This is a genomic window from Ornithinibacillus xuwenensis, from assembly GCF_039614845.1.
GTDB lineage: Bacteria > Bacillota > Bacilli > Bacillales > Amphibacillaceae > Ornithinibacillus > Ornithinibacillus xuwenensis.
Genome location: NZ_JBDIML010000004.1, coordinates 57,672 through 115,342 on the forward strand (window position 1 = coordinate 57,672; position 57,671 = coordinate 115,342).

At 38.5% G+C, this 57,671-nt stretch carries 52 protein-coding genes and 3 riboswitches (2 of these 55 cut by a window edge); of the genes, 45 read left to right on the forward strand and 7 right to left on the reverse strand.

Annotated features, from left to right (window positions below; all coding sequences use genetic code 11):
- Together ABC228_RS13045 and ABC228_RS13050 are read right to left on the reverse strand one after the other, a co-directional pair.
- Nucleotides 1-290 carry the beginning of an ABC transporter ATP-binding protein gene (locus ABC228_RS13045; RefSeq protein WP_345825583.1) on the reverse strand. It extends 718 nt beyond the left edge of the window, so the window shows 290 of its 1,008 coding nt (coding positions 1-290); it begins with the start codon at nt 288-290; its stop codon lies off the left edge, out of view.
- A complete protein-coding gene (locus ABC228_RS13050; RefSeq protein WP_345825584.1) occupies nt 265-1,275 on the reverse strand; it encodes an ABC transporter ATP-binding protein in 1,011 nt (336 codons plus the stop codon). Before ABC228_RS13050 ends, ABC228_RS13045 begins: the two co-directional genes overlap by 26 nt.
- 323 nt (nt 1,276-1,598) lie before the next feature.
- Between ABC228_RS13050 and ABC228_RS13055 the strand changes: the two genes are divergently transcribed.
- From ABC228_RS13055 to ABC228_RS13080, 6 genes are all read left to right on the forward strand, one after another.
- Nucleotides 1,599-3,116, forward strand: coding sequence for an amidase (locus ABC228_RS13055; protein WP_345825585.1), 1,518 nt, complete (start codon nt 1,599-1,601; stop codon nt 3,114-3,116).
- Between the two features lie 220 nt (nt 3,117-3,336).
- Nucleotides 3,337-4,296: an AAA family ATPase gene (locus ABC228_RS13060; protein ID WP_345825586.1), complete on the forward strand. Its 960-nt coding sequence runs from the start codon at nt 3,337-3,339 to the stop codon at nt 4,294-4,296.
- Nucleotides 4,296-5,564, forward strand: coding sequence for a DUF58 domain-containing protein (locus tag ABC228_RS13065; RefSeq protein ID WP_345825587.1), 1,269 nt, complete (start codon nt 4,296-4,298; stop codon nt 5,562-5,564). Before ABC228_RS13060 ends, ABC228_RS13065 begins: the two co-directional genes overlap by 1 nt.
- Nucleotides 5,561-7,756, forward strand: coding sequence for a DUF4129 domain-containing transglutaminase family protein (locus ABC228_RS13070; protein ID WP_345825588.1), 2,196 nt, complete (start codon nt 5,561-5,563; stop codon nt 7,754-7,756). Before ABC228_RS13065 ends, ABC228_RS13070 begins: the two co-directional genes overlap by 4 nt.
- A gap of 41 nt (nt 7,757-7,797) precedes the next feature.
- Nucleotides 7,798-7,899, forward strand: a riboswitch (purine riboswitch).
- Between the two features lie 163 nt (nt 7,900-8,062).
- Entirely contained in the window at nt 8,063-9,595 is a 1,533-nt protein-coding gene (guaA, locus tag ABC228_RS13075; protein ID WP_345825589.1) for a glutamine-hydrolyzing GMP synthase, read from the forward strand.
- An 85-nt stretch (nt 9,596-9,680) separates the two neighbouring features.
- A riboswitch (purine riboswitch) is annotated at nt 9,681-9,781 on the forward strand.
- A 136-nt stretch (nt 9,782-9,917) separates the two neighbouring features.
- On the forward strand, nt 9,918-11,219 hold the full coding sequence (locus tag ABC228_RS13080; protein WP_345825590.1) for an NCS2 family permease: 1,302 nt from the start codon (nt 9,918-9,920) through the stop codon (nt 11,217-11,219).
- A 48-nt stretch (nt 11,220-11,267) separates the two neighbouring features.
- Here ABC228_RS13080 and ABC228_RS13085 read toward each other — a convergent pair whose 3' ends face one another.
- Nucleotides 11,268-12,434 carry an MFS transporter gene (locus ABC228_RS13085; RefSeq protein WP_345825591.1) on the reverse strand — a complete coding sequence of 389 codons (1,167 nt, stop codon included), beginning with the start codon at nt 12,432-12,434 and terminating at the stop codon, nt 11,268-11,270.
- Between the two features lie 253 nt (nt 12,435-12,687).
- Entirely contained in the window at nt 12,688-13,212 is a 525-nt protein-coding gene (msrA, locus tag ABC228_RS13090; protein WP_345825593.1) for a peptide-methionine (S)-S-oxide reductase MsrA, read from the reverse strand.
- A 278-nt stretch (nt 13,213-13,490) separates the two neighbouring features.
- Between msrA and ABC228_RS13095 the strand changes: the two genes are divergently transcribed.
- The gene (locus tag ABC228_RS13095) at nt 13,491-14,153 is read left to right on the forward strand and encodes an MOSC domain-containing protein (RefSeq protein ID WP_345825594.1); all 663 of its coding nucleotides are present in this window, start codon (nt 13,491-13,493) and stop codon (nt 14,151-14,153) included.
- A gap of 81 nt (nt 14,154-14,234) precedes the next feature.
- Here ABC228_RS13095 and ABC228_RS13100 read toward each other — a convergent pair whose 3' ends face one another.
- The gene (locus ABC228_RS13100; protein ID WP_345825595.1) at nt 14,235-14,669 is read right to left on the reverse strand and encodes an Hsp20/alpha crystallin family protein; all 435 of its coding nucleotides are present in this window, start codon (nt 14,667-14,669) and stop codon (nt 14,235-14,237) included.
- Nucleotides 14,670-14,803: 134 nt separating this feature from the next.
- Between ABC228_RS13100 and ABC228_RS13105 the strand changes: the two genes are divergently transcribed.
- The 29 genes from ABC228_RS13105 to rlmD all read left to right on the forward strand — a co-directional run bounded on the left by ABC228_RS13105 (nt 14,804) and on the right by rlmD (nt 49,850).
- A complete protein-coding gene (locus tag ABC228_RS13105; protein WP_345825596.1) occupies nt 14,804-15,391 on the forward strand; it encodes a DUF2179 domain-containing protein in 588 nt (195 codons plus the stop codon).
- A gap of 133 nt (nt 15,392-15,524) precedes the next feature.
- A riboswitch (purine riboswitch) is annotated at nt 15,525-15,624 on the forward strand.
- 122 nt (nt 15,625-15,746) lie between these two features.
- Nucleotides 15,747-16,238 (forward strand): 5-(carboxyamino)imidazole ribonucleotide mutase, encoded by a 492-nt coding sequence (gene purE, locus ABC228_RS13110; RefSeq protein ID WP_345825597.1) that lies wholly within the window; start codon nt 15,747-15,749, stop codon nt 16,236-16,238.
- The gene (gene purK / locus ABC228_RS13115) at nt 16,225-17,346 is read left to right on the forward strand and encodes a 5-(carboxyamino)imidazole ribonucleotide synthase (RefSeq protein ID WP_345825598.1); all 1,122 of its coding nucleotides are present in this window, start codon (nt 16,225-16,227) and stop codon (nt 17,344-17,346) included. The genes purE and purK overlap by 14 nt, the downstream gene beginning before the upstream one ends.
- Complete coding sequence (gene purB, locus ABC228_RS13120) at nt 17,343-18,638, forward strand: adenylosuccinate lyase (RefSeq protein WP_345825599.1); 1,296 nt, start codon at nt 17,343-17,345, stop codon at nt 18,636-18,638. The genes purK and purB overlap by 4 nt, the downstream gene beginning before the upstream one ends.
- A 10-nt stretch (nt 18,639-18,648) precedes the next feature.
- Nucleotides 18,649-19,362, forward strand: coding sequence for a phosphoribosylaminoimidazolesuccinocarboxamide synthase (gene purC, locus ABC228_RS13125; RefSeq protein ID WP_345825600.1), 714 nt, complete (start codon nt 18,649-18,651; stop codon nt 19,360-19,362).
- Nucleotides 19,359-19,616, forward strand: a complete 258-nt coding sequence (purS, locus tag ABC228_RS13130; RefSeq protein WP_345825601.1) for a phosphoribosylformylglycinamidine synthase subunit PurS — start codon at nt 19,359-19,361, stop codon at nt 19,614-19,616. Before purC ends, purS begins: the two co-directional genes overlap by 4 nt.
- Complete coding sequence (purQ, locus tag ABC228_RS13135; protein ID WP_345825602.1) at nt 19,613-20,299, forward strand: phosphoribosylformylglycinamidine synthase subunit PurQ; 687 nt, start codon at nt 19,613-19,615, stop codon at nt 20,297-20,299. The genes purS and purQ overlap by 4 nt, the downstream gene beginning before the upstream one ends.
- Nucleotides 20,283-22,502: a phosphoribosylformylglycinamidine synthase subunit PurL gene (gene purL, locus ABC228_RS13140; protein ID WP_345825603.1), complete on the forward strand. Its 2,220-nt coding sequence runs from the start codon at nt 20,283-20,285 to the stop codon at nt 22,500-22,502. The genes purQ and purL overlap by 17 nt, the downstream gene beginning before the upstream one ends.
- The gene (purF, locus tag ABC228_RS13145) at nt 22,487-23,896 is read left to right on the forward strand and encodes an amidophosphoribosyltransferase (protein WP_345825604.1); all 1,410 of its coding nucleotides are present in this window, start codon (nt 22,487-22,489) and stop codon (nt 23,894-23,896) included. The genes purL and purF overlap by 16 nt, the downstream gene beginning before the upstream one ends.
- A 17-nt stretch (nt 23,897-23,913) precedes the next feature.
- The gene (gene purM / locus ABC228_RS13150; protein WP_345825605.1) at nt 23,914-24,936 is read left to right on the forward strand and encodes a phosphoribosylformylglycinamidine cyclo-ligase; all 1,023 of its coding nucleotides are present in this window, start codon (nt 23,914-23,916) and stop codon (nt 24,934-24,936) included.
- On the forward strand, nt 24,929-25,504 hold the full coding sequence (gene purN, locus ABC228_RS13155; RefSeq protein WP_345825606.1) for a phosphoribosylglycinamide formyltransferase: 576 nt from the start codon (nt 24,929-24,931) through the stop codon (nt 25,502-25,504). Before purM ends, purN begins: the two co-directional genes overlap by 8 nt.
- A gap of 70 nt (nt 25,505-25,574) precedes the next feature.
- Nucleotides 25,575-27,107 (forward strand): bifunctional phosphoribosylaminoimidazolecarboxamide formyltransferase/IMP cyclohydrolase, encoded by a 1,533-nt coding sequence (purH, locus tag ABC228_RS13160; protein WP_345825607.1) that lies wholly within the window; start codon nt 25,575-25,577, stop codon nt 27,105-27,107.
- 14 nt (nt 27,108-27,121) lie between these two features.
- Complete coding sequence (purD, locus tag ABC228_RS13165; protein WP_345825608.1) at nt 27,122-28,387, forward strand: phosphoribosylamine--glycine ligase; 1,266 nt, start codon at nt 27,122-27,124, stop codon at nt 28,385-28,387.
- Between the two features lie 322 nt (nt 28,388-28,709).
- Nucleotides 28,710-30,449, forward strand: coding sequence for an adenine deaminase C-terminal domain-containing protein (locus ABC228_RS13170; RefSeq protein ID WP_345825609.1), 1,740 nt, complete (start codon nt 28,710-28,712; stop codon nt 30,447-30,449).
- A 116-nt stretch (nt 30,450-30,565) separates the two neighbouring features.
- The gene (locus ABC228_RS13175; RefSeq protein WP_345825610.1) at nt 30,566-31,630 is read left to right on the forward strand and encodes a DUF3048 domain-containing protein; all 1,065 of its coding nucleotides are present in this window, start codon (nt 30,566-30,568) and stop codon (nt 31,628-31,630) included.
- An 18-nt stretch (nt 31,631-31,648) separates the two neighbouring features.
- The gene (locus tag ABC228_RS13180; RefSeq protein ID WP_345825611.1) at nt 31,649-31,945 is read left to right on the forward strand and encodes a YerC/YecD family TrpR-related protein; all 297 of its coding nucleotides are present in this window, start codon (nt 31,649-31,651) and stop codon (nt 31,943-31,945) included.
- Between the two features lie 268 nt (nt 31,946-32,213).
- The gene (gene pcrB, locus ABC228_RS13185; protein WP_427902234.1) at nt 32,214-32,891 is read left to right on the forward strand and encodes a heptaprenylglyceryl phosphate synthase; all 678 of its coding nucleotides are present in this window, start codon (nt 32,214-32,216) and stop codon (nt 32,889-32,891) included.
- Nucleotides 32,892-32,983: 92 nt separating this feature from the next.
- Nucleotides 32,984-35,233: a DNA helicase PcrA gene (gene pcrA, locus ABC228_RS13190; RefSeq protein ID WP_345825613.1), complete on the forward strand. Its 2,250-nt coding sequence runs from the start codon at nt 32,984-32,986 to the stop codon at nt 35,231-35,233.
- 15 nt (nt 35,234-35,248) lie between these two features.
- Nucleotides 35,249-37,255 carry an NAD-dependent DNA ligase LigA gene (ligA, locus tag ABC228_RS13195; protein WP_345825614.1) on the forward strand — a complete coding sequence of 669 codons (2,007 nt, stop codon included), beginning with the start codon at nt 35,249-35,251 and terminating at the stop codon, nt 37,253-37,255.
- Nucleotides 37,256-37,266: 11 nt separating this feature from the next.
- Nucleotides 37,267-38,382, forward strand: coding sequence for a CamS family sex pheromone protein (locus ABC228_RS13200; RefSeq protein WP_345825615.1), 1,116 nt, complete (start codon nt 37,267-37,269; stop codon nt 38,380-38,382).
- A 157-nt stretch (nt 38,383-38,539) separates the two neighbouring features.
- Nucleotides 38,540-40,093 carry an L-glutamate gamma-semialdehyde dehydrogenase gene (pruA, locus tag ABC228_RS13205; RefSeq protein ID WP_345825616.1) on the forward strand — a complete coding sequence of 518 codons (1,554 nt, stop codon included), beginning with the start codon at nt 38,540-38,542 and terminating at the stop codon, nt 40,091-40,093.
- A 308-nt stretch (nt 40,094-40,401) separates the two neighbouring features.
- Nucleotides 40,402-41,667: a helix-turn-helix domain-containing protein gene (locus ABC228_RS13210; RefSeq protein ID WP_345825617.1), complete on the forward strand. Its 1,266-nt coding sequence runs from the start codon at nt 40,402-40,404 to the stop codon at nt 41,665-41,667.
- Nucleotides 41,668-41,677: 10 nt separating this feature from the next.
- Nucleotides 41,678-41,833, forward strand: a complete 156-nt coding sequence (locus ABC228_RS13215; protein ID WP_345825618.1) for a hypothetical protein — start codon at nt 41,678-41,680, stop codon at nt 41,831-41,833.
- Between the two features lie 451 nt (nt 41,834-42,284).
- Nucleotides 42,285-43,823, forward strand: a complete 1,539-nt coding sequence (gene putP, locus ABC228_RS13220) for a sodium/proline symporter PutP (RefSeq protein ID WP_427902232.1) — start codon at nt 42,285-42,287, stop codon at nt 43,821-43,823.
- A gap of 177 nt (nt 43,824-44,000) precedes the next feature.
- Nucleotides 44,001-44,294 (forward strand): Asp-tRNA(Asn)/Glu-tRNA(Gln) amidotransferase subunit GatC, encoded by a 294-nt coding sequence (gene gatC / locus ABC228_RS13225; RefSeq protein ID WP_345825619.1) that lies wholly within the window; start codon nt 44,001-44,003, stop codon nt 44,292-44,294.
- Between the two features lie 63 nt (nt 44,295-44,357).
- Complete coding sequence (gatA, locus tag ABC228_RS13230) at nt 44,358-45,827, forward strand: Asp-tRNA(Asn)/Glu-tRNA(Gln) amidotransferase subunit GatA (RefSeq protein ID WP_345825620.1); 1,470 nt, start codon at nt 44,358-44,360, stop codon at nt 45,825-45,827.
- Nucleotides 45,824-47,254: an Asp-tRNA(Asn)/Glu-tRNA(Gln) amidotransferase subunit GatB gene (gene gatB, locus ABC228_RS13235; RefSeq protein ID WP_345825621.1), complete on the forward strand. Its 1,431-nt coding sequence runs from the start codon at nt 45,824-45,826 to the stop codon at nt 47,252-47,254. The genes gatA and gatB overlap by 4 nt, the downstream gene beginning before the upstream one ends.
- A 216-nt stretch (nt 47,255-47,470) precedes the next feature.
- Nucleotides 47,471-48,385, forward strand: a complete 915-nt coding sequence (locus tag ABC228_RS13240) for a diacylglycerol kinase (RefSeq protein ID WP_345825792.1) — start codon at nt 47,471-47,473, stop codon at nt 48,383-48,385.
- 88 nt (nt 48,386-48,473) lie between these two features.
- Nucleotides 48,474-49,850, forward strand: a complete 1,377-nt coding sequence (rlmD, locus tag ABC228_RS13245) for a 23S rRNA (uracil(1939)-C(5))-methyltransferase RlmD (protein ID WP_345825622.1) — start codon at nt 48,474-48,476, stop codon at nt 49,848-49,850.
- Between the two features lie 219 nt (nt 49,851-50,069).
- On the opposite strand, the gene ABC228_RS13250 is transcribed toward rlmD, so the two are convergent.
- Complete coding sequence (locus tag ABC228_RS13250) at nt 50,070-50,501, reverse strand: MarR family winged helix-turn-helix transcriptional regulator (RefSeq protein WP_345825623.1); 432 nt, start codon at nt 50,499-50,501, stop codon at nt 50,070-50,072.
- A 120-nt stretch (nt 50,502-50,621) separates the two neighbouring features.
- Between ABC228_RS13250 and ABC228_RS13255 the strand changes: the two genes are divergently transcribed.
- On the forward strand, nt 50,622-51,224 hold the full coding sequence (locus tag ABC228_RS13255) for an NAD(P)H-dependent oxidoreductase (RefSeq protein ID WP_345825624.1): 603 nt from the start codon (nt 50,622-50,624) through the stop codon (nt 51,222-51,224).
- 285 nt (nt 51,225-51,509) lie between these two features.
- Here the strand turns inward: ABC228_RS13255 and ABC228_RS13260 are convergent, their stop codons facing one another.
- On the reverse strand, nt 51,510-52,019 hold the full coding sequence (locus ABC228_RS13260) for a ferritin (protein WP_345825625.1): 510 nt from the start codon (nt 52,017-52,019) through the stop codon (nt 51,510-51,512).
- Nucleotides 52,020-52,224: 205 nt separating this feature from the next.
- Between ABC228_RS13260 and ABC228_RS13265 the strand changes: the two genes are divergently transcribed.
- From ABC228_RS13265 to ABC228_RS13300, 8 genes are all read left to right on the forward strand, one after another.
- Nucleotides 52,225-52,494, forward strand: coding sequence for a spore coat protein (locus ABC228_RS13265; protein WP_345825626.1), 270 nt, complete (start codon nt 52,225-52,227; stop codon nt 52,492-52,494).
- Nucleotides 52,495-52,649: 155 nt separating this feature from the next.
- Nucleotides 52,650-53,387, forward strand: a complete 738-nt coding sequence (locus ABC228_RS13270) for a cupin domain-containing protein (RefSeq protein WP_345825627.1) — start codon at nt 52,650-52,652, stop codon at nt 53,385-53,387.
- A gap of 203 nt (nt 53,388-53,590) precedes the next feature.
- Nucleotides 53,591-53,776: a hypothetical protein gene (locus ABC228_RS13275; RefSeq protein ID WP_345825628.1), complete on the forward strand. Its 186-nt coding sequence runs from the start codon at nt 53,591-53,593 to the stop codon at nt 53,774-53,776.
- 11 nt (nt 53,777-53,787) lie between these two features.
- Nucleotides 53,788-54,042, forward strand: a complete 255-nt coding sequence (locus ABC228_RS13280) for a spore coat protein (RefSeq protein ID WP_345825629.1) — start codon at nt 53,788-53,790, stop codon at nt 54,040-54,042.
- A gap of 185 nt (nt 54,043-54,227) precedes the next feature.
- On the forward strand, nt 54,228-55,571 hold the full coding sequence (locus ABC228_RS13285) for an MATE family efflux transporter (RefSeq protein ID WP_345825630.1): 1,344 nt from the start codon (nt 54,228-54,230) through the stop codon (nt 55,569-55,571).
- Between the two features lie 29 nt (nt 55,572-55,600).
- On the forward strand, nt 55,601-56,419 hold the full coding sequence (locus tag ABC228_RS13290; RefSeq protein WP_345825631.1) for a MerR family transcriptional regulator: 819 nt from the start codon (nt 55,601-55,603) through the stop codon (nt 56,417-56,419).
- Nucleotides 56,420-56,453: 34 nt separating this feature from the next.
- Nucleotides 56,454-56,603, forward strand: coding sequence for a hypothetical protein (locus ABC228_RS13295; protein ID WP_345825632.1), 150 nt, complete (start codon nt 56,454-56,456; stop codon nt 56,601-56,603).
- Nucleotides 56,604-56,669: 66 nt separating this feature from the next.
- Nucleotides 56,670-57,671, forward strand: partial view of a YhgE/Pip family protein gene (locus ABC228_RS13300; RefSeq protein ID WP_345825633.1) — the 5' portion only. The gene runs 1,215 nt beyond the window's last position; the window shows 1,002 of its 2,217 coding nt (coding positions 1-1,002); the start codon lies at nt 56,670-56,672; the stop codon falls past the right edge of the window.

Sequence of the window (57,671 nt, forward strand, 5' to 3'; positions counted from 1 at the left end):
TTTCTAGGTTTTAAACGTGAAATTTCACTGCCATCAAAGTAAACCTCTCCATCTGTGGGGTCTAGCAAACGTAAGATAACCCTACCTAATGTAGATTTACCTGATCCAGATTCGCCAACAATTCCTAATGTTTCCCCTTTGTATACGGAAAAGGAAACATCGTCTACAGCTTTTAAATGCCCAACTGTACGCTTGAAAATCCCTCCTTTAATGGGAAAGTATTTTTTTATATGATGAACGTCTAGGAGTGCGTCTTGTTTCGAATTATGGTGAGGTGTATGATGTGTCATTTTGTACATCCTCCTTTTCATAAAGATAGCAGCGTACGAAATGATTATGATCGATTTCAATTAGATCTGGATTGGATTGCTTACATTTTTCCATTGCAAAAGGACATCTAGCATAAAATCGACATCCCGTAGGAAGATCATATGCTGGAGGAACTGTACCCTTTATGGTTCCTAGACGGTCAACATCTTCTGTTAGGTTTGGCAAGCTCTCTAGTAGTCCTCTAGTATAAGGGTGCTTTGTGGTGCGAAGTAATTCTTTTGTTGATGCTTCTTCTACGATTTGTCCACCATACATGACCATAACGCGATCGGCATATTCGGATACGATTCCTAGGTCGTGAGTAATCAGGAGCAATGCCATATTAAATTTCTCTTTCATTTCCACCATTAAATCTAGAATTTGTGCTTGAATGGTTACATCCAATGCGGTGGTTGGTTCATCTGCTATTAATAGCTTTGGATTACAAGAGATTGCAATGGCAATCATCACACGTTGACGCATACCACCTGATAGCTGATGTGGATATTCGTGGATAACCTCCTCGGCTCTTGAAATCCCTACTGTTCTTAGTAGATTTATAGCTTCAATTTGGGCTTGTTTTTTCTCCATGCTGCGATGCTTTCGAAGCATTTCTGTTATTTGATTTCCAACTGTAAATACTGGATTTAAAGCGGTCATTGGTTCCTGAAAAACCATTGCGATTTCATTACCTCTTAATTTGGTCATTTGCTTTGTTGGTATCCTTGTTATTTCTTTATCATCTAATGTAATAGTGCCTTCCACAATTCGACCTGGTTTCTCGATTAATTGCATGATCGATAAGGCGGTGATACTCTTACCACTACCGGATTCACCAACAAGTGCTACTGTTTCTCCTGGTGAGACAGAAAATGATACGCCATCAACTGCCTTAGCTACCTTTTTCTGGTCTAAATAAAAGTAAGTTTTTAATTGATCAACAGATAAAACAGGATTCGTCTTCATGAAAGACACTCCATTCGTAAATTTATAGATATGGATGTGCTACATCCTATATGTATCGAATGTCAGGTGGAGGATAATGTTTGAATAATACGTGGGCTTTATTCTTTGCAGTAGTAAGTAGTAGGTAAAAGGAACTGTAATTACGAAATGTTTGACTTTATTCGTAACATACTATGACAAGTCGTTTTATATTATTCGTATTAATAGAAAAAGAGTTTTGTAAATAAGCTTAATAGATAATGCTTCGGTAAATGCAAGCAGATTTCAAATTTGGCTTTCTAGTGATAAACTGAAGAAAATAGGAAAGAACTTGAGGTGTGAAAATGGATCTACGTACATATGTGACATTAGACGCAACTGAAATGGCCGACTTAATTCGTAAAAAGGAAGTGACACCAAAGGAGTTGGTGTCGTTAAGCTTTCAGCAATTAGAAAATGTTAATCCATCGTTGAATGCAGTCGTTCATCATAAAAAGGAAAAGGCATTGCAAGAAGCGGAGAGCATTCGCACTGATCAATCCGCTTTTGCGGGAGTACCATTTTTATTAAAAAATATCTCACAAAGCTTAAAAGGAGAGCCTTTAACGTCTGGATCAAGACTACTCAGGTCCAATTTTGCAAAGCGTAACTCCAATTATGTTCATAAATTACAGGAAGCGGGCTTCATTTTCTTAGGACATACCAATACGCCTGAATTTGGGTTGAAAAACATTTCCGAGCCTATTCTATACGGACCTTCTAGAAACCCTTGGAATCTTGAACACTCTCCAGGTGGGTCAAGTGGTGGAGCTGCTGCTGCAATTGCTGCTGGGATAGTTCCGATGGCAGGTGCTAGTGATGGAGGGGGATCCATTCGTATTCCGGCTTCTTTTAGTGGGTTGTTCGGATTAAAACCTACACGTGGTCGAACCCCTGTTGGTCCAGGGGTCGGTCGACAATGGCAAGGTGCATCGATTGATTTTGCATTGTCGAGGAGCGTAAGAGATAGTGCAGCTTTATTGGATATGGTACAAGTTGTTCAGCCAGAAGCGGCATTTCAAACAGCGCTATTTCCAGGAAGCTTTCAAGAGGAAATGAAGAAGCCATTTGAGAGACCGTTACGAATCGCTTTTACAACAAAATCTCCTGTTGGTACACCAGTTTCTGAGGATGCGATAAAAGCAGTAGAACAGGTTGTCTCATGGTTAGAAGAACAAGGGCATCATGTGGAAGAAAAGGATAATGGCGTGGACGGGATTCAGTTAATGCGTAATTACTATTTGATGAATAGTGGGGAAATTTCTTCCTTAGTAAATGAATTAGAAGCAGCCTTAGGGCGGTCGCTAACGGCTGAGGATATGGAAATTGAAACTTGGCTATTAAATGTTGCAGGTAAGTCTGTTACAGCAGCGGAATTCTCTGCAAGCTTAGCTTCATGGGATACGGCTGCAGCACAAATGGCAGCATTACACCGTGATTATGATTTTTATTTGACACCAGCTACAGCCTATACGGCACCAAAAGTAGGAGAATTGACTCACACTGAATCAAATCAATCAGAGCTTCGCGACAGGGTGCAACAGCTAGGTAAAGGTGGTCAGCAGGAGTTAATTTATGACATGTTCTTACCAAGCTTAACCTATACGCCATTTACCCAATTAGCTAATCTAACTGGCCAACCAGCAATCTCCTTACCTGTCTTTTTATCCGAGGACGGCCTACCACTTGGAGTACAGGTTATGGCATCGAAAGGAGAAGAGCATCGGCTATTCCAGTTAGCTTATCAAATAGAACAAACTTCATTATGGATTGACTTAAAGAAGAATTCCTTCTTCCAAGAACTGGTTGATATGAAGGGCTAGAAGCTACTTTGTGTAGTGCTAAAAATAAAGTCTATAAAGAATAAATGAGTGAAAACAATGCACTAACTATTTCAAATTAGTGCATTGTTTTTTCTGTAAATATAGGGTTTATAAATGCTTTTTTCTGAAAATAATATATATTAAGTATCCTTTTACTAAATAGGTGATTTTTAGTATAGTTAAAGGTGTACAGTAATTTAAGCGGAGGAGCGTTAATAGGATGCAGGAGACAATCGTATATAATGAAAAAATCGAAAAAGTAATTGAAAATATTAACAAAGTAATGATCGGTAAAGAGGATGTAGCAATATTAAGTTTAGTAGCTTTACTTGCTGAGGGACATGTACTATTGGAGGATGTTCCTGGCGTTGGAAAGACCATGCTTGTCCGTACACTTGCAAAATCATTGGACTGTGATTTTAGAAGAATTCAGTTTACCCCAGATTTATTACCTTCTGATGTAACCGGCATTTCCATCTATAATCCAAAAGAACTGGAATTTGAGTTCCGCGGCGGACCAATACTTGGAAATATTGTACTAGCTGATGAGATTAATCGTACTTCTCCCAAAACACAATCTGCCCTTTTAGAAGGAATGGAAGAAAAAAGCGTTACTGTTGATGGTAAAACCATTCAGCTTCAAAAACCATTTTTTGTAATGGCTACTCAGAATCCAATCGAATATGAAGGAACCTATCCACTCCCAGAAGCACAGCTAGACCGATTTATTCTAAAGCTAAATATGGGTTACCCGTCCTTAGAAGAAGAGTTGGAAATGCTAGAGAGAACATCAAAAGACCACCCCATCGAATCAATTTCATCTGTTATGACTAAAGAAGAGCTTGTTCTATTACAAGGAGAAGTTCGTCATGTTTATATTGAAAAAAATGTTCAGCAATACATTATTAATTTAGTTCGCGAAACAAGAACGCATGATTCAATATTCCTAGGTGTAAGTCCTCGTGGTTCTATTGCATTGATGAAAGCTGCAAAAGCCTATGCGTTTATAAAAGGTCGTGACTTTGTTCTTCCAGATGATGTGAAATACTTGGCTCCATATGTATTAACACACCGTATTATTCTGACCTCTGAAGCGAGATATGACGGAAAAACAGCAAGAGAAGTTGTAGAAGAAATTGTAAAGCGAACGTTTATACCGATTCGAAAGGACTTTAATTAATGAATAACGCATTTCGTTTTGTGCGTAATTTTGTCTTTATCTTCATCCTGTTTTTAGTGCTTTTCGCATATGCGATGTTTCAAGGTGGATTTACGAGCTGGTTTCTATTCTATAGTTTTCTACCAATTTTTCTTTATTTGGTTGGTCTAACCTTTTATCCAATATCAAGATGGAATGTGGAAAGGAAAATGACCAAGCATGTTGTCGCAACTGGAGACCACATAATGGTTTCCATTCGGATAAAGCGAAAGATACCCTTTCCAATTCATTATTGTATCGTAGAAGAAATACTCCCTGATACCTTAAATCGAATCGATTTGAGACATGCTAAGTATCAATATATGGAACAACCGAACAAGTTATATAAGCATCGGAATGTAAAGAAGATTATTTTCCCTTGGTTCAAACGAAATATTGACATTACCTATGAATTAGACCGATTGCCTCGTGGCAACTATACACTTCCTGCGATCCGAGTGAAGACAGGAGATGTGTTTGGTCTTATTAAGAAACAGCAGGTATATCCTATAAAAAGTGAACTCATGGTGTATCCAGTAGAAAGAGCTGTTCATATTGTGGGAAAAATGAATAGCTATGAACAGGGATCTATTTCATCGTATGCAATGAATCTAAAGAACACAAACGTTGCTACAGGAATTCGTGAGTACATGCCAGGTGATAAATTTTCTTGGATTGATTGGAAACAAACTGCCAAGAAAAATGACGTGATGACGAAGGAGTTTGAACAAGAAAAAAGTACCGATACACTTATTATTCTAGATAGCTGTTTTTATGATCGTATGAATCTACTAGCCTATGAAGCTACTGTTGAGATGAGTATATCTTTAATGGAAACGATACGAAAGCAGGCAACACAGGTTGGATTATTATCGATAGGAGAAGAAACCGTTTTATTTCCGGCAAAGCATGATCCAACCAAGATGGAATGGGTTCGGAAGCATTTGACAAGCATACAACCAAGTGCTAAGTATTCCTTTGCACTGAAGCTTAAGGAAGAAATACTCAAGATTACGAATAGCTTTTACGTTGTCTTAATTACGACGCATGTAGATGAGCGACTAAAAGAAGCTCTACAGCACGTAAGGCTGCGAGAAAAGAAACTAATGATTATGTATGTTCAAGCTGAAAATCGTATTTCTGTGCAAGAGCATCGTATTATCCAGCAGCTTCGTCACGAAGGAATTGGTGTTAGTATGGTAACAGAGAAAGACTTAGTACAGGATCCTATTGAGGTGAATACGTTGTGAATCGATTAAACCAATCCAATATGCCAATAATCTATACCTCAATCCTTTATATAGCTGGCCTTTTGCTGTTTATGGAATGGCTCTATCCGGTTAAAGAATTAACCGATACGGCGTATGTTGGGGTCTTTATGATCTATACGATATTCTGCTTCTTCATTTCGATGTTACAAGTAAGATGGTGGCTGTCATTTCTATTAAAAGGATTTGGTCTCCTCTTTGTCCTTAATGGTGTTTTTTCTGAACATAGCTTTCTAAGTATGCTATGGTACAAAGAATTGCTTTCCGATTTGTTTTTGAATGTGGATGCAATGCTTGCTAGGCACTGGTTTGATTTAACCAATATGTTCCGTACCTTATTATTCTTAATCATCATTTGGTTAATGAGTTATTTAATACATTACTGGTTTGTTCAAGTGAAGCGCATCATGATTTTTAGTGTGTTGACCTTTATCTATGTGACGTTACTGGATACATTCACAGTTTATCATGCAGATTGGGCAATTTTACGGACGTTTGTTATTGCTTTTATTGCATTAGGCCTTGCAAATGTCCTAAAAGAAATGCAGCGAGAAGGGATTCAAACCTACAGTTTGCGTAAAAAACCGCTTTGGATTTTACCATTAATAACGATTGTATTATTTTCAACGATGGTTGGATATGCAGCACCTAAGTTTGAACCACAGTGGCCGGATCCGGTACCGTTCTTGAAAAGCGCGACTAATGGCTTTGGTGGAAAAGGTGGAATTGGAATCCAAAAGGTTGGGTATGGTGAGAATGATTCAAGATTAGGTGGTTCCTTTGTTCAGGATTATAACCCTGTCTTTCAAGCCTATGTCAAGAATGTATCGTATTTCCGGATTGAGTCGAAGGATGTTTATACAGGAAAAGGCTGGGTTAATTCTGATGGTGTAAGCTATGTGGAACAAGCAGATGGAGCAATCTCTCTCGAAACCTTTTCACCTTCCATTGAAGTTACAGAATCTGATGCATCTATTGTTTTCTCTGGCGATACAGATATTCCAAAGGTGCTCTATCCATATGGTATTCGTCAAGTTGATTTATTAAATCAAGAAGCACAGTTGCTTTTAAATGAAGAATCTGGAGAGATTCGGACAGAATTAGATAATAAGGAAATTAGTTTACCAGGTTATAAGATCTATTATGATTATCCATCTTATCCGATAGGAATCATGCGAGAAGCGAAAGCAGTTGAGGACTCAGAACTTCTTGAGCGGTATACACAGCTACCTAATTCTTTACCGGATCGTGTGTATCAGTTAGCTACAGAAATTACAGCTAATCATGATAGTCAATATGATAAGGTTCGGGCAGTAGAACGTTATTTTAGTTCCAACGGATTTGCCTATCAAACGACTGATGTAGCGGTCCCAGGTCAAAATGAGGACTATGTCGATCAATTTTTATTCGAGACAAAGGTTGGATACTGTGATAATTTCTCTACATCCATGGTCGTCTTACTAAGAGCGATGGATATTCCTGCACGCTGGGTAAAAGGCTTTACTAGTGGCGAAAAGCTGGAGGACAATATCGATAATAGTGACTATGACCTTTATGAGGTTACAAATGCCAATGCGCACTCATGGGTAGAGGTTTATTTTCCGGAGGTGGGCTGGGTACCATTTGAGCCAACACAAGGATTCAATGTTCCAAATGATTTTGCGATTGATACGTCTAGTAACGAAGATGATGTTTTGGAAGCACCTGATGCTAATCCACAGCAGCCAGAGCAACCAGAGCGAGAGCCTGAGGAAGCTGTTGAGACAATAGCGACCAACGATGACAGTAAGGAAAGTCATTTTGAAATTACATGGGTTCATGGTGCAATAGCTACGGCTGTTCTATTACTCATAGCTGCTATTCTATACTGGAAAAGATATCAACTCCAGACGTACTTTATTGAAAGAAAGATGATAAAACGAGGAGATGCTGCTTCGTATCAAGATGCCTATCATTATATTCTGAAGCTACTAAAGCACAAAGGATTTACGAAAAATCCCGATCAAACGCTTCGAGAGTATGCGAGGCGAATTGATAATTGGTATGGCACCGACGAAATGGGAAGATTAACTACAAATTATGAACGATTAATTTATCAGCAGCCTGTAGTAGGTAGTGGCCAAGATGAACTGTCGAATTTGTGGAAAAATTTAATTAACCGTATATTGGGTTGACCAAGTTGTCTTACGCTAGTAAAATAGGTTTAACTTTTATACATGAATAACCAATCGCCATTCATATATCCTCGATAATATGGATCGAAAGTCTCTACCGGGGCACCGTAAATGCTCTGACTATGAAGGCGGAATATCTGGATTTAACCTAAATCTGGATTTCTGCCTTTTTCTATTTGTATAATGCTTATTTGCATTGTATAGATTAAGGAGAAATCTAGATTTTTTTGTTGTATGAACGAACAACAGTTGCAGTATATGGGTAACCTATGAACCAAACATTCTAATAAAGTTAGGGGCGTTAAGATGGATAATGAAATGATTCTAGTATTAGATTTCGGCAGTCAGTACAATCAATTGATTACAAGAAGAATACGTGAGTTTGGTGTTTATAGTGAACTACACTCTCATAAGCTATCTGTGGAAAAGATAAAGGAAATGAATCCTACAGGTATCATTCTATCTGGTGGACCACATAGTGTTTATGACGAAAATAGCTTCCGTCCAGATGAACGATTATTTGAGCTTGGAATTCCAGTGTTAGGAATCTGCTATGGTATGCAATTAATGGCGCTACATTTTGGTGGTCGTGTTGAAAAAGCAAAGAATCGAGAATATGGCAAGGCAGTAATTAATCTAGAAAAGGATTCCGCGTTGTTTTCGGATACACCAGACCAACAAACGGTTTGGATGAGTCATGGTGATAAAGTGGTACAAGCACCAGAGACCTTTGCAGTAGATGCTACAAGCCTTTCTACACCAATTGCTGCTTTTAGTAACAAGGATAACAACATGTATGGGGTGCAGTTCCACCCAGAGGTTCGCCATTCTGAATACGGTAATCAATTGCTACGTAACTTTGTATATGATGTCTGTCATGCGAAAGGTGACTGGACAATCGAAAACTTTATCGATATGGAAGTAGCGACTATTCGCGAGAAGGTTGGCGACCGCAAAGTACTGTGTGCGCTTAGTGGTGGCGTAGATTCTTCTGTTGTTGCAGCACTAATCCATAAGGCAATTGGCGACCAATTAACCTGTATTTTTGTTGATCACGGTTTATTGCGTAAAAATGAAGCCGATGATGTCATGAAGGTTTTTGCGGATGATTTTAATATGAACATTATTAAGGTCGATGCAGCAGAACGCTTTTTAGCAAAACTAAAAGGTGTTGATGATCCAGAGAAGAAACGTAAAATTATTGGTAATGAATTTATTTATGTATTTGATGATGAAGCGGCAAAGCTTAAAGATATTGATTTTCTAGCACAAGGAACGCTTTATACGGATATTATTGAAAGCGGGACAGAGACGGCACAAACTATTAAATCCCACCATAATGTTGGTGGACTACCAGAGGATATGCAGTTTGAGCTGATTGAGCCTTTGAATACGTTATTCAAGGACGAGGTACGGGAGCTTGGAACCCAGCTTGGCCTTCCAGAACGTATCGTATGGCGCCAGCCTTTTCCTGGACCAGGCTTAGCAATCCGCGTTTTAGGTGAAGTGACAGATGAAAAGCTAGAAATTGTTCGTGAGTCAGATGCCATCTTACGAGAAGAAATCGCCAAAGCAGGGCTTGAACGCGATATCTGGCAATACTTTACGGTGCTCCCGAATATCCGAAGTGTAGGAGTCATGGGTGATGCACGTACCTATGATTATACAATTGGTATCCGCGCTGTTACGTCTATTGATGGAATGACTTCTGATTGGGCGCGTATTCCTTTTGATGTTCTAGAAAGGGTTTCAACAAGAATTGTAAATGATGTCGAACATATTAATCGTGTTGTTTATGACATCACAAGTAAGCCACCAGCGACAATTGAGTGGGAATAAAAACGAACATTAGTAAAAAAATATTTTAAATCGTTCGGAAATGATTGACATTCATCTAGTAAAATAGTAATATATCATCAGAAACACAGAAAACAATACAACATTGCGTATAATTTAGGGGATATGGCCCAGAGTCTCTACCAGACTACCGTAAATGGTCTGACTACGCAGATTAGTAATATTTAGATGATAGTTTACGATGAATCGGATCGCTATTTTCTGATTACTTTTCTTGCACGGTTATGGTAGCATGCTTAGTCCCTAATAAGGCTTTGCATGCTTTTTTGTTTGAACTTATTTTTTATTCTTAGGAGGAAAAGTAATGAAGAAATATTTTCAGTTTGAAGAATTAGGTACAAATTATCGTACGGAATTCATAGCTGGTTTAACAACGTTCTTAGCAATGGCTTATATATTATTTGTTAACCCAGATATGCTAAGTGCAACTGGTATGGACAAGGACGCAGTATTTGCTGCAACTGCCATTGCGGCAGCTGTAGGTTCGCTATTAATGGGGCTTATTGCGAAATATCCGGTAGCACTAGCGCCTGGAATGGGTCTGAATGCATTCTTCGCATTTACAGTTGTAATTGGTGGCGGAATTCCATGGGAAACTGCTTTAGCAGGTGTTTTAGCTTCTGGACTTATTTTTATCGTCTTAACATTAACAGGTCTTCGTGAAAAAATCATAAATTCTATTCCAGCAAACTTAAAGCTAGCAGTAGGAGCGGGTATTGGTTTATTTATTGCATTTATCGGACTTCAGAATGCAGGGTTGGTAGTTGATAATCCCGACACTTTATTAGGATTAGGAGACTTGACTTCTTCAACAGTATTATTAGCTGTTTTTGGGCTAGTGGTATCTGTTATCTTTTTAACGCTTGGCATTAAAGCTGGTATTTTCTATGGAATGATTCTAACGGCAATTGTTGGTATGATCTTTGGTCAGGTTCCAGTTCCATCTGGAATTGAAGGAATTGTGAGTGGTGTTCCAAGTGTTGCCCCAACTTTTGGGCAAGCTTTTGCACACTTTGGTGATATTTTTACAATGGAAATGTTAGTTGTTATTCTTACCTTCTTGTTTGTGGATTTCTTTGATACAGCAGGAACATTAGTTGCCGTTGCAACACAAGCAAAATTAATGAAGGATAACAAATTACCACGCGCAGGGAAAGCATTATTTGCTGATTCATCTGCTACAGTGGTTGGGGCTGTTGTTGGTACATCGACAACGACATCTTATGTAGAGTCTACAGCAGGTGTTGGTGTAGGTGGACGCTCTGGTTTTACTGCTGTAGTAACAGCTGGATTTTTCGTGCTTGCATTATTCTTCTCGCCTTTATTAGCAGTTGTCACATCACAGGTGACGGCGCCAGCATTAATTATTGTTGGTGTTATGATGGCAACGGCTCTTAAGGACATCGAATGGGAGCGATTTGAGATTGCAGTTCCAGCATTTTTAACAGTTCTTGCAATGCCATTAACCTATAGTATTGCAACTGGAATTGGCATTGGCTTTGTATTCTATCCAATTACGATGGCAGTTAAAGGTCGTGCAAAAGAAGTACATCCAGTGATGTATGGATTGTTTATAATCTTTATTTTGTACTTTGCTTTTCTATAAGTTAAATGGAAAGAGCGAAATCATCAATAATGGTGATTTCGCTCTTTTTTAATGTTGATTACTTGTACTTTTTCGTGTGAACATGAAGTGATAGGTAAAAATAGCGAGTGTTCCAATCATCGCAACAAATCCCAAGATGGTATATAAGGTGCCTCCGTTAAAGGCGTCCATAATAGCTCCTCCAGCTAACGATCCGATAATTCCACTGATGCCGAAGAAGGTTGCAAAGAATACAAGGTGACCGGTGGATTGGAGTAGCTTAGGTATAAGACGTGAAACATAATCAAATGCTGCTAAATAGAATACTCCAAACGTGATTCCGTGTAGGAATTGTAAGGCGATAACGAAAGTTGGATCATCTAAAGTGCCATAAATAAACCAACGAATACTATAAATGGCACCGGCAATCATCACAAATACGAGTGGATGTAATTTCCGAAACCATAAGCCAGCAAAAGCAAATACGAGTGCCTCACTCGCGACTCCAACAAACCACCCTAATCCAACTAATGCTTCACTCCCACCGAGTTCGGCAATGTATAAGCCAATATAGCTATCATTTGTTCGATGTGAAATGGATAAGAATACAACAGAAAGTAAGAAAAGTAGAAATGCCTTATTCTTCACTAATATTCCGATATCCTTTAGCTTCACTGGGTCTGATTCTACCTTCACATCCTTTAATCGGAATACGACTAGTAGTGCTAGTAAGCCAAAGAATAGATACGGCCATATCATGTGCTGTACCCCAACACGAGACAGTATTTCACCGATTACTAGTGATGAGGTTGCAAATCCAATTGAACCCCACATTCGAATCGTTCCGAATGATTTTCCTAATACATCTGCCCTTCGCTGCGCTAAGCTGTCTCCTAGCGCACCAATTGGAGTTGTGAAGAAGTAGAACACCGCGCCCATTAGTATAATACTAATTAAGTGATTCATTTGAAAAAACACCGTACTAAAGATAAGTAAACCACATACACAGATTAATAATATCCGTTTGACGGTTTTATATTTATCGCTTAAGTAGCCCCAGAACGGCTGTGCAAATATGGATGCTAAAGGACCAATGGCCAGCACCCAACCAATTTCAGTCCCATTTAACCCCTTATAGGCTAAATATAATGGTAAAAAGCTAAGTATGATTGTATTGGAAGCATGAAAGCTAAACAATAGCATTTTTAATGGTACTAATGATTCGTTATTTGCCAAAACGTCCGCTCCTTCTCCTATTGCTGTCAAAAGGTAATTATACTATGTTGGGTAGGATAGGGAAATAGATTCGCTGATATAATTGGTTCATACGCTGATATATTTATTTTTGCGCTGATATCATGAGGCTAATCGCTGATATAATCGCCTAATTCGCTGATATAGCTATAGAATGCGCTGATATCTTCTATCAGAAAATAATCAAGCCTAACCTCTCACAAAAAAACACCCTCCATAGAGGATGCTTTATTCACTATTTCCAGTTCTCAATGATAAACTCATCACGACCTGACTTTGCTCGGTCTTCTTTATATTCCTGTTCATTCTTTTTATAGAAGTCTTGATGATACGCTTCAGCATGATAGAAGGTTACGGCAGGTAGAATTTCAGTAACAATTGGTTTGGTAAATCTACCACTCTCACTGAGTGCCTTTTTAGATGCTTCTGCCTGTTCCTTTTGTTCTTCATCATGAAAGAAAATAGCAGTGCGATATTGGTCTCCACGATCCTGGAATTGGCCACCAGCATCTGTTGGATCAACCTGGCGCCAGTATACTTCAAGGATTTCCTTATAGGAAATGATGCTTGGGTCAAATGTAATTTCGACAGCCTCATAATGGCCGGTCGTACCAGTTTTAACTTCCTTATAGGTAGGGTTTTCAACATGACCACCAGTATAACCGGATAGAACGGCGTGAACCCCATCCCACTGATCAAACGGCTTAACCATACACCAGAAGCAACCACCTGCAAATGTAGCTTTTTTTAATACTGTCATCTATGTTTCCCCCATATCAAAAAGCCGTCCATACGAATTCGTATTTCAAATTTTTGTAGAATTTATATTTTAAAACTATACCATATCCAAAGAAAGTTTACACGGAAATATTCTTAAAAAACTGCTTAAGCTTCTAACCAGAGAACTAGCCCACATTTCTTTGAGCTGTTTCATTTATTTCTTGCCATTAACTTTTTGTTTGCAACAAATAGACGAGATTAGTTATGTTAAACTAATAATATAAAAATTCTAGTTATATAGAGGAAGAAGGTTCTACATTGCAGCAGCCATTTTTGCAAAAAATTTTAACTGGAAAAGTACGGACAATTGGAGAAGCACATGCAACAAATCCAATGGATAAACAATGGGAAACAGGTATGTTTAAGCATGAAGTAAACGAACCCATTTGGTTGAGTAAGACAGGGCTTGTAGGTGATGAAGTAGCCGATACAAAGAATCATGGTGGTTTAGAAAAGGCGATCTTTGCTTATCCAATTGAACACTATGATTACTGGAGAGAGGATCTACCTATTGATACGATAGGAATAGGAGCGATGGGGGAAAATCTAGCAGTTAAAAATATGGAGGAAGCATCTGTTTGTATCGGTGATATTTATCAGCTTGGTGAAACGGTTATTCAGGTATCTCAACCACGAAAGCCTTGCTGGAAGCCCGGACGCCGTTACTTCGTTCCTGACTTTGTCCTTCGCATTAAAAACACTGGAAGAACAGGATGGTATTATCGTGTGTTACAAGAGGGTGAGGTAAAAGCGGGATTAGAATTAACATTAGTCGAAAGACCGGTACCGAAATGGACAATTGCAGCTTGTAATGATGTGTTAAATGTCTATAAGGATGATTTAGATGCAGCTAGAGAGCTTGTCGACTGTGAGCTACTTGCTGATGCATGGAAGCATTCCTTGAAAAAGCGCCTGAAGTAGATATGAAAATAAAATAATGCCCCTTTTCTGCTCCGTTAGTTGATTCAGGAGTTAGAAATGGGGCAGTTAGCTTTTAGTAGATTATTCATCTTCTAGCTGTTCAACAGTCACTCGATTTTTATGTCCAGAGTTAGAAACCAATCGATGTAATTGGATATAAACTAAGCCATTTCGATACGTTGCTTTAATTTTATCCTGGCGAACAGGAAATGGTAATTGTATATTGCGCTCAAACACACCTTGGAGGATCTCTTCTTTTACGATTGTCCCTCCTCGATGACCGATATCGATTGTTCCGCGAAGCTCTAATGTTGCATAGTCAACGTAAATATCAATTTTATCTAAATTGGTTAGTCCGGGTATATTTGCGATACACAAAAGCTCATGATCTGTTTGATAGAGATTAATTTGGGGAATTGTTGGTTTAAGTACTCCCTCGAATTGGTCCCAAAATTGTTCGCCAAAGAAATGATCCATATTTCGTTTCCAGTCCGTCATTTGTTGAAATGGGTCCATCCTAACACCTCATTTTTTTCAGAGTATGATAGTTATACGATATGCAAATCCTATAAATGGGTGTATGCCCTAGACTTAAAAAATTGCAATAAGCTGCTTTATGAAATCTATTGTAGTATTTAGGAGGTTATTTTTTGCTTAGTAATGCGCTCGTAATGGTTGCCATTATACTTATTATTAATGTTGTATATGTCTCGATGTTTACAATTCGAATGATTCTTACATTAAAAGGCCGACGATATGTCGCGGCATTTGTAAGTATGTTTGAAATTGTTGTTTACATTTTCGGATTAGGGCTAGTTTTAGACAATTTAAATGAAATTCAAAATGTTGTAGCCTATGCACTTGGGTATGGGATTGGTGTTGTTGTTGGTTCCATCATTGAGGAAAAATTAGCACTTGGCTACATAACCGTAAATGTAGTATCCGGTAATCCGGATTTGAATTTTACCAAAAGACTACGGGAGAAGGGCTATGGTGTGACAAGCTGGTCAGCATATGGAATGGACGGCGACCGGCTATCCATGCAAATTCTGACCCCAAGAAAATATGAGCTTAAGCTTTATGAGGAGATTAAAACAATTGATCCAAAAGCATTTATCATCTCCTATGAGCCGAAGCAAATTCATGGCGGATTTTGGGTGAAGCAGGTTCGCAAAGGGATATTATTAAAGCCTAGAAATAAGTCTGCATCAGAATTACAAAATGATAATAAAGAATAGAATTGCCTGTACAATAAGTATCTAGCGAACAGAATAACTGGATACAAGTGCAAAATCCGAACATTCATTTATTATTATGATAAAACGTTCGATAATTTATTGACTTACGTAACTGGTTTTGTTATTCTTAAACCGACAATTTAAAACGTTTCCTCATATATTCTTAGGGATAAGGCCTTTGAGTTTCTACCCGGCACCGTAAATGCTGGACTATGAGGGAAGATGAATCATTGTAAGGATAACAATGATTACTTTTAGGGTGCTTTTTTGTCTATTCATCTTCTCTCATTAAGAGGGGGACGAATAGACTTTTTTAATGGAATGAAAAATGATGATACATAGAGAGGGCGATACAATGGCTACTGTCAGTGTGATAATGGGTAGTATTTCTGATTGGGAAACCATGGAACATGCATGCAAGGCATTAGACGATTTACAAATTCCGTATGAAAAAGATGTGATATCGGCACATCGTACACCAGACAACATGTTTGAATATGCAAAAACAGCACGTGAACGTGGTATTAGGGTAATTATTGCTGGTGCAGGTGGTGCTGCACATTTACCTGGCATGGTAGCCTCCCAAACAACACTTCCAGTAATTGGGGTTCCAGTTCAAACGAAAGCATTACAAGGACTCGATTCATTGCTTTCAATTGTACAAATGCCTGGGGGTGTTCCTACTGCTACCGTCGCAATTGGGAAGGCGGGTGCTGCCAACGCTGGAATTCTAGCAGCTCAAATAATTGGTGCATTTGATTCCGAAGTGGCGGCAAAACTAGCAAGCTATCGAAAGGCTGTGCAATCAAAAGTAGCAGAAATGAGGGAAGAACTTGCAAAGAAATAGTGTCATTCTACCTACCAAAACAATTGGAATAATTGGTGGTGGCCAGCTAGGACGAATGATGGCAATGGCTGCAAAAGCAATGGGTTACCATGTTGCTGTACTTGACCCGACACCAAACTGCCCCACAGCACAAGTTGCAGATAAGCATATAACAGCAGACTATGACGATATGAAGGCCATTGAAGAGCTTACAAACATAAGTGATGTGATTACCTATGAATTTGAAAATGTCGATTTAGAAGCCGCTTCTTATATAGAGGAGCTTGGTAAATTGCCACAAGGTGCCTATGCCCTCGAAGTGACACAAAATCGTGAAAAAGAAAAACAATTAATGCGTGATTTAGACCTGCCAGTCCCTGCATTTCATATTGTAAGAAATCGTGTTACGTGTCAGGAAGTGCTTGAAAGTATCAACTTTCCTGTCGTGATTAAAACCTGTCGTGGAGGCTATGATGGAAAAGGTCAATTAAAACTAGAATCAACGTCTGACATTCCAGTTGCAATGGAATTTGCAGACAAGAATAATCACTGCATTATTGAGTCATGGGTTTCATTTGATAAAGAAATCTCTGTTATTTTTACACGAGCAATAAACGGTCAGATCGAATTCTTTCCAATTGCAGAGAATGTTCATAAAGACCATATTCTGTTCCAAACAAAGGTACCTGCAGCTGTATCGGATATTGTTCAAATGAAAGCGTACGAGGCAGCGAAAACGATAGCGGAACACATGAACATCGTCGGAACCTTTGCGATTGAAATGTTTGTGAAACAGGATGAAATTTATCTTAATGAGATGGCACCACGTCCGCATAATTCTGGTCACTATACCATGGAGGCTTGTAACATCTCACAATTTGCTCAGCATATTCGGGCCATTTGTGGGTTATCCCTTATGCCTGTAGAACAATTACAGCCAGCTACGATGGTTAATATTTTAGGAGAAGATGTTGAAGCAGTTCTAACAGCAATGCCTAAAATCAATCATGGATTTGTTCACTTATATGGAAAGGACACCGTGAAAGCCAAGCGGAAAATGGGTCATATTACCTTTATTGGGAAAGCTATTGAAGAACAGCTTGAAAAGTTTGAGGAGGCAAAACAATGATAGGACGCTACACCAGAGAAGAAATGGGAAAGATTTGGACAGAGGAAAATAAATTTGAAGCATGGCTTGAGGTAGAGATTTTAGCGTGTGAGGCATGGAGTGAGCTAGGAATTATTCCAAAGGAAGACGTAGAGAAGCTACGTGAACATGCTTCGTTCGATATTAACCGCATTTATGAAATTGAACAAGAAACCAGACATGATGTTGTGGCATTTACTCGTGCTGTATCAGAAACCCTTGGTGAAGAAAGAAAGTGGGTCCACTATGGCCTAACTTCCACTGATGTTGTGGATACTGCTTTATCCTATTTATTAAAACAAGCAAATGACATCATTCGAAAAGACTTACATAACTTTATCGAGATATTAAAGAACAAGGCAATGGAAAATAAGCATACCGTAATGATGGGGAGAACGCATGGGGTGCATGCAGAGCCAACAACATTTGGTTTAAAGCTTGCATTATGGTATGAGGAAATGAAGCGTAATTTAGAGCGATTTGAATTAGCTGCTAGCAATATCGCGTTTGGAAAGCTATCAGGAGCAGTCGGAACTTATGCAAATATTGATCCGTTTGTTGAGCAATACGTCTGTGAAAAGCTCGGACTTTCTCCAGCACCAGTATCTACCCAAACCTTGCAGCGTGACCGTCATGCAGCTTATATTTCAACACTTGCATTAATCGCAACTTCTATTGAAAAATTTGCAACAGAAATTCGTGGCTTACAAAAAACGGAAACACGTGAAGTGGAGGAATTATTTGCAAAGGGTCAAAAAGGATCATCTGCCATGCCACATAAACGTAATCCGATTGGCTCTGAAAATATGACTGGAATCGCAAGGGTAATTCGGGGTCATATGGTGACAGCTTATGAAAATGTTTCCCTTTGGCATGAACGTGATATTTCTCATTCCTCAGCAGAGCGTATTATATTACCGGATGCAACAATTGCTTTGAATTATATGCTTAATCGCTTTGGGAATATCGTGAAGAACTTAACGGTATTTCCAGAAAATATGAAACGAAATATTGATAAGACACATGGCGTTATTTTCTCACAACGTGTTCTCTTAGCATTAATCGATAAGGGAATGGCTCGTGAAGAAGCATATGATATCGTGCAACCGAAAGCCATGGAAGCATGGGAGACGGAGGTACACTTCAAAGAGCTTGTGGAAAAAGAAGAGAAGATTACGTCTTTACTAACAGAAGCTGAAATTGAGAATTGCTTTGATTACACATATCATTTAAAAAATGTTGATGTTATCTTTGATCGCATCGGCTTAAACTGAGGTGACGAACGTGAAGGCAGAGCTATTATATGAGGGGAAGGCTAAAAAGGTTTATCGATCTTCTGCATATTCCAACCAGCTTGTTTTATCGTATAAAAACGATGCAACAGCATTTAATGGGAAAAAGAAAGCAAGCTTCATTGGTAAGGGAAGATTGAATAATGAAATTTCATCACTTATTTTCCCGTATCTACATGAGCGTGGAATTCGAAGTCATTTTATACAACGATTAAATGATACCGAACAAGTAGTGCTTGAGACAAAGATTATTCCACTAGAAGTAGTGGTTCGAAACCTAGCAACAGGTAGTATAACAAAGCGTTTAGGCTTTCAGGAGAGGACTCCATTTGAGCCTGCGCTTGTTGAACTATTTTATAAAAATGATGACTTGGATGATCCAATAATTAATGATGATCATGCTCTGCTTTTAACGGATATAACTTCAAAGGAATTACGCGAAATAAAAGTAAAAGCATTAGAAATTAATACCGCATTACGTGAACTTTTTCAATCTATTAATCTGAAATTAGTAGATTTCAAGCTTGAGTTTGGCCGTCTGCCTGATGGCAGTATTGTATTATCCGATGAAATCTCACCAGATACGTGTCGTTTATGGGATATGGAAACGGATGCGAAAATGGATAAGGATGTATTTCGTCAGGACATTGGTGATTTAGTAACGGTTTATGAACAAATACTAGAGCGACTGGAGGCAAGAGTATGAGAAAGGTAACAGTTTACATTACATTGAAACAAGGTGTGCTTGATCCGCAGGGTAAAGCAATTCAAGAATCCTTACATTCATTAGGATATAAAGAGGTTCAAGAGGCTCGTGTCGGAAAGTACATTGAAATGCAGGTTGAAGATGGTACAGACATAGAAGTCGAAGCTCGTGTGAAACAAATGTGTGATAAACTGCTTGCCAATCCGGTTATTGAGGACTACCACTTTGAGGTGGAGGGGGCTGTTCGCTCGTGAAGTTTGCTGTCATCGTTTTTCCAGGGTCTAACTGTGACCGTGATATGCATCATGCTGTTCAAGAGGTTCTTGGCGAGGAAGCGGATTTAGTTTGGTATCAAAATAGCAATCTAGAAAACTATGACGGTATTTTACTTCCGGGTGGATTTTCATACGGTGACTATTTGCGTTCTGGTGCAGTTGCTTCTACTTCTGATGTCATGAATCAAGTAAAGGAGCATGCTGCTAAGGGTAAGCCGGTGCTTGGGGTCTGCAATGGGTTTCAAATTCTAACCGAAGCTGGCTTACTACCAGGGGCACTAATGCGGAATAAAGGTCTTTCTTTTATGTGTCATCAGGAAGCGCTCATGGTGCAAAATAATGAAACGATGTTTACAGGCGGTTATGGAAAAGGAGAAGTGGTTCGTTTTCCAATCGCACATGGTGAAGGGAATTATTTCTGCGATGCAGAAACATTAGCTGAATTGAAAGCCAATAATCAAATCGTATTCACGTATGAAAATAATCCTAACGGCTCTGTTTCGGACATTGCTGGAATCACGAATAAAGAAGGTAATGTACTCGGGATGATGCCTCATCCTGAGCGTGCAGTTGAAGCATTACTTGGTAGTGATGATGGATTAAAGCTATTCAAGTCAATTGTCCAAAACTGGAGGGAATCCCACTATGTTGCAAACGCATAATATTAGTCCAGAACAAATTGAACGTGAGAAACTATATCAAGATATGGGGCTCAGTGAGCAAGAATTTGAAATGGTAAAGCGTATTTTAGGACGACGTCCTAACATTACAGAGACGGGAATTTTTTCCGTTATGTGGTCAGAGCATTGTAGTTATAAAACTTCAAAACCACTACTCAAGAAGTTTCCTACCAAGGCACCACATGTTCTACAAGGTCCTGGTGAAGGTGCTGGAATAATCGACATTGGTGATAATCAAGCGGTCGTTTTCAAAATTGAAAGTCACAACCACCCATCTGCAGTGGAGCCATATCAAGGAGCGGCGACAGGGGTAGGTGGAATTATTCGCGATGTCTTTTCAATGGGAGCTCGTCCTATTGCGTTAATGAACTCATTACGATTTGGTAACCTAACGACAGATCGGGTTAACTATCTTTTCTCTGAGGTTGTCAGTGGTATTGCTGGGTATGGTAACTGTGTTGGAATTCCTACCGTTGGTGGAGAGGTTCAATTTGATGATTCCTACGAGGATAACCCGCTAGTCAATGCGATGTGTATTGGCTTAATAAATCATGACGAAATTCAAAAAGGTATTGCAGCTGGTATCGGCAATACAGTTTTATATGCAGGCGCACCTACTGGTCGTGATGGTATCCATGGTGCAACCTTTGCATCCGATGACTTAGCAGAGGATGCCGCGAAGGACCGTCCAGCGGTTCAGGTTGGTGATCCATTTATGGAGAAGCTATTAATTGAAGCTTGTTTGGAGGTTATCCATTCCGATGCTTTAGTGGGAATGCAGGATATGGGAGCTGCTGGCCTTACCTCCTCTGCGAGTGAAATGGCAAGTAAAGCTGGAACTGGTATGGAAATGAATTTAGACTTAGTTCCACAGCGCGAGCAAAATATGAACGCTTATGAATTAATGCTTTCGGAATCACAAGAGCGCATGCTTTTAGTTGTGAAGATAGGTCGAGAGCAAGAAATTATTGAAGTTTTCGAACGCTATGGCCTTCAGGCGGTGGCAGTTGGTCAAGTAATTGAAGAGAAAGTATTTCGAATTAAACAGCATGGTGAAATTCAGGCCGAAATCCCAGTAGATGCGTTAGCAGAAGAGGCTCCGGTTTATCATTTGCCATCAACAGAGGCGAAGTATTACCAAGAGTTTCAGAAGATTGGGAATAGTATTCCTGCTATTGAAAAACATAGTGAAATCCTAAAGCAGTTGCTACAGCAGCCTACAGTAGCTAGCAAGGAGTGGGTGTATGACCAATATGATTCGATGGTTCAGACAAACACAGTTGTTACACCTGGTTCCGATGCGGCGGTTATTCGTATTAAAGGGACAAATAAGGCACTTGCTATTACAACAGATTGTAATTCTCGTTATATATATTTAGATCCAGAAGTAGGTGGAAAAATCGCAGTAGCTGAAGCAGCTCGAAATATTATCTGCTCTGGGGCTAGGCCACTAGGAATAACAGATGGATTAAACTATGGAAATCCAACAAACCCTGAGGTTTTCTGGCAGATGGAAAAGAGTGTTGAAGGTATGAGTGAGGCATGTCGAACACTTGGGACACCAGTTATTAGTGGGAACGTATCACTTTACAATCAATCCAAAGGAAAAGCAATATTTCCAACACCAATAGTAGGAATGGTAGGTTTACATGAGTCGATCGACCATATAACACCAAGCTTTTTCCAGTCTGCAGGTGATTTGATTTATTTAATTGGTGAAACGAAAGCGGAGTTCGGAGGTAGTGAGCTGCAAAATATTTTAGAGGGTAGTTACAATGGGAAAGCACCTCAGATTGACTTAGCGGTAGAAGCGAAGCGTCAAGAACAGCTATTAACAGCGATTAAGCAAGGTGTCGTTACTTCTGCACATGATCTAGCAGAAGGCGGCCTAGCAGTTGCACTAGCTGAAAGCTTGTTTACCGATGCATTTTTAGGTGCTGATGTAAGCATTGATACAGATGCAACAGTAGCTCTATTTAGCGAAACACAATCCCGTTTCCTTGTAAGTGTAAAAGAGGAACATAAAGCTGTTTTTGAGAGCTTAGTTATGGATGCAATTGAGATTGGGACTGTGACAGCGGATGGCTATATGACCGTTCATAATAATGAGTCCGTTATTTTTAGTGAAGAAGTAGAAGAACTTCGCAACCTTTGGAAAGGGGCTATCCCATGCTTGCTGAAATAAGAGGCTTAAATGAAGAGTGTGGCGTATTTGGAATATGGGGACATGAAAAAGCAGCAGAATTAACTTATTATGGCCTCCATGCCCTGCAACATCGGGGTCAAGAAGGAGCAGGCGTTGTAACAACGAATGGTCATGAGCTCAAGCTTCATAAAGGTCAAGGGCTTGTAAATGATGTCTTCAAGCGAGTTGACTTCTCAAAACTTAGTGGGCATGCTGCAATTGGGCATGTTCGCTATGCGACACAGGGAGACAGAACTATTGATAATGTTCAGCCATTATTATTCCGTTCTCAGGCAGGAAGTATGGCGCTCGCACATAATGGAAATATCATGAATGCTTATAAGCTTCGCGGCGAATTAGAGGATGCGGGAAGTATCTTGCAAACATCCTCTGATACGGAAGTACTTGCACATTTAATCAAGCGAAATGGCACGCTAGATTCATTGGAAGCAATTAAGGATGCGCTACGTCAATTAGTGGGGGCATATGCATTTATTCTATTGAAGGAAAACAAAATGCATGTTGCATTAGACCCAAGAGGGCTACGACCACTGTCAATTGGTAGATTAGGAGATGCTTATGTTGTAGCCTCTGAAACATGTGCATTTGATATTATTGGTGCTACGTATGAACGAGAAGTCTTACCTGGTGAGCTGCTAACATTTACGGATATGGGGGTGGAATCAACTCGATTTGACCAACAAGAAAAACGGGCATTATGTGCAATGGAATATGTATATTTTTCCCGTCCAGATAGTGATTTAAACCATGTGAATGTTCATGCCTCCCGGAAGCGAATGGGGATAGAGCTAGCAAAGGAATCCCCAGTGGAAGCAGATGTTGTTACTGGGGTGCCCGATTCAAGTATTTCAGCAGCGATTGGATATGCGGAGCAGAGTGGGATTCCATATGAAATTGGACTTATTAAAAACCGCTATACTGGCAGAACCTTTATTCAGCCTTCTCAAGAACTGCGTGAGCTCGGTGTGAAAATGAAACTATCTCCAGTACGTGGAATTGTAGAAGGAAAACGTGTAATCATGATTGATGACTCCATCGTACGTGGTACAACAAGTAAGCGGATCGTTCGTATGCTAAAGGATGCTGGAGCAAAGGAAGTTCATGTTCGCATTGCTTCACCAGCAATTACTAATCCATGCTATTACGGTATTGATATGTCGACAAAGCAGGAGCTGATTGCAGCTAATTATTCAATAGAAGAAATGTGTCAGCTAATTGGAGCGGATAGTGTTGCTTACCTATCGAGTGAGGGGTTAGAAAAAGCAATTGTGACTGAGGATACGATAAATCAAGGTGTCTGTATGGCTTGTATGACAGGAACTTACCCAGTTACGGAAAGCGGTCAATTAGAGATTTCATATACGAAATGTTAAGTAAAGAGGGTGTCAATGTGTCGAACGTGTATAAAGCGGCCGGAGTCGATGTAGAAGCAGGCTATGAGGCTGTTGAACGAATGAAAAAGCATATTGCAAAAACGACAAGGCCAGAAGTGCTTGGGGGAATTGGTGCTTTTGCCGGATTATTTGAGCTTACATCTTTTACGTATAAGGAGCCGGTGTTAGTCTCTGGAACAGATGGCGTTGGAACGAAATTAAAGCTTGCTTTTCAACTAGATAAACATGATACGGTTGGAATCGATTTAGTTGCAATGTGTGTGAATGATATCGTCGCTCAAGGAGCACAACCGCTTTTTTTCTTAGATTATATTGCATGTGGCAAAAACAATCCGGCACAAATTGAACAGATTGTCGCTGGAATTGCAGAAGGCTGTACGATAGCAGGCGCTGCTTTAATAGGAGGAGAAACTGCGGAAATGCCTGGTATGTATGGTGATAATGAATATGACCTAGCTGGGTTTGTAGTGGGAATTGCGGAAAAAGAAAAGCTTGTAACAGGAGCCACCATTAAATCTGGAGATGTAGTAATCGGTCTTCCTTCAAGTGGAATCCATTCGAATGGTTATTCTTTAGTTCGTAAGCTTATACATGGTATCGACTTATCAAAAGTACCTGAAGGATTATCTAAAACAATTGCAGATTGGTTAATAGAACCAACCAAAATCTATGCAAAGCCTGTAAATCGCTTAATGAAACAGTTGGATGTAAGAGGGATTTCTCATATAACTGGCGGTGGATTCTATGAAAATATACCAAGGATGCTCCCTGCTGGCTTAGGTGTAGAGGTAGAATATGCAAGCTGGGAGATTCCAGAGATCTTCACTTTTCTTCAAGAAAAAGGCGAGCTTTCGACTAAAGAGATGTTTGGTATTTTCAATATGGGTATCGGAATGGCAATAGTCGTTTCGGAAAAGGATGCAAATATAGCATTAGCTATATTAGAAGAAGCAGGAGAAAAGGCATCCATAATCGGTCAGGTTATCCCAAAAGAAGGGGTACACTTTCAAGATGAATAAAGTGAAGGCGGCTGTTTTTGCATCTGGTAATGGAAGTAACTTTGAAGCAATAATGAAGCATGAGAAATTGGCGTGTGATGTCGTCCTACTAGTCTGTGACAAGCCTGGCGCTAGTGTAATAGAAAAGGCATCCTCCTATAGTGTTCAAACGTTTGTTTTAAATCCAGAAGACTTCGAATCGAAGGGGAAATATGAGGAAGAAATTTTAATTAAGCTTGAACAGGAAGGTGTCGAATGGATTTTTTTAGCGGGGTATATGCGTATCGCTGGAGAAACGCTTTTACATGCCTATGAAAGAAAGATTATGAACATTCATCCTTCTTTATTACCTGCATTCCCAGGGAAGGATGCAATAGGGCAAGCCTTTCGTGCTGGTGTAGCCGTAACAGGGGTCACAGTCCATTTTATCGATGAAGGTGTAGATACGGGACCAATCATTGCCCAGGAGCAGGTTGAAATATTCCCTGAAGATACGGAAGAGTTGCTGAAGATTCGTATTCAGAAGGTAGAGCATGTACTATACCCAACGGTTATTAATAGCATATTACTATCAGATAAAATGGAGTAATTTCTTAGCGTATGTGATCATCAACCAAGCCTTATTCAACTAATAAATTCAGATAGTGAGGAGTCTTACCATGAAAAAACGTGCATTAATCAGTGTCTCTGATAAGCAGCATATAGTTGAATTTGCCCAGGGATTAGTAGCACTAGATTATGAGATTGTTTCGACAGGGGGCACATTACGAGTGCTTCAGGATGCAGGAGTACCGGCAATCGCCATTGATCAAGTTACAGGCTTTCCTGAAATTTTAGATGGACGTGTAAAGACTTTACACCCGTTTGTACATGGTGGCTTACTAGCAAAACGATCGAATCCAGAACACCAAAAACAGATGGAAGATAACAATATTGAGCCCATTGATATCGTTGTTGTAAACCTTTATCCGTTTAAGCAAACACTTGAAAAAGACAATGTAAGTAAAGAAGAAATCATTGAAAATATTGATATCGGTGGACCGACGATGTTACGCTCTGCTGCAAAGAATTTTGCAGATGTAATGGTTGTAGTGGATCCAGAGGATTATGGCACTATACTCGAAGGGTTAACGACAAACACAGTGGACTTGGAATATCGGCAACAATTAGCAGCAAAAGTGTTTCGGCATACAGCAAACTATGACGCAATGATTGCTAATTATTTTGCCGTGGAAACAAAAGAAAAATTTCCAGAAACGTACACAGTGACCTACGAAAAAGTGCAATCGTTACGTTATGGGGAGAATCCTCACCAAGAAGCTGCATTCTACAAGAGCCCACTGCAAAGAGGAATGAGTTTAGCTACCGCAAAGCAGCTTCATGGTAAGGAGCTTTCCTATAATAATATCCAAGATGCAAATGCTGCTTTAGAAATTTTAGCAGAATACGACGAGCCAACTGCAGTTGCTGTCAAACATATGAATCCTTGTGGTATTGGTGTAGCTGAAACCATTTCGGATGCCTTTCAAATCGCATTTGACGCGGATCCAATCTCTATATTTGGCGGGATTGTAGCGTTAAACGATGAAGTTGATTCACCTACAGCTGAAAAATTAAGTGATATATTCCTAGAAATTGTTCTTGCACCTAGCTTTTCTGAAAAGGCATTAGAGATTTTAACACGGAAGAAGAATATACGATTATTAACAGTTGAAATGACTGCTAAGGATGAAGCTAGCTACAAGCTTACTACCGTTGATGGTGGTTTGTTAATTCAAAGCAGAGATGGTGGTCGTGTGTCAGCGGATGAATTATCAGTCGTGACAAAACGTGCTCCATCAGACAAAGAATTAGAAGATTTATTATTTGCTTGGAAAGCTGTGAAGCATGTGAAGTCAAATGCAATTGTACTGGCGAAAAACAATCAAACGATTGGTATTGGTGCAGGGCAGATGAACCGAGTTGGTGCTGCAAAAATTGCAATTGAGCAAGCGGGTAATCATGCAAATGAATCAGTAATGGCTTCTGACGCATTTTTCCCAATGCCTGATACTGTGGAGGAAGCAGCAAAAGCAGGGGTAACGGCTATTATTCAGCCTGGTGGTTCAAAACGTGATCAGGATTCCATTGAGGCTTGTGATAAATATGGTATCACTATGGTATTCACAGGAATGCGTCATTTCAAACATTAAAGAGGGGGCCTTTGATGAACGTATTAGTGATTGGTCGTGGCGGTCGTGAGCATAGTATCGTAAAGAAGCTATCTGAAAGTAAACAGGTAGAGAGCCTGTTTGTAGCACCAGGAAATGTAGGAATGGCAAAGCAAGCATCTTGTGTAGCTATTGAGGAAACTGAGAGCATTAGACTGATAGGTTTTGCCAAAGAGAATAATATTGACCTAACAATTATAGGACCAGAGAACCCGTTGCTAAATGGATTAGCTAACCAATTTTTGGAGGCGGGATTACGAGTATATGCTCCAACAAAGGAAGCAGCATTAATTGAAGGAAGTAAGAGTTTTGCAAAGGAATTCATGAAGAAACATCAAATTCCAACTGCTGACTACGAAACCTTTACAGATCCAGAAGCTGCTAAAAGCTACATAACAAAAAAAGGAACACCAATTGTCATCAAAGCAGATGGTCTAGCAGCTGGAAAAGGTGTTGTTGTTGCGGCTACGAAAGAAGTAGCGTTTCAAGCTATAGAGGATATGCTAGTTTCAAAGGCATTTTCAGATGCAGGGGCAAAAGTAGTAGTAGAGGAATTTCTAACAGGAAGCGAATTTTCCTTAATGGCGTTTGTGCACGGCGAGAATGTCTACCCAATGATTCCAGCACGTGACCACAAACGTGCCTTTGATGACGATGCGGGTCCCAATACTGGTGGGATGGGTGCCTATGCACCTGTTCCAGATATAACCGACGATGCAATTGCGTTTGCTACAAAGCATATTTTACACAGGGCTGCTACTGGTTTAGTGGAAGAAGGCAGAGCATTTACCGGGATATTATATGCAGGTCTCATGATGACAGAAGCAGGACCTAAGGTAATTGAGTTTAATGCTCGATTTGGAGATCCTGAAACACAAGTGATTCTGCCCTTACTAAAAAATGATCTCGATCAGGTCATGCTAGACGTGTTGGATGGAAAGGACCCAGCGCTAGACTGGGAGGAACAAGTTTGTCTAGGTGTTGTTCTTGCTTCAGAGGGATATCCTGGTCCCTATGCGAAAGGTGTTGCCGTGCCAAATGTAGAAGCGGATCAAGAGACCTTCACAGTTTATGCTGGAGTAGATGAATCAGCGAGTGGCTATCTATCAGATGGCGGTCGGGTACTACTAGTAGGTGCAAAAGGCATTACATTAACAGAAGCAAGGAAACGAGTATATGAGCGTTTAGAGTCAAATGTTGATACCAACGGATTTTTCTACCGTTCGGACATAGGTAAATCGAGAGAAGACGTCCTGAAATAGGGGCGTCTTTATTTGCTTGGAGGACTGATGATCCGAATATGCAGGCAGCGTTAAACTTGTATTTAGCCGAATTGTTGTGTGGGACAGCCGGAATGCAGCGGAAAGCGCCGAATTACCGTGCTCAATGGCCGGATTCGAGAGATAAGCCCGAAATCTGCTACCCAATCGCAGAATTCCTATCACAAATAAGCCTCCCTCCCCAAACATCCTAAGCAGCTACATAACTGTCACATAATTTTCACTGCACTTAACAAAAACTTTACAGTAATAAAGCGTGAATTGTGTTACAATTGTAAAAACTGAAATTTTGGAGAGTTGCCTTATGCTAGAGAACGGTTATTGGAGAAATTATGAGCTACGTAAGCATGTTAAGGTTGTGGAGGGTAAGGAAGCCCCAACCTTAGTATTGAAAAATGCGACGTATTTAAATATGTATTTGAAGCAGTGGACTACGGCGAATATATGGATCTATCATGATCGAATTGTTTATGTTGGAGAGAATATGCCGGCAGAAAATAAAGATACTGAAATAGTAGATTGTGAAGGGAAATATGTTGTTCCTGGTTATATGGAGCCTCATGCCCATCCGTTTCAATTATACAATCCTGAAATATTAGCAAGACATGCTGGTAAATTTGGGACAACAACATTAGTAAATGATAACTTATCATGGCTTTTTTTGTTAGAAAAAAAGAAAGCGTTTTCTATTATTGCGGACTTTGATAAACTACCAATTTCGATGTACTGGTGGTCGCGCTATGATCCGCAAACAGCATTACATAATGAAGAAGAAATATTTAATACACATGATATGATGGAATGGTTATCACATCCATCTGTTATCCAAGGTGGCGAGCTAACAGGTTGGCCAAGTCTATTATCTGGTGATGATCGATTACTTTATTGGATTCAAGAAACGAAGCGAAAGGGAAAGCCAGTTGAAGGTCACCTACCTGGGGCATCAGAATATACATTGACCAAGCTTAAGCTTCTTGGGGTGAGTGCTGATCATGAGTCTATTTCGGGTAAGGATGTTATGAATCGACTTGCGTTAGGTTATCAGGTCGGTTTACGATACTCCTCTATTCGTCCAGACTTACCACAATTGCTAGAGGAAATTGTTGAAGCAGGAATTAAGAATTATGATCATTTGACAATGACAACCGATGGTGGAACACCGGGATTTTACGAGAACGGATTAATGAATGTGTGTATTGATATTGCAATTCAAAAAGGTGTGCCAATAGAAGAAGCATATCGTATGGCGTCTTTTAATGTGGCAAAGCATTTCCATTTAGAGGAGCAGCTTGGATGTATAGCGCCAGGCCGTATTGCCAATATTAATATATTACAAGCGAAGGACAATCCACATCCAGAAAGCGTGCTAGCAAAAGGAGTTTGGATTGTAAGGGATGGTACGGAACAAGAATATTCATCTAGTATTAACTGGGAAAGCTATGGCCTAAAGCCACTCACATTTGATTGGGATATGGAGATAAGTGATTTGCAATTTTCGATTCCGATTGGATTAGATATGATAAATGATGTGATTATAAAGCCATATGCTATCCAAGCTGATGTCACAGTCGAAAAACTGCCAGATAATCGAGATGATGCATTCTTACTATTATTAGATAAGAATGGAAAGTGGCGTGTGAATACAACTATACGTGGATTTACGAAAAATCTAGGAGGTCTAGTAAGCTCGTTCTCACAAACAGGAGATTTTGTATTCGTTGGGAAAAGTAAACAAGATATGCTGCTGGCCGGGAAACGTCTGAAGGAGATTGGTGGCGGCATTGTGCTTGTCCATGACGGTGAAATAATTGCCGAAATACCTTTATTATTAGGTGGGAAATTGTTTGCTGGTAGTATGGATGAATTAATTGAAAAAGAGAAGAGCTTGAAAGATAAGCTGATTGAATTTGGTTACCGATTTAACGACCCAATCTATAGTATTCTATTTTTGTCATCGACACATCTACCTTATATTCGAATAACCCAAGAAGGTATTATAGATATCAAAAAGAGAGAAGTGCTCTTCCCAGCAACCATGCGTTAACATATAATAGAATTATAAATCGTTTACGTGAACGTGGTATGATTGTCTTACATGTGTAATTTCACTTAATTCCAATAAGACATAAACTATTTGACAGACTAGGGGTGTTGGAAAATATGAGAAAGCTTATTTTATTGTTATTCCTAAGCTTTGTACTTGTTGCTTGTGATGAAGATGCTAATGATACACAAGACAATAAGGATGATGCTGAAAATGTGGTTGATACTGAGCAGGATGAGTCTGCGGAACCAGCAGAACCAGTATATGAAAATGTTTATCCATTAACAGGGATTGGAACGAATGAACCAATAGATAATCGAATTGTTGGTGTTATGGTAAACAATCATGGGAATGCTCGACCACAGACAGGTCTATCGAAGGCTGACGTTGTTTTCGAAATTTTAGCAGAAGGCATGATTACAAGATTTCTTGCGTTGTATCATAGTGAACAACCAGAAGTTGTAGGTCCTGTACGAAGTGCAAGGGAGTATTATTTTGACCTAGCTGATCGTTATGGTGCATTATATGTTTATCATGGTGCTGCTAACTTTGTGAATGATATGCTGGATGATCGCGGAATTGATCATATTGATGGTGCCCATTATGATAATGATGGATATTTATTTAAGCGAGAGTCCTTCCGAGTAGCTCCTCATAATTCATACTTACTTTTTAATCATGTATACGATATCGCAACGGAATTAGGCTATGACGTTAAGGCAGATCATGCCCCAATGCCATTTTTAGAATCTGACGAAATAGCTGCTATTGATGGTGAAGCAGCAAGTCATGTTGAGATTGTCTATTCAAACAATCCTATGGAGATTGTTGAATATGAGTATGATGCATCTACGGAGAAATACACTCGCTATAATGACCGTGAAATGACAGTAGAGTTAAATACAGAAGAGCCAATTCAAGTAGATAATATCCTTATCGTAGAAACGCATCACGAAGTTTTTGATGATGCAGGACGCCGTGAAATTGATGTTTATTCAGGTGGTAATGCATACCTAATCCAAAAAGGAAAAGCACAACAACTACAATGGGAAAATCGAGACGGTAAAATTGTGCCTGTCAAGGATGGAAAGGTAGTTGGTTTTGTTCCGGGTAAAACTTGGATTAATGTTATCCCGACTAGTCCTGGTATGCAGGATTCAGTTACCATTACAGGAGAGTAGGGAGTAGGAGGAAACGTAATGCAAATAGATAAATTACGAGGAGAACAATTGGACCAGCTATTTGATGCAATTCTATCACTTAAAGATCGAGAGGAATGCTATCGTTTTTTTGATGATATTGCAACAATGGGGGAAATCCAATCTTTGTCACAGCGCCTTCAGGTAGCGAAGATGCTGACAGAAGGTCGCACTTATAATGCGATTGAGAAGGAAACAAAGGCTTCTACCGCAACAATTTCTAGGGTTAGACGCTGTATTGATTATGGTAGTGAAGGATACAAGGTTGTATTAGAACGCATTATGGACAATGAATAAGAACCACGTGAATGAAATAGATGACATCGCATAAAGCCTGTATTCAAGAAGAATACAGGCTTTATAGTTATTTTTCAGAACTACCTCCTTCAGAATATCTTTCTAAAATACTACGATTGCTGTGGAATTTTCCTGTAACTTACCAATCGACCATCGCCCTGAAAACTTCCCAAAAAAATCTCACCATAATACTAAATTCCGCTATCTATTTTTGCTATAATAAACTAATGGAATATGATGATGGAGGATTAGACCTTTGTATACAAATATGAAAGAATGGAAGCACGTATTTAAGATTGATCCAGCAAAGGAAATTTCAGACGAGGATTTAGAAAAAGTCTGTGAATCAGGAACCGATGCTATTATTGTTGGGGGAACTGACAATGTGACATTGGATGGTGTCCTGGATTTATTATCCAGTATTCGTCGCTATACGGTTCCTGTTATACTAGAAATTTCATCAATGGATGCTATCACACCTGGTTTTGACTACTATTTTATCCCCATGGTGATGAATAGTAATGATAAAAAATGGATGATGGATATTCAACATGAAGCGATTAAACAATTCAAGGACATTATGAATTGGGATGAAATATTTGTGGAAGGATATTGCATTCTTAACGAAGAGGCAAAGGCTTTTCAACGTACTGATTGTAAGCTTCCAGATGACGAGGATGTTGTGGCATACGCTTATATGGCGGAAAATGTATTTCATCTTCCAATATTCTATGTAGAATATAGTGGGAAATATGGCAATCCTGAATTAGTAAGGAAGGTCAAGCGTGAGCTTAACAACACGCTTCTTTTCTATGGCGGTGGGATTGAGAATGTAGATCAGGCAAAAGAAATGAAAGAGCATGCTGATATTATTGTCGTTGGAAATAGCATTTATTCGAATATAAAAGAAGCTTTAAAGACAGTACAAGCTGTTAAAGGAAGTTAAAGATTATAGCAGGTAAGAATTTACTTGCTAAGGTAGAATCATTCGCCATGCGACTTGGTGGGTGGTAAGTTTTCTAAGGAAGGTGTTTTAACATGAGTCGAACAATCGATGATTTAATTAAAGGTTTGAATAAACAGCAGCAGGAAGCTGTTCGGCATACTGAAGGCCCATTGTTAATAATGGCTGGTGCAGGAAGTGGTAAGACTCGTGTGCTGACACACCGTATTGCATACTTAATGGAAGAAAAGGGTGTATCTCCAAGAAGCATATTGGCGATAACCTTTACGAATAAAGCCGCACGTGAGATGAAAGAGCGTGTTAGTAAGTTGGTTGGCCCAGAAGGTCAGGATATGTGGGTTTCTACCTTCCACTCGATGTGCGTGCGTATCTTGAGAAGAGATATTGATCGTATAGGCTACAATCGAAACTTTACCATATTAGATAGTGGTGATCAATTATCAGTAGTCAAACAGGTTTTAAAGGACTTAAATATTGATACGAAGCAATTTGAACCTCGTGCGATGCAAGGGCAGATTAGCACGGCGAAGAATGAGCTTATAACAGCAGAAGAATTTGCTAATAAGGCTGGTAATTTCTATGATCGTCAAGTTGCACGAGTGTTTGAAGGATACGAAAAAATTCTTCGGAAGAACCAGTCGCTTGACTTTGATGATTTAATCATGCAAACCATCCATCTTTTTAAGCGTGTTCCGGAGGTGTTGGAATACTATCAACGTCGATTCCAATATATACATGTGGATGAGTATCAAGATACAAACCATGCACAATATACTTTAGTGAAACAATTAGCAAATCGCTTTCAAAATCTATGTGTAGTAGGTGACTCTGATCAGTCGATTTATCGTTGGAGAGGAGCGGATATTTCCAATATCCTATCCTTTGAAAAAGATTATTCAACTGCCAAAACCGTATTTTTAGAGCAAAATTATCGTTCCACGAAATCCATTCTAGAAGCGGCTAATAAAGTAATTTCGAATAATCCAGGACGAAAACCAAAGAATCTATGGACTGAGAATCCAGATGGGCATAAGATTCATTATTATCAAGGTGCAACCGAACAAGATGAAGCATTTTATATCACGAATAAAATTCAGGAGCTCGTTCGAGAGGAAGGGATTTCTCCAAACGATATCGCTATTTTATACCGTACTAATGCGCAATCACGTGCGATTGAGGATACATTAATGAAATCAAATGTATCGTACCAAATGGTAGGCGGAACACGATTCTATGATCGTAAAGAGATTAAAGATATGGTTGCCTATTTACGCTTAATTACGAATCCGGATGATGATTTGAGCTTTGAGCGTGTCGTCAATGAGCCAAAAAGAGGAATTGGAAAAACCTCAATTGATCGGTTAAGAGCATATGCTGCTGAAAATGATATGTCCTTTTACCAAGCTGTAGAAGTGGTTGACTTTACTGGTGTAACGAAAAAGGCAGCCAATGCATTAGCCGAGTTTGGAAATCTAATCAAAACGTTAACACAGCAACAGGAATTTTTAACTGCAACTGATATGGTTGAAATGGTTTTGGAAAGAACAGGCTATGAGCAAATGTTAAAGAACGAACGCTCCATTGAAGCGCAAAGTCGCTTAGAAAACCTTGAGGAGTTCATGACGGTAACACAAAACTTTGAAGAATCAAGTGAAGACAAGACGTTGATTGCTTTCTTAACGGATCTAGCATTAATTGCAGACATTGATCGGGTTGATGAAGAAGATCCAGATAATCAAGAAAAAGTAACATTAATGACACTTCACGCTGCCAAAGGACTTGAGTTTCCTGTTGTTTTCCTTATTGGTTTAGAGGAAAATGTCTTTCCACATAGTCGTGCGATGTTTGACGATGAGGAAATGGAGGAAGAAAGACGGCTTGCTTATGTAGGGATTACACGTGCAGAGAAGCAGCTATATTTAACCAATGCAAAAATGCGTACCCTTTATGGACGTACGAATATGAATCCAATCAGCCGATTCATCAATGAAATTCCGGAAGAATTAATCGAAGGAATTGAACAAGCGAAGTCAGCAATGTTTGGATCGTCTCCGTTTGGCTCCCAATTTAAAAGTCAAACAAAATCACAGCCATCTGCACAGCAGACACAGTTAAGAAGAAAAGCTGAGAAATTACAAACCACAACTGGTGCTGAAAATCAAACTTGGAAACCAGGTGATAAAGCAGCCCACAAAAAGTGGGGAGTTGGTACGGTTGTGAAGGTGCAGGGTGAGGGTGATAAAATGGAATTGGATGTTGCTTTCCCGGCACCAACCGGTATTAAACGACTGCTTGCAAAATTTGCACCAATTACGAAACAATAGGGAGGTGCTTGCAGGATGGATAAAGCCCAAGCACAAGAAAAAATAAAATCCTTAAAAGAACTATTGAACCGTTTTGCACATGAATATTATGTTCTCGACAAGCCATCGGTTCCAGATTCAGAATATGATCAAAAACTAGAAGCGCTTCGACAATTAGAAGAGCAGTTCCCAGAATTGATAACCTCAGATTCTCCAACCCAACGTATTGGTGGAGAGCCACTGGAAGGTTTTCAAAAGGTACAGCATTCCATTCCTATGCTAAGCCTAGGTAATGCGTTTAACGAGCAGGATCTTCGAGATTTTGCTCGTCGCGCAAGCCAAGGAACAGATAAACCATTGTCCTTTGTATGTGAGCTTAAAATCGATGGTTTAGCAATTTCACTTACATACGAAGATGGTAAGTTGGTTCGAGGAGCTACACGTGGAGACGGAACAACAGGAGAAGACATAACAAGTAATTTACGTACGATTAAAAGCATCCCACTATCCATAAATGAAAAACGAAAGATTGAGGTTCGTGGAGAAGCATATATGCCTCATAAATCTTTTCTTGCTTTGAATCAAGTAAGGGAAGAAAATGGTGAGGAGCTTTTTGCAAATCCTAGAAATGCTGCTGCAGGCTCTTTAAGGCAGCTTGATCCGAAGCTAGCAGCATCCCGAAATCTAGATGCTTTTCTCTATGGGATTGGAGAATGGGAAGCAGATGTAGTTTCTTCTCATAGTGAACGATTAACACAGCTAAAAGAATTGGGATTTAGAACCAACCCAGAGTGGAAGAAATGTGACTCTGTTGAAGAAATTTTGGAATTTGTTGAGTACTGGACAAGCGAACGTCCCAATCTTCCGTATGAAATTGATGGAATTGTTATTAAAGTGGACGATCTTGAAACACAGGAAGATTTAGGGTTTACAGTGAAAAGTCCACGCTGGGCTATTGCATATAAATTCCCAGCGGAAGAGGTCGTTACAACATTAAAGGATATTGAATTAAGTGTTGGTCGTACTGGTGTCATTACGCCAACTGCAATTCTTGAGCCGGTTAAAGTAGCAGGCACAACGGTACAACGTGCTTCCTTACATAATGAGGATTTAATTCGTGCAAAGGATATTCGAATAGGGGACACCGTTGTTATTAAGAAGGCTGGGGATATTATTCCAGAGGTTGTACGAGTAATCACGGAGCAGCGTACTGGCCAGGAAGAAGCCTATTATATGCCGACCGAATGTCCAGCATGTGGTAGTGAGCTAGTTCGTTTGGAAGAAGAAGTTGCCTTAAGATGTATTAATCCTAACTGTCCGGCTCAGCTTCAAGAAGGATTAATTCACTTTGTATCACGAAATGCAATGAATATTGATGGTTTAGGGGAAAAAGTTATTAATCAGCTATTTAATGAAGGATTAATTCACACGATTGCGGATATTTATCGCCTAGACCGAGAGGAATTATTGAAGCTAGAGCGCATGGGTGAGAAATCAGTTGATAACTTATTACGTGCAATTGATACCTCCAAGGAAAATTCATTAGAGCGTTTATTGTTTGGTTTAGGTATTCGCTTTATTGGGGCAAAGGCCGCCAAAACCTTGGCTACTGAATTTGAAACTATGGATAAATTACAACAAGCAACCTATGACGAATTAATCGCGATAGATGAAATAGGCGATAAAATGGCAGATTCCGTTGTTCGATATTTTTCTGAAGGCAAGGTAACGGATTTGTTGAAGGAATTGAAGGAATTACAAGTGAATATGGAATACAAAGGTCCTAAACGAGCTGAAGTATCTGAGGATTCTAGTGTTTTTGCAGGGAAGACGGTTGTCCTAACTGGCAAAATGGAGCAGATGACAAGACCAGAGGCTAAAGAGCGTATTGAAGCGCTAGGCGGCAGTGTGACCGGCAGTGTCAGCAAGAAAACCGATATTGTTATTGCAGGAGAGGATGCCGGATCAAAATATGATAAGGCCATGAAGCTTGGTATAACGATATGGAATGAACAACAATTTATCGAAATGCTAGAGGCGTAAGGAGGGGTTATATGAGAAAAATAGCGTTGTCATTATTATCCGTACTCCTCTTGTTAGCGAGCTGTGCGCCGAGTTTAGATGATACTGAGGATGAAGTGGTACAAAACGAGGAAGAACCTACCGGTCAGCCATCGATTGTACCTACTTATAAGCTGTCAGATGAGGATTATCGAGTAATTCTACCGTATCGAACAAGTGAGTCAAGGGGTGTCATCACGAATCAAATGGCAAACCGTTTGGACATCGATGAGATGGAAGAAGGATTAATGAGACATTCAAAAGAATATTATGACCCGAACAAATATTACTTTGAAGAGGGTCAGTATTTAACTGCTGAAAAGGTCTATACTTGGATTGATGAATTAAATCCAGTCGTAGAAGATGGTGCAGACGAAGAGGTATACCGGGATAACCCGAGATACTTATCCCATATTTTAGAGCAGAATTATTTAAAAAGGAATGATGATAACTCAGTTGAGCTTGTTGGGCTTTCCATTGGGGTAGCTTTAAAGTCCCAATATGCCTTCCAAACGGAAATTGGTGGACCATATTATTATGAAGACATCAAAGAGAGTGTCATGCTTGAAAAAGGTAAAGAAATTGCACAAACCATATTAGAACGGATTCGACAAATTGAAGGCCTACAGGATGTGCCAATTATGCTAGCAATTTATCGTGAAGAAGCACGAGGATCTGCTGTACCAGGTAATTATGTTGCAAGAACATATGTGGAAAAAGGAGATATGTCTATTGATGATTGGGAGGGAATCAACGAAGATTATATTCTATTCCCATCGCGAGAGGCAGAAAAAGAGTACGTAGATGATTCAAAAATTGTTAACACATTTGGAGGGGACATTGCTGAATTTTTCCCTAACTATGTTGGGTACATCGGTGAGGGATTTTATGTGAATGAAGAGCTGCAAAAGCTTAATATAGAGGTCCCAATTGAGTTTAATGGAAAAGGTGAAGTTATTGGCTTTGCGCAATACACCTATGGACTGGTAAAGGACAAATTTCCAAATAACTATGATATCGAAATTAAGATAAGTTCGAGTGAACGACTAGAGGCTTTAATCAGTCGTGAGACAGGGGAAGAGGACCCTTCTGTTCATGTATTTGATTAAAAACAGCCGAATGTTTGAACAGTAAACCATATTAAGATAGAATAAGGAGTGGATATATTCCACTCCGTTTTTTATGAACTAATTTGTATGAAATATGTTATTTGAAAACGGAAACAAAAGGAATAAATCGGATTACTTTTATGGGAGGTTTTACTTTATGGTAGTACCGTACAAGCATGAGCCTTTTACTGATTTTACAGTAGAGGAAAACAAGCAGCTAATGCTAGATGCATTGAAAAAGGTTGAAGCAGACCTTGGAAAAGAATATCCACTTATTATCGGTGGGGAAAGAATTACCACAGAGGATAAGATTGTTTCCGTTAACCCGGCTAATAAAGAGGAAGTAATCGGATATGTATCAAAAGCAAACAAAGAACTAGCGGAAAAAGCAATTAAAGTGGCTGATGAGACTTTTGAAACATACTGGAGAAAATCTGATCCGAAGTTTCGTGCAGATATCCTGTTCCGTGCAGCAGCAATTGTGCGCCGCCGTAAACATGAATTCTCTGCGCATCTTGTAAAAGAAGGCGGTAAGCCTTGGAAGGAAGCAGATGCGGATACTGCAGAAGCTATCGACTTTTTAGAATATTATGGACGTCAAATGCTAAAATTGAAAGATGGCATTCCAGTAAACAGCCGTCCAATTGAATATAATCGTTTTGACTACATCCCATTAGGAGTAGGATTGGTTATTTCACCATGGAACTTCCTGTTTGCTATTATGGCAGGAACTACCGTTGCAGCAATGGTAACAGGTAACACTGTATTACTGAAACCTGCGAGCTCCACTCCAGTTATTGCATATAAATTTATGGAAGTACTAGAAGAAGCGGGTCTACCTGATGGCGTTATTAACTTCATTCCTGGACCAGGTAGTGAGGTTGGAGATTTCTTAGTTGATCATCCACGTACTCGTTTCGTAAGCTTCACTGGATCACGTGAAGTTGGTACACGTATTTTTGAACGTGCAGCAGTTGTTCATCCAGGCCAAAAATGGTTAAAACGTACCATCATTGAAATGGGTGGTAAGGATACAATTGTTGTAGATAAAGAAGCAGATCTTGAGTTAGCAGCTCAATCAATTGTGCAGTCTGCATTCGGATTCTCTGGACAAAAATGTTCAGCATGTTCTCGTGCTATTATTCATGAGGATGTATATGATCAAGTAACAAGCCGTGTGGTTGAATTAACAAAAGAACTATCAATTGGTAATCCATCTGATCCATCTAACTTATTTATGGGACCTGTAATAGATCAAGGTGCATATGATAAGATAATGGAATATATTGAAATTGGCAAACAAGAAGGTCAATTACTAGTAGGTGGAACAGGCGACGACTCTACTGGTTGGTTTGTAAATCCAACTGTAATTGGTGATTTAGATCCTAAAGCACGTATTATGCAAGAGGAAATCTTCGGACCAGTAGTTGGTTTAACGAAAGCAAAAGACTTTGATGAAGCAATTGAATTTGCTAATAATACAGAGTATGGTTTAACGGGTGCAGTTATCACCAATAATCGTGAACACTTAGAACAAGCTCGCAGAGACTTCCATGTTGGAAACCTATACTTCAATCGTGGTTGTACAGCTGCAATTGTTGGTTACCAACCATTTGGTGGATTCAATATGTCTGGTACAGATTCAAAAGCTGGTGGTCCAGACTACCTAGTTCAACATATGCAAGGTAAGACAACTTCAGAAATGTTTTAATATAAAATAAGCAAAACCTCTTTTAGTGTATTTTCACTAAAAGAGGTTTTTTTACTAGGTGACGAAAGTTAGGAAAAAAATACGTAATTATCCCCTCTATTTCGACAAATTTCAGTGCAGTTCGACATTGTTTTGGTTCATTTTCAATTGAAACTTTCCTACTTTCCTCATTTTAGGAAAGTAGGAAAGTTTTTAGGGGGTTTATTAGTACTTTTTACCCCCAACTTTCCCAATATGAAAACTTTTTGGATGTGTTATGATATATTTAACAAATAGAAATAGAAGCAGAATAATAGGAGGAAAGAATCATGGAGATTGGCTCCTTTATCAAATTGCAGCGTGTCAAACAAGGAATGACGCAAGAAGAACTCGCCGAAGGAATTGTTTCTATGTCCTATTTGTCAAAGATTGAAAATCAGCGTACAGAAGCAAGTCCCGAAGTAATCAGCATGCTTTGTACACGTCTTGGAATTGAATTGGATAGCGAAAAAGACATCACGATTAAGGAAAAATGTGAACAATGGTTTAACATGCTATTTGAAGTCAATAACAAGGATGAGATCATTGAAAAATACATTGAACTCAATGAGTTAATGACGATGGTTCGCTCAGACAGCCTAATGATGTTTGAAATACATAAAATAAGATATTTTCTTATTATGGGCGAGCTTGACAATGCATTAGAACAGATTAATAGCTTGAATGAAATTTCGGGTACATTTGATAGTCTGCATTTATTCTACTGGTATAAATTCAAAGGGAATTTTGCCACTACAAATAATGAGTATAATCAGGCTATGCGCATGTATCGGCTTGCGGAGGATAAGATTAATCAAGTTAATCTATCTGATTCTGAAATAGCTGACTTACAGTACACAATTGCGGTAACTCATAGTAAATTGCTGAATACATTAGAGGTTATTGAGTATTCGAATAAAGCAATTGATATCTTTCAAAAAGAATATAACTTCATTCGTTGTGCACAGTGCCATATTCTATTAGGAATATCCTATAGAAGGATTAAGATGTATGAGAAAGCTATTAAGCATTATAATCTAGCCAGACATCTTGGGGAGTTAAACAAGAATAACAATATCATACAGCTTACCAATCAAAACTTGGGGTATTTATATTCGGCAATTGGTGACTCAAAAGAGGCAATTAAACACTATCGTGGAGCAATTGATGACGAAGCAGTTGGCTTAAATGAAAGATTGATAGCTACCACTAACCTCATCAAAGAGTACTACAAAACGCATAACTTTGAAAAAGCGTTAGAAGTAATTGAGAAGGCCAAGCGATTATTAGATTTAGCGAAAAATAATGTGTTTTATGAGTTATATTATTATATCATTCACTCATATATATATGCTATCAATGATCAATATGATCAATTTACTAAGTTAGTAATAGAGGATCTTATACCCTACTTGAAAAAACATAAGGATCATGGGAATTTAATACTGTTTACCAATATGTTAGCAAAGCATTTTGAACAGGTAGGTAAGTATAAGGACTCTGTTAAATACTATAAGCTTGCAAACCTCACATACGAGGAAATAGTTAATTTGTAAGGGAGGGATAATGATGAAAAAACTTATTGCTTCATTAGCTTTAGGAACTCTTCTTGTTGGTGGATTTTTATTCGCACAAGATTCTCAACCAAGTGAATTAGCACATGGTGAGGCAGAGCCTAGCGTATTCAACATTTCTAGTGTTTCTTTAGTTAATGTTTACTAATCAATTTTAAAGCTTGTCAGTAATTCTTAATTTTTTACCCTATTACTATATGATAGATTTTGCCTGAAGTAGTGTGGAAACTATTTCAGGTCTTTTTTTTATGAATTATACAGATTATTCCATAAAATTAGATTTTAATTTTTTATTATAACAAGACCAAAATTTTTATACAAATATTTCGGGTTATCACCTGTAATGCAATAATCCTGTGTTATCATAGTGAATGGGAAGGGTGAATTTTAAATTTTTAAAAAATTTAATGTTTATAGGATTTTATGCATACACTTTTCCTGAGAAATAATAGATAGGAGTATGGATAAATAAGAAAGGGGATGCAGAGATGGAAGAATATGCTCTATCTGGTGCTACGTGGTTTTGGATGTTTGTTCCAATGCCATTATTAATTTTATTTTCAATTGTTTCGTTGTTTACGAAAAAGGGGGATTAGGAAGTGGACTTTACAGTATTAGCTACGTTTATTGTATATTTAATTGGAATGCTAGTTATTGGTATTGTCATGTATTACAGAACTAATAATTTATCAGATTATGTGTTAGGTGGACGCTCACTCAGTCCTAGTGTTGCCGCATTAAGTGCAGGAGCTTCTGACATGAGTGGTTGGCTACTACTCGGATTACCTGGTGCTATTTATGTTTCCGGATTTGGTGGAGCATATGGTGGTTGGATGGCCATTGGGCTAGCAGTTGGTGCCTATTTAAACTGGCAATTCGTGGCCAAGAGATTACGTGTATATACAGAAGTCTCGAATAACTCAATCACGATTCCAGATTTTCTGGAGAATCGCTTTAAAGATAAGTCTCATATACTCCGTGTAATTTCTGCACTTGTTATTCTATTATTTTTCACCTTTTATACATCTTCGGGCATGGTTGCAGGAGCAACACTATTCGAATCTTCATTTGATTTATCCTATAATACAGCACTATGGATTGGTGCTATTGTAGTTGTGTCGTACACGTTCTTAGGTGGATTTTTAGCGGTAGTTTGGACAGATTTCTTCCAAGGTATATTAATGCTTGTAGCGTTAATTGTTGTACCAATTGTTGCTTTAAATGAAATTGGTGGTTGGGATGCTGCTGTTCAAGCAATTGGTAATGTAGATCCTGCACTTCTGGATATGTTAGCAGGGGTTGGTACGTTTGCCGGAACAATTGCCATTATCTCAGGTGCTGCTTGGGGATTAGGATACTTTGGCCAGCCACATATTCTAGTTCGCTTCATGGCATTGCGTTCACCAAAAGATGTACCTAAAGCAAAATTCGTCGGAACGACATGGATGATTCTAGGGTTGTATGGTGCAGTATTTACTGGATTCATTGGTATTGCGTTCATTGGAACACAGGACGTATCGCAGTTAGGTGAATATGGCATTAAGCTTGTTGAGGAAAATGGAATGCAAGTACTTGATAATGAGGAAACAATCTTTATCGCCTTTACACAGCTTTTATTCCATCCTGTTATAGCCGGAATTCTATTGGCTGCTATCTTGTCAGCAATCATGAGTACAATTGATTCACAATTATTGGTTTCTTCTTCTGCCGTAGCAGAGGATTTCTACAAAGCTATTTTCCGTAAAAAAGCGACGGACAAAGAACTTGTTTGGGTTGGAAGAATTGCGACAGGTGTTATTGCATTAATTGCAACATTACTTGCGATGAACCCAGAAAACTCTGTGTTAGAGCTAGTTGACTTTGCCTGGGCTGGATTTGGTGCCGCCTTCGGTCCAACTATTATTCTAGCATTATTCTGGAAACGTATGACACGTAACGGAGCATTAGCGGGTATTGTCGCTGGTGCGGTTACCGTTATCGTATGGGGAGGATACTTGGAAGGTGGAATTTTCGATTTATATGAAATCGTTCCAGGATTTATTCTTAACTTAATCGTTACCGTAATTGTCAGCTTACTAGGAAAAACGACAAGTGAAATGGAATCTGAATTTGATGAGACGTTAGCACAGTTAAAATAATTTTGATTAATTAGGTCACTTCTTATTTAAGGAGTGGCCTTTTTTATATGGTTTCATTGCTTGAAAAGTTGCCTATCCCTAGTAAATTCTGCTATTATCAATAGTATTGTAGCAGTTTTTTAATTGTCCAAAAGATAATGATAAACTAATCACGATAGATTAATGGAGGTGCAAAGAATGGCAGAAATTACAAAGGATCAAGTGAAGCACGTTGCAAATTTAGCACGTCTTGAAATTACGGAGCAAGAAGCAGAGATGTTTACGGAGCAATTAAGCTCCATAATTACATTTGCAGAGCAACTAAATGAATTAGACACGGATGGAATTGAGCCAACTACCCACGTCTTAGACTTGAAGAACGTCATGCGTAAGGACGAGCCTAGACAATGGATTACAAGAGAGGATGCATTGAAGAATGCTCCAGATCAAAAGGATGGGCAGTTCCGGGTACCATCAATTCTGGCCGATTAACAACGAATTTTCGGCTGCACATGCCCAACAAAGCCAGTTTTCTAAGAATAAGGAGGGAAATCGATGTCATTGTTTGATAACAGCATAAAAGAAATAGAAGCAAAATTACATAATAAAGAAATTACCGTGAGTGACCTTGTTGAGGCTTCTTATAATCGTATTCATGAAGTTGATGACCAGGTTCACGCATTTTTAACATTAGATGAAGAAAACGCACGTCAAAAAGCAAAAGAATTAGATAACGGTTCGGATACAACTGCTAAGTTATTCGGAATTCCGGTGGGAATTAAAGATAATATCGTAACAAAAGGACTGCGCACAACTTGTGGAAGTCAATTTTTACGTAATTTTAATGATCCTCTTTACGATGCAACTGTAGTGGAAAAACTAAATGCTGAGAAAGTCGTGACAGTAGGAAAATTAAATATGGATGAGTTTGCAATGGGTTCCTCTAATGAGAATTCAAGTTATACGCCAACTCGTAATCCTTGGAATACAGACTATGTACCAGGAGGATCTAGTGGTGGATCAGCAGCAGCGGTTGCATCAGGTCAGGTTCTTTTCTCATTAGGCTCTGATACTGGTGGTTCCATTCGTCAGCCAGCAGCATTCTGTGGTGTGGTTGGTTTGAAGCCTACCTATGGTCTTGTATCCCGTTTTGGATTAGTTGCTTTCGCATCTTCCCTAGATCAAATTGGACCATTAACACGTACGGTTGAAGATAATGCACGAGTACTAGAAGTAATTGCAGGTCATGACAAAATGGATTCTACTAGTGCAAATGTGGAAGTCCCAACATATACAGAAGCGTTGACAGGTGATGTTAACGGATTAAAAATTGCGGTTCCGAAAGAGTACTTAGCAGAAGGTGTTAATCCTGAGGTTCGTGAAGCAGTGATGGAAGCTCTGAAAGTCTATGAATCACTTGGAGCTACTTGGGAAGAGGTTTCTCTGCCGCATTCTAAATATGCAGTCTCAACCTATTATTTACTAGCTTCATCTGAAGCATCGGCAAACCTAGCGCGCTTTGATGGTGTTCGCTATGGCGTTCGTTCGGAAAACGCAGATAATATGGTTGATATGTTTAAAAAGTCTCGTAGTGAAGGCTTCGGGGAAGAAGTGAAGCGACGTATTATGCTTGGAACCTTTGCCTTAAGCTCTGGCTATTATGATGCTTATTATAAAAAAGCACAAAAAGTACGTACATTAATTAAGAATGATTTTGAAAAAATATTCGAGGAATATGATGTTGTTATTGGGCCTACAACACCAACACCTGCATTTAAGGTTGGCGAGAAAATTAATGATCCATTAACGATGTATGCAAATGATATCTTAACCATTCCAGTAAACTTAGCTGGCGTTCCAGGAATCTCTGTTCCATGTGGATTATCAGAGGCAGGTCTTCCAATTGGTCTACAAATCATTGGAAAGCATTTTGATGAGAGTACGGTATTCCGTGCAGCACATGCATTTGAACAAGCAACAGATCACCATACAAAACGACCTCAACTAGGAGGTGCAAAGGCATGAATTTCGAAACAATTATTGGTTTAGAAGTACACGTTGAGCTGAAAACAAAAAGTAAAATATTTAGTCCGAGCCCAAATGCGTTTGGAGCAGAACCAAATTCAAATGTGAATCCGATTGACTTAGGATATCCTGGAGTACTTCCGGTATTAAATGAAGAGGCAGTTAACTTTGCAATGAAGGCTGCGATGGCTCTAAATTGTCAAATTGCAACCGATACAAAATTCGACCGTAAAAATTACTTCTATCCAGATAATCCGAAGGCATACCAAATCTCACAATTTGATCAACCAATAGGCGAGCATGGTTGGATTGAAATTGAAGTCGGTGGCAAGAAGAAAAGAATCGGAATTACGCGCGTGCATTTAGAAGAGGATGCAGGTAAGCTCACCCATGGTGATGATGGCTATTCTTATGTAGACTTTAACCGTCAAGGAACACCATTAATTGAAATTGTATCCGAGCCGGACATGCGTACTCCGGAAGAAGCATATGCATATCTAGAAAAGCTAAAAACCATTATCCAATATACGGGTGTTTCGGATGTGAAGATGCAGGAAGGTTCGCTACGTTGTGATGCCAATATTTCACTTCGTCCCTATGGACAAGAGAAATTTGGTACGAAAGCAGAATTGAAAAATCTAAATTCATTTACCTTTGTTCAAAAGGGACTCGAATTTGAAGAGAAGCGTCAGGAAAAAGTATTGCTTTCAGGTGGCGAAATTCTACAGGAAACTCGTCGTTATGATGAGAAAACAAAAGAAACCATCCTAATGCGTGTAAAGGAAGGTTCAGATGATTACCGTTATTTCCCAGAACCAGATTTAGTGCCTTTATATATTGACGATGCATGGAAGGAAAGAATTCGTAATGAAATTCCTGAGCTTCCAGATGCACGTAAACAACGCTATATTAACGAGTTAGGTCTATCTGAGTATGATGCATCCATGCTAACTGGTTCGAAGGAGATGGCCGACTTCTTTGAAGAAACGATTCAACAAGGTGCTGATATAAAGCAGGCTTCTAACTGGTTAATGGGCGAAGTGTCTGGCTACATGAATAAGCACTATAAGGAATTACATGAATTAGCCCTTACACCAGATGCGTTAGGCAAAATGATTACGTTAATTGAGGATGGAACCATCTCTTCTAAAATTGCGAAAAAAGTATTTGCAGAATTAGTTGAAAATGGTGGTGATCCAGAACAAATTGTAAAAGATAAGGGTATGGTTCAAATATCAGATGAGGGCCAATTGCGTGAAGTAATCACGGCAATACTCAATGACAATGAACAATCAATTATTGATTACAAAAATGGGAAGGATCGTGCACTAGGATTTTTAGTTGGGCAAGTAATGAAAGCAACAAAAGGTCAAGCAAATCCTCCAATGGTTAATAAGATTTTGATTGAGGAAATGGATAAGCGATAAAAAGTTATGTGGGGCTAGACTATTAGTAAAAAGTAGTCTAGCCTTTCTTCTGATAATGTTCTCGATTCCAAATCTTCTAAGTAGCATGATAAAAATCTTTTCAAATTCACAAAATATGGATATGATAGAAATACATGCGAATTTATCCAATCATTAATATAGATACTAATTATGAGGATTATGGCATAATGTAGCATTGGAGAGGGGACATGTATGATGAAAAGAGCCCGTATAATTTATAATCCGACTTCAGGTCGTGAGGCGTTTAAGAAAGAATTACCGGCTGTTTTGGAGAAATTTGAAAAAGCAGGTTATGAAACGTCTGCACATGCCACTACGGGTGAAGGTGATGCAATAGAAGCTGCCAGAACTGCCGTTGAACGTCAATACGATATTGTAATTGCAGCTGGTGGAGATGGCACGATTAACGAGGTAATTAATGGACTAGCTGAGCAGGAATATAAACCAAGGCTAGGGGTTATTCCAGTAGGAACAACCAATGATTTCGCAAGGGCATTAACAATCCCACGCGATATACAAAAAGCAGTGGATATTATTCTAGAGGATTATTCCATGCTTTTAGATATAGGTAAAGTGAACAACCAGTTCTTCATTAATATTGCAGGTGGTGGAAAGCTTACCGAGTTAACGTACGACGTACCTAGTAAGCTTAAAACAATGATTGGACAACTTGCATATTATGTAAAAGGAATTGAAATGCTTCCTTCCTTAAAGCCAACTCACGTCAAAATAGAATACGATGGAAATGAAATAGAAGAAGATATTATGTTATTTTTAATTTCCAATACGAATTCAGTGGGTGGATTTGAGAAGCTAGCACCAGATGCATGTTTAAATGATGGTTATTTTGACTTATTAATATTACGGAAAACAAATCTGGCAGAGTTTATTCGAATTGCGACATTGGCATTACGAGGAGCTCATTTAGAGGACAAGCATGTCATCTATGCAAAAGCGAAACATATTACGGTAACACCAACCGATAAGATGCAATTAAATATTGATGGTGAATATGGTGGATTGCTACCAGGGGAATTCCGTAATCTTCAGCAGCATATTGAATTCTTTGTACCAGAATCCTATTTTAATAGGGAGACTACTGAAGATTAAGTAGTCTCCTTTCGTTTCATATAAATGGATTTACAAGGTATGATAAGATAAGAAGCAATAAATCAGAACGAAAAAGGAAGATACATAAATGGCAAAACAATCTACACCAGTTAAGAAGAATGATACGGTTACCATACGCTTTGAAGACTTAACACATGAAGGAAATGGCGTTGGTAAAATAAATGGCTATCCGTTATTTGTTCCGTACGGTCTACCAGGTGAAGAAGCGCAGGTAAAGGTAGTGAAAGTAAATAAAAATTTTGGATTTGGAAAGTTGCTAGAAGTAAAAAATCCTAGTCCAGAACGAGTAGAACCGCCTTGTGATGTATTTTATAAATGTGGAGGCTGTCAGATTCAGCATATGAGCTATAATTTGCAGCTGTCTATGAAACAACAGCAAGTAAAAAACGTTCTACGTAAAGTTGCCCATCTAGAGCATGTACCGGTTCACCCTACGATTGGAATGGAAGATCCTTGGCGTTACCGGAATAAGGTTTCGATTCCAGTAGGGGAGAAAGACGGTGAATTGATTACGGGATTTTACCAAATGCGAAGTCATCATATTATTGAAGATATGGATACCTGTGTTGTTCAAGACGATCTAAATGACCGAATGGTCGAAGCTGTTCGACGAATTGCGGATAGAATTGGTATCGAAGCGTATGATGAAAAAAGTCATCGTGGTGTATTACGTCATATCATGGTTCGAACTGGTCAAGAGACTAAAGAAACGATGATTGTACTAATTACACGTACGAAGGAACTACCGTATAAAAATGAATTCATCCGTGAATTAACCGAAACCTATCCAAATGTTAAATCAATTATCCATAATGTTAATCCTGCCCGTACGAATGTAATTTTGGGAGATAAGACAACCGTGCTTTGGGGTGAGGAATATATTTATGATTCTATCGGAGACATTCGCTTTGCAATTTCAGCAAAGTCCTTCTATCAAGTGAATCCAACACAAACTAAAAGACTCTATGAAAAAGCGTTGGAATATGCAGCAATCGATGAGCATGATACAGTTATTGATGCCTATTGTGGAATTGGCACCATCTCATTATTCTTGGCGAAGAAAGCCAAAAAAGTTTACGGTGTTGAGATTGTTCCGGAAGCAATCGAGGATGCAAAAGAGAATGCGAAATTAAACGGAATGACAAATGTTGAGTTTGAGGTTGGAACAGCAGAGGAAGTTATGCCAAAATGGAAGAAAGAGGGGCTGAGACCAGATGTCATTGTCGTTGACCCTCCTCGTAAAGGCTGTGATGAAGGATTGCTTCAAGCAATGATTGAAATGAGGCCGAAGCGAGTCGTCTATGTGTCCTGTAATCCATCCACCCTTGCACGTGATTTGCGGATTTTAGAAGATGGTGGATATGAAACAAAAGAAGCACAGCCAGTCGATATGTTTCCGCAGAGTATGCATGTGGAGTGTGTGGCGTTGTTAGAGTTGAAATAGCTTTGATATCAATGGGTTTAGTGGTTGTTAACTAAATATAGAAGTGTGTTTTATGTTCCCTCGGAGTAATAATTCGGGGGATTTTTTGCCCCCCGGGTTCTTACTTTTACATAAAAAAGTAAATACGATAAGTCCTTTCGTATGGCATTATGAGTTAAATTATAACTTTAAAAAAATTCACAGATGAGTTCGTATATGTTTCGTTTTTTCCTTTCCATTTCATCTACTCAAAAACTTAGTTTGTAAAATGTTAATGGCCTCTTCAATTTCTTTTAGATCGGAATCTGTCAAATTTTTAATTCGCTCTTGAAAATTTAATTCAAGCTGTCGAAACACTTTATTCATTAGTACCGTTCCATTTTCTGTAAGACAAATGTCAAACTTTCGACGATCATTTGAATCAATAATTTTTTCGCATAGTTGACTTTGAATTAATTTTTTTAACTCACGGCTAGAATTAGGTAAAGATAAATGCAAGCATTCACTGATTTCACTGAGAGTTACAGGTTGGCTAACCGTAATGAATTCTAATATTTTGTATTGAACGGTAGTTATGTTTTCAATTTTTATTTCTTTTGTCATATCATTTGTCACTTGATGCACAGATGACGTAAATCGAACGAACTGTTGGAAAAGCTTACCTTTGTCCATGTAAATCACCTCAATTACAAAATATCAAAATTATTATCAAAAAACAATTATCAATTGACAACTAAATTAGATGGATGGTACCATTTAGTTATCAAATGATAACTAAAGGGGAGTTTTTTTATGAATGTTTTAATTGTTTTTACCCATCCCAATCACCAAAGCTTGAGTTACTCGTTTTTACAAGGGGTACTTCGAGGGTGTAAGGAAAATCATGCTATCCAGAATGTTCAGGTCTTAGACTTATATGGTGAGAATTTTAATCCAATCCTTACATTTGGGGAGAATAAGAAGAGAAGAGATATGTATAAAGATCCAGAGTTAGAAAAATATCGTAATCAATTATCATGGGCTGAAAAGATTATTTTTATCTATCCTATATGGTGGGGGAGGCCACCAGCTATGTTAATGGGTTATATTGATAAAATGTTTGCTTCAGGGTTTGCTTACAAAGATAACGGTAAGTTGTTACCAGAAGGGTTGTTAAAAGGTAAATCAGTCGTCTGTATTTCGGTAATGAAAGGTCCGACCCTTTATCCCATGTTTTGGCTAAATAACGCTCATAAAGTTTTGATGCGTAAGGCATTGTTTCAATACGTTGGCATTAAAAAGGTGAAATTTCTTGAGTTTGGGAACATGGAAAGTGCAAAGGGGAAGCAGGTTGAAAAAATAGAAAGAGTATATAAATATTTTCAAAAATTGAATAGCCATAGCTTAACCTCATAAAAATAATCGCTAGTTGGTGAGAGTGAATTGAGGGAATATAGTGAGGGAAGGGGGCACACCCATATGCAATGACAATATTTATGTGTGTAGTATCATCTGCCTATTAAAACACTTGTTGAGTGCATCGCTATATTGGAGTTGATGTCTAAAATCAGACATTGCTTATCTATAAAAAGACCCAGTTTTTTAGGAAGAAAATAATTTCTAATTACCGGGTCTTTTTCGTGCTTTTCACTCATTTTTACTACATTTCTGATAGAGGCATCAAACATAGAAAGAAGACTTTTAACCTGCTGCCGGAGGAGTTGCTGTATTGGTTCTAGCTCCTAATTCTTGATCTAATAACAGAAGAGCTGAAGGATTATTTTCGGCGATTTGTAGACGATCGACAATTGTTTTAACTTGTGCTTCTTCGTCTATTTGTTCTCTTAGAAAGTCCTGAATAATTACAGCAGCTTGAGGGTCTACTTGATTAGTATAATTGAACGCTTGACGGTATGAGTTTGTTACATACTGTTCATGTGCCAATACTTTCTGAAACGTTTCTAATGGTGTACCAAAGTCACTTTGTTGTGCTGGGATACTATTCAGTTGTACAGTACCATCCCGATTAACAACAAAATCAATTAAGGTAAGTAAATGGGTCCTTTCTTCTTCAGATTGTAATCTTAGCCAATGAGCCATCCCAGTTAAGTTCAGTCTCCCCATATAGGAAGACATGGCAAGATATAACGTTGTAGATAAATGTTCAATTTGTATTAAGTTATTGAACAATTTCTGAAGCTCTTCGTTCATACTTTATTCACTCCTATTTCAAAAGTCATTCAACTTTATTTTATAGACTCAACTAAATAATGGTACCTTGGCCTAACAACTTTTTAGGGGAATATGGTGAGTTTTATGGGGGGATACCCATACATATTTATTTTTATTACATATCTTACTTAAGAAAGAAGTGGGTGTTTTCATTATAAAAATAACTTGCTGAGGAGGAAAAAAGATGAATAATGAAGTGATTTATGACCATTTTCATACAGAGCGACAAAGCAGATTATTTGGAAGACCATATGGATATGGATTTGGAAGACCTAGACCATTTGGATATGGATTCGGAAGACCGTACGGGTATGGATATGGATTTGGAGGGCCATTTCTTGGAGGGGTTTTAGGAGGATTGTTAGGCAGTGCAATCATTTCTCCTTATGGATATGGTTACGGTTATCCTTATTATAGTGGTTTTAGAGGCTATTCAATCTATAACAATTACTAGCGGATAGAAGTTCAGCTATATTTTGTATTTTGGTAACTGATTATTATAAATTGAAAGGATTGAGAAGCATGAACTATTACCTATATGAGTGTCGGGGGCAATATCCTTATTATGTTCCTATACCTATGTATCACTTCGGGGGGTATTCTGGTTATTTGAACTATTCCAATGAGCAAGGGCCTGTAAATCGATTTGAATCTTTTCGTACTTCCGAAGGTCATGAAAAGATTATATTAAAAGATTATGGTTCAAAACCATATGTTGTAAATATCAATGAAGCAGCCAAGCAAAACAACACATTCCGGACAGCTTTGTGGACGGGAACACATCTGCAAGTAACTTTAATGAGCATCAATGTTGGTGATGATATTGGGTTAGAAATACATCCGGATGTTGATCAATTCTTACGGATTGAACAAGGTCAAGGATTGGTTAAAATGGGTAATAGTAAAAATAATTTGAACTTTGAAAGACATCTTACTGATGATTCCGCTATTATGGTACCTGCGGGAACATGGCATAATGTAATAAATACAGGAAATATACCTCTAAAGCTCTATTCCATATATGCTCCGCCTAATCATCCCTTCGGCACTGTTCATGTTACCAAAGAGGATGCAATAGATGCAGAAGAAGGTCATGGACACAGTAATAGTAATTCTGATGTTTTTGGCAGAACGCCAGATGAATGGATAAAATATACTGAATATTTGGTGGAAGAAGGCTTAGAGGATGTTAAAAGAGGAATAAATATGACGCACATTCTGCAAGAATTTATTTTAATGGGTGTACTCGTTGGAAAGGGTTTTTCACCTGAAAAGGCTTATGAAACAGTAGAAGAATGGGAACGTACAGGAGAATCCATGCTTCTTCAGCAGAGTAAAAATATGTAGAAAAAAGAAAATAGGATATTGCAAAAAGAGATAGGAAAAGAGTGTAAATCACTTACTTTTCGTATCTCTTTTTTGTAATAGCTGACTATGTCACAACTGAATGAACTCTTGCAAGAATGCATAATGAAATCTCAAAATATCTATTCATTACTTTTTAGAATAGGGGCAAATTATACATGAATCTATATAAAGGAGGTACATTATTGAATAACTTAACAGAGTTAGAGGTTGAGAATTTGCGTCACCTTATTGGTGGCCATGGATTAGTAGTACAAAAACTAGAAGCATACGCCCATAATTGTACAGATCCAGAGTTAAAGACTATTTTGGAAAGAGATGCTCAAGCAGCAAAGCAAGCACAACAACAACTTATGACATTTTTGGGATAGGAGGTTATTTCATGCTACAAGATAAAGAGATGGTAAGTGATTATTTGGCTGGGTTAAATGCTAGTTTGACCGGATATGCAACGATGATTACGCAAGCAAATAATTCTGAACTTAGACAAACATTAATAAATATGAGAAATCAAGATGAATCTCGTCAAAGAGTTGTATACCAATACGCACTTCAAAAAGGTTATTATAATCCAGCAGCCCTAGCTTCTCAAGAAGTGATACAGCAGTTAAAAGCACAATTGTCATCTGAACAATAACATTATTGTTCCAAAGCAATTAACACAACAATATGTTGAAAATTAATAGCTAAATATAAATCCGAACTGGACCCATAATGGATCCAGTTCTTTTTCATAGTAAATTTATACTTCGCTCTTGACTATGGTGTAACCCCATACTTTAGGATATCAATATTGATTACAAAATATGGGGGATGAAAAATATGGCTGTGGTAAGAGGAATAGAAAAAGAATACACCCTAAGATCATTACTAGCATACGCAGCTCCAACCATTGGTGTCATGTTATTTATTTCTATTTATACAATGGTTGATGGTATTTTTGTAGCACGGTTTATTAATGCAACGGCATTGTCTGCCATTAATATATTTATGCCGATTTTTACATTGATTATGGCAATTGCTCTAATGCTTGGAACGGGTGGAAGTGCAATCATTGCCAAGAAAATGGGGGAGAATAACTATCCAGAAGCTAGAAGTAACTTTACCTTTATTGTTATATGTGGAGCGATAATTGGTTTGATCATCACGATTTTAGGATTAGTATTTATTCGGCCGTTGTTAGAGCTGCTCGGAGCAGGAGAAAGTCATGAGCTATTTGACTATACGTTTACCTATGCAACGATACTATTAGCTATTAGCCCACTGCTTATCATCCAGATGATGTTTGAAAATTATTTTGTGGCAGCTGGGAAACCAAATTTAAGTTTGGTGATCACACTAATAGGTGGGGGAGCAAACATTGCTTTGGATTACGTTTTTATTGTTGTTATGGAAATGGGGATTGCAGGTGCTGCAATTGGAACAGCCATCGGAATTGCGATACCGGCAATTACCGGAATGATTTATTTCTTCTCAGCTAAGCATAATCACCTCCATTTTGTGAGACCAAAGATAGACTGGAAGGTATTCTTAAAAAGCTGTATGAATGGTTCTTCTGAAATGGTATCGAATCTATCCTCTTCCGTAGTAACCTTTGCTTTTAATCTCCTAATGCTTCATTATATTGGGGTAGATGGAGTTGCTGCAGTTGCGATTATGCTCTATGTTATGATGTTTTTAACGCCAATCTTTATGGGGTATTCAGCTGGAATTGCACCAATTATCAGCTTTAATTATGGGAGTCAAAATGTTATCCAATTAAAACGTATCTTTAAATATAGCATATTGGTTATTCTTAGTAGCTCCATTATTATGTTAGGACTTTCTTTTTTACTAGGGCCACTTCTCATTCAGTTTATGGTGGATAAGGGGAGTGAAGTGTATCATATAGCCGCAGATGGATTTCAACTATTTTGTGTTAGTTTTTTATTTATGGGAGTGAATATCTTTACTTCGATGCTGTTCACTGCTCTATCCAATGGAAGAATTTCAGCAGCAATATCATTTTTACGAACACTAGTATTCGTTCTGATAGGTTTATTGGTATTACCGGTACTCATTGGAGTAAATGGAATATGGATCGCTGTACCATTAGCTGAATTTCTATCGATTGTTGTTTGTGTTATCTTCTTATTTCGTAATCGAAAGGTTTATCATTATATCTAAACGAGAATGAAGAGAGAGGTGTATCTTTTATGCCCATAAACCCACAAATTCATTTAACGACAGGGCAATTTGCCAAACTAATGGGGGTTAGTAAAGATACGTTATTTTATTATGATAAGGTTGGTATTTTTTCTCCAGAGATAGTTGCTACAAATGGATATCGATATTATTCCATCTATCAATCGGATGTTTTTTATGTTATTACGACACTGAAAGAGCTGGGTATGCCATTAAAGGCTATTAAAAGTTTTCTTGATCACAGATCGCCTGAAAGTCTTATTCACTTACTCGAAAAGGAAGAAAAGTCGATTACTGCAAAGATTAATGCTCTTGATAAAATGAGAAAAAGAATTGTAGAGAAAATAAATGTAACAAAGGAAGCAATGGAATTGTGTACGTCGGATATTGTCCTGGAATCGAAAGAAGAGGAATTCTTTGTCATTACCGACGCTAAACCATTAACACAAGACAAGAATATCTATGATTCCATCCAGTATCATTATCATTACCTGGAGGAAAATCATATTGAACCATCCGCAACAGAAGGATGGATGATACGAGTGGAGAGCATTCTCGAAGGTGAAACCGCTAGATATGATCATCTGTTTACTAGAGTAGATACTCCTGATTATGCGAATTATCGAGTGGAGAAAGGAACTTACTTGGTTGCCTATCATACGGAAGGGTATTCTAATATCGGACAAACCTATCAAAATTTAATTCAATACGCCACCGAGCATGATTTTAGTATGAAAGGCTTCTTTTATGAGGATATACTCCTGGATGAGCTATCTGTTAAAGGCTCTGAAAAGTATTTGATTAAACTATCCGTACAAATTCAACAATAGCATCTTTAACCTCTACAAAAGAGGGAGGATGCTGATGGATATACAAGGTAAAATGAGTATCAACCCTGAATTCGATTTGCGAATTCGGGGGATTTTTCATGTTGGAAAACTTGTCTCGACTGGGTTTGAGGAAATCTCTTCGGGTTCATTCAAGAATAAAAGACAAGTTGTGAATTCTTCGTAGCATTTGTTATAATGAATTGCATTTACTAAAAAATGACAGCAACACGTAAAGACAGGACTGATAGGAATGAAAGCTAGTTGGAAAATATTTCTAAAAGATATCAAAAACATTGCGACAAACTGGGTCGCGTTAGTGTTGATTGGTGGATTAATAGTATTACCTTCTCTTTATGCTTGGTTTAATATTGAAGCATCTTGGGATCCATATGGTCAAACGGATCAGATTCCCATCGGTATTGTTAATGAAGACCAAGGAGCAACAGTGCAAGGTGAAGAAATTCATGTTGGCGATGATTTGGTTCAAACATTAAAAGAAAATAAATCGATGGATTGGCAGTTTGTTGAACGTGAAAAGGCAATGAACAAACTAGAATATGGTGATTATTTTGCAGTTATCGTAATCCCAGAAAATTTCTCAGAAAGATTAGGTACGGTTGTTAGTGGAGAACCTGAAAAAGCCAATGTCGACTATTATGTGAATGAAAAGATCAATGCGATTGCACCTAAAATTACCCAAAAGGGAGCAACTGTCATTGTTGAACAGATTAGTAGTAATTTTATTTCGACAGTAAATGGAATTATCTTTGATAAGTTTAACGAACTAGGTATTGAATTAGAAGAGAATCTACCTGATATTGAAAAATTCGAGGACTATATTTTTACGTTAGAAGAAAAATTACCCGAAATACATCGTATATTAGACGATTCTACTTCAGATGCTGAGCGAGCAGGTACACTCATCGACCAAGCCCAAGCGATGATTCCAGAAGTAGAAGAAGCAACCGAAACTGGATTACAAACGATTGATGATACGACTGCATTTTTAAAGGACGCAGAGGACAGATTAGATGAGATTGCACCAAAGGTAGAAGAAGACTTAGCTTCTATTCAAAATATGTTAGCAAAAACAAATGACTTTGTGAACAGTATCGATGCGACTTCTATTGATTTGACAGATGGAACTCAAATTAGTAAGGTATCAGGTCAAATAGATGCTACTTTACAATCCATTCAAACGATAAAAGATGCGCTAACACAGTTACAGCAATCGGGTGAACAAGGAGAACCT

What these genes read in the sequence shown, in the direction of transcription:
- ligA (WP_345825614.1), top strand. Translation starts at nt 35,249, where the DNA reads ATGGATAAAGCCCAAGCACAAGAAAAAATAAAATCCTTAAAAGAACTA.
- ABC228_RS13250 (WP_345825623.1), bottom strand. Translation starts at nt 50,501, where the DNA reads ATGGACAAAGGTAAGCTTTTCCAACAGTTCGTTCGATTTACGTCATCT.
- pcrA (WP_345825613.1), top strand. Translation starts at nt 32,984, where the DNA reads ATGAGTCGAACAATCGATGATTTAATTAAAGGTTTGAATAAACAGCAG.
- ABC228_RS13065 (WP_345825587.1), top strand. Translation starts at nt 4,296, where the DNA reads ATGAATAACGCATTTCGTTTTGTGCGTAATTTTGTCTTTATCTTCATC.
- ABC228_RS13200 (WP_345825615.1), top strand. Translation starts at nt 37,267, where the DNA reads ATGAGAAAAATAGCGTTGTCATTATTATCCGTACTCCTCTTGTTAGCG.
- ABC228_RS13215 (WP_345825618.1), top strand. Translation starts at nt 41,678, where the DNA reads ATGATGAAAAAACTTATTGCTTCATTAGCTTTAGGAACTCTTCTTGTT.
- ABC228_RS13265 (WP_345825626.1), top strand. Translation starts at nt 52,225, where the DNA reads ATGAATAATGAAGTGATTTATGACCATTTTCATACAGAGCGACAAAGC.
- purN (WP_345825606.1), top strand. Translation starts at nt 24,929, where the DNA reads ATGAATAAAGTGAAGGCGGCTGTTTTTGCATCTGGTAATGGAAGTAAC.
- ABC228_RS13055 (WP_345825585.1), top strand. Translation starts at nt 1,599, where the DNA reads ATGGATCTACGTACATATGTGACATTAGACGCAACTGAAATGGCCGAC.
- purL (WP_345825603.1), top strand. Translation starts at nt 20,283, where the DNA reads ATGTTGCAAACGCATAATATTAGTCCAGAACAAATTGAACGTGAGAAA.
- ABC228_RS13175 (WP_345825610.1), top strand. Translation starts at nt 30,566, where the DNA reads ATGAGAAAGCTTATTTTATTGTTATTCCTAAGCTTTGTACTTGTTGCT.
- ABC228_RS13240 (WP_345825792.1), top strand. Translation starts at nt 47,471, where the DNA reads ATGAAAAGAGCCCGTATAATTTATAATCCGACTTCAGGTCGTGAGGCG.
- ABC228_RS13050 (WP_345825584.1), bottom strand. Translation starts at nt 1,275, where the DNA reads ATGAAGACGAATCCTGTTTTATCTGTTGATCAATTAAAAACTTACTTT.
- pcrB (WP_427902234.1), top strand. Translation starts at nt 32,214, where the DNA reads ATGAAAGAATGGAAGCACGTATTTAAGATTGATCCAGCAAAGGAAATT.
- ABC228_RS13170 (WP_345825609.1), top strand. Translation starts at nt 28,710, where the DNA reads ATGCTAGAGAACGGTTATTGGAGAAATTATGAGCTACGTAAGCATGTT.
- ABC228_RS13260 (WP_345825625.1), bottom strand. Translation starts at nt 52,019, where the DNA reads ATGAACGAAGAGCTTCAGAAATTGTTCAATAACTTAATACAAATTGAA.
- ABC228_RS13295 (WP_345825632.1), top strand. Translation starts at nt 56,454, where the DNA reads ATGGATATACAAGGTAAAATGAGTATCAACCCTGAATTCGATTTGCGA.
- guaA (WP_345825589.1), top strand. Translation starts at nt 8,063, where the DNA reads ATGGATAATGAAATGATTCTAGTATTAGATTTCGGCAGTCAGTACAAT.
- ABC228_RS13285 (WP_345825630.1), top strand. Translation starts at nt 54,228, where the DNA reads ATGGCTGTGGTAAGAGGAATAGAAAAAGAATACACCCTAAGATCATTA.
- purF (WP_345825604.1), top strand. Translation starts at nt 22,487, where the DNA reads ATGCTTGCTGAAATAAGAGGCTTAAATGAAGAGTGTGGCGTATTTGGA.
- gatB (WP_345825621.1), top strand. Translation starts at nt 45,824, where the DNA reads ATGAATTTCGAAACAATTATTGGTTTAGAAGTACACGTTGAGCTGAAA.
- purB (WP_345825599.1), top strand. Translation starts at nt 17,343, where the DNA reads ATGATAGGACGCTACACCAGAGAAGAAATGGGAAAGATTTGGACAGAG.
- rlmD (WP_345825622.1), top strand. Translation starts at nt 48,474, where the DNA reads ATGGCAAAACAATCTACACCAGTTAAGAAGAATGATACGGTTACCATA.
- purD (WP_345825608.1), top strand. Translation starts at nt 27,122, where the DNA reads ATGAACGTATTAGTGATTGGTCGTGGCGGTCGTGAGCATAGTATCGTA.
- purE (WP_345825597.1), top strand. Translation starts at nt 15,747, where the DNA reads ATGGCTACTGTCAGTGTGATAATGGGTAGTATTTCTGATTGGGAAACC.
- msrA (WP_345825593.1), bottom strand. Translation starts at nt 13,212, where the DNA reads ATGACAGTATTAAAAAAAGCTACATTTGCAGGTGGTTGCTTCTGGTGT.
- gatC (WP_345825619.1), top strand. Translation starts at nt 44,001, where the DNA reads ATGGCAGAAATTACAAAGGATCAAGTGAAGCACGTTGCAAATTTAGCA.
- purS (WP_345825601.1), top strand. Translation starts at nt 19,359, where the DNA reads ATGAGAAAGGTAACAGTTTACATTACATTGAAACAAGGTGTGCTTGAT.
- ABC228_RS13290 (WP_345825631.1), top strand. Translation starts at nt 55,601, where the DNA reads ATGCCCATAAACCCACAAATTCATTTAACGACAGGGCAATTTGCCAAA.
- ABC228_RS13100 (WP_345825595.1), bottom strand. Translation starts at nt 14,669, where the DNA reads ATGGACCCATTTCAACAAATGACGGACTGGAAACGAAATATGGATCAT.
- ABC228_RS13255 (WP_345825624.1), top strand. Translation starts at nt 50,622, where the DNA reads ATGAATGTTTTAATTGTTTTTACCCATCCCAATCACCAAAGCTTGAGT.
- ABC228_RS13180 (WP_345825611.1), top strand. Translation starts at nt 31,649, where the DNA reads ATGCAAATAGATAAATTACGAGGAGAACAATTGGACCAGCTATTTGAT.
- ABC228_RS13280 (WP_345825629.1), top strand. Translation starts at nt 53,788, where the DNA reads ATGCTACAAGATAAAGAGATGGTAAGTGATTATTTGGCTGGGTTAAAT.
- gatA (WP_345825620.1), top strand. Translation starts at nt 44,358, where the DNA reads ATGTCATTGTTTGATAACAGCATAAAAGAAATAGAAGCAAAATTACAT.
- ABC228_RS13080 (WP_345825590.1), top strand. Translation starts at nt 9,918, where the DNA reads ATGAAGAAATATTTTCAGTTTGAAGAATTAGGTACAAATTATCGTACG.
- purH (WP_345825607.1), top strand. Translation starts at nt 25,575, where the DNA reads ATGAAAAAACGTGCATTAATCAGTGTCTCTGATAAGCAGCATATAGTT.
- ABC228_RS13060 (WP_345825586.1), top strand. Translation starts at nt 3,337, where the DNA reads ATGCAGGAGACAATCGTATATAATGAAAAAATCGAAAAAGTAATTGAA.
- pruA (WP_345825616.1), top strand. Translation starts at nt 38,540, where the DNA reads ATGGTAGTACCGTACAAGCATGAGCCTTTTACTGATTTTACAGTAGAG.
- ABC228_RS13210 (WP_345825617.1), top strand. Translation starts at nt 40,402, where the DNA reads ATGGAGATTGGCTCCTTTATCAAATTGCAGCGTGTCAAACAAGGAATG.